Source organism: Geodermatophilus sp. SYSU D00879 (genome assembly GCF_054050375.1).
Window position 1 is genome coordinate 57,432 of record NZ_JBJGZF010000011.1, and the last position, 56,841, is coordinate 114,272.

Here is a 56,841-nt window from a genome sequence, read left to right on the forward strand (position 1 = left end):
GATTGCTCCCAGGCACGTTGCCGGCACGCCGGCGAGCACCAGGTGGGGATGCGCCCCTGGCGGCGGCGCCCGGGATGTGTGCGGTGCCGTCGGGCGCACGGAGCTCGAGCCGAGTTGGTGAGCCGGCGTTTCGGCGAACCGTGGTGTCCCTGAAGGCGGCTCTAGGGACACGTTCTGGCCGCTTACCCCTCCGCCACCACCGCTGAGAACATCACCCGGGAAAGACGTGCGGCGCCCACGCGAACGGGGCGCCCGTGCGCTTCCCGCACCTCCGGCAAATCTTGTCGTCCACACTCAAGGGCTGCTCGCCGTCCGGATGTCGCTGGACGTAGGAGTGAAACCCGAACCGGCACCGCAGTGGCTTCCGAGTCATGGGCCGAGGCTAAGAGTCGTCGATCCCGCCCCGGAGGGGACTACGGCCCTGCGCGCCCCAATCGCCCAAAGCAGGCCGCTCAGGGGCACTTCCTCGGCTCGCTCAGACAGACGGAGGCCTTACTGGGGAGGAGCATCACGCCATGAACCTCGTTCGCCTGGCGGTGTTGACCGGGTGCGAGGAAGCCTGCAGTCTTTCGCGTCCCGAGCGCGTAGGACTTGGGCGCGGGCGAGGTGGCAGCCCGTCCCAGCAGTAGCCGTTGCAGTAGGGGCGCGGCGCCTTCCGCAGCACGATCGTCGGAGGTCGGCTCGACGGTCCTCGTCTGCCGGCCGATGCCCGACTGCCGCTCGAGTCCGATGCCGGCGAGCGCAGGCCGTGCCTTGATGCCCAGGGCTCGGTCGCTGCTGTTCGCCTGCCGGAGGCCAGGCATGCGATCGGCTGCTGGAGCATGTTCGTGCTCGAGCCCGGTGAGCACGACCCGTCCGCGTCGTTGCTCACCGCCGCGATGTGGGCCGGGGCAGGGCTGCCGGCCGGGAGACGTCCGTCCCGGTGACGAGGTCGCCGTCGACGCGCTGCTGGACCCAGGCGTCGTGGTGGCCCTAGCCAGGCCTCCGGGCAGTCCGGGTCCTCACCGCGGAAGGCGCGTGCTCAGCCGGGCCGGTCGGTCGCGGCCTCCTGGATCGAGGCCCAGACCCGCTCCGGTGTCAGGGGGAGGTCCCGTATCACTACGCCGGTGGCGTCCGTGACTGCCGCGGCGAGGGCCCCGGCCGTGCACAGCAGCGCGCCTTCGCTGATTCCCTTCGACCCGTAGGGCCCTGGACCGTCGTGGTTCTCGACGGCGGCGCTCACCAGCTCCACCGGGACGTCCTTGAACGTGGGAATGCGGTAGTCCAGGGCGCCGAGGTTGCGGATTCGTCCGTGCTCGTCGAGCAGCAGTTGCTCCATCTGGCTGTGGCCCAGTCCCATGATCGCGGCGCCTTCGTCCTGGGAGACCACCTGCAGCGGGTTGAGCTCCGTACCGACGTCGCTCACCGTCACGTGCCTGGTGAGGAGCAGCTCTCCTGTCTCCCGGTCCACCTCCACCTCGATGGCGGTGGCGTTGAACTCGTAGAAGGCGGCGTCGCCGCCGAGCGGGTGCTTGCTCTTGCCGCGCAGCCGTCGGGTGCCCTGGCCGATGAACTCCCCGCGCAGCGGGCCCAGTGCCTGCCGGGCCGCCTCGGGCAGGCTCAGCTCGCCGTCGGGAGTGACCAGCACGCCGGGACGCTCGGACAACTCGTCGGCGGGGACGTCCTTCGACTCGGCGTAGAGCTCCAGCACCCGCCGGCGCACGTCCTGGCAGGCCTCGAGTACGGCCGAGCCCATGAACACCGTCGACCGGCTCGCCGAGGTCTGGAGGTCGAAGGGCACGGTGCCGGTGTCGCCGCTGACCACTGAGACGTGGTCGAGCGCCACCCCGAGCTCGTCCGCGAGGATCTGTTGCCACAGCGTCCGGGCGCCCTGGCCCATGTCGGAGGTGCCCGCGTAGACGATCGCGCTGCCGTCGGCCAGCAGCCGCACGAGGCTCTGCGACAGCCCCGAGGTGGCGCCCGGCTTGATGCCCACCGCGATGCCACGGCCCCTGTTAGGGGGGAGCGGCGTCCCCCAGTCGATCAGCTCGGCGGCCTTCTCCAGGCTCTCGTGCCACCTGCCGTCGGCCGCGGCCTCGGACTCGCCGCGCACGAACGCCTCGCCCTGGGCGACCAGGTTCCGCCGACGGATCTCCAGGCCGTCCAGGCCCAGCTCCCTCGCGCCCGCGTCGAGCTGCGACTCGATCGCCCACGCGACCTGCGGGCTGCCGAAGCCGCGGAAGGCGGTGCTGGGCGTCGTGTTGGTCATGACGGCGCGGGCGTCGATCCGCACACCGGGGATGCGGTAGGGCCCGGCCGCGACGTAGCTGCCCTTGCCCATGACTCGTGGGGCCACGTCGGCGTAGGCGCCGATCTGGAAGTCGGCCCACACCTGGTGGAACGTGAGCGCGCCGTCGGACGTGAAGCCGGTCCGGGCGGCTATCCGGCAGCCGGCGCGCCGCATGCTCTGGAAGGTCTCCTCCAGGGACAGCACGATCCGACAGGTCCGCCGGGTCCGGAGCGCGAGGAAGGCGATCAGCGGCTCGATCTTGGGGTTCTGCTTGCCCCCGAAGCCTCCGCCGGGGTCGGGCGCGAAGACCCGCACCTGGTTGAGGGGCAGTCCGATGACCGAGGCGATCGTGCGCTGCAGCACGAAGGGGTGCTGCACTGGGGAGTAGACGTCGAGGCCGCCCTGGTCGGTCGGGACGACGACGGTGCCGCCGGGCTCGATCGGGAAGTGCGTGACCATCGGGAACGTGTAGGTGTTCTCGACGACGACGTCCGTGCGCGCCTCCTCTGCCTCGAGGTCGCCCCAGGCGTAGTGCGCGTCCTCGAGCACGTTGGTGCCGGCGAGGGCGTGTCCCGGCCGGATCGAGGGGTCCTGGACGAGCTGCGCGCCCGGGTCGAGGGCGGCCTCGAGGGAGTAGACGCCCGGCAGCTCCCGGTAGTCGACGACGACGGCGCGCGCGGCGGCCTGGGCCGCATCGAGCGTCTCGGCGACCACCGCCGCCACGGGCTCGCCGTGGTAGTTGACCCGGCCGTCGGCCAGCACCGGACGGTCGGTGTGGGAGACGCCGAACCGCGGCATCGGGGCGGGCAGGTCCGCCGGGGTCACCACGTCGACGACGCCGGGGATCGCCCGGGCGGCCGTCGCGTCGATGCGGAGCACGTCCGCGCTGCCCACCGGCAGCGTCACGATTGCGACCTGCAGCGCCCCGGGGAAGCGCAGGTCGGCGAGGAACCGCTGGGCGCCCGAGGTCCGCGCGTCCCCGCCGTAGCGCAGCACGGGCCGGCCGACCTGCCCGCCCGGATGGAGATCCGCCGGGAGGCCCAGGTCGTCGCGCTGCTCGACCGCGCGCTCCGGCGCGGTGGTCACTGCGCCGCTCCTCGCCGGACGGCGGTCGCCTGCACCGCGCGCACGATGCGCTGGTAGCCGGCGCAGCGGCACAGGTTGCCCGACAGGGCCTCGCGGATCTCGGTCTCGTCGGGCGCCGGGTTGGTCCGCAGCAGGTACTCCGCGGAGACGACCTGGCCCGGGATGCAGAAGCCGCACTGGACCGCGCCGGCCTTGAGGAACTCCTCCTGCAGGTCGGTGAGGCCGTCGGTGGACAGCCCCTCGACGGTCGTGACCTCGTGGCCCGCGGCCTCGACGCAGAGGACGAGGCAGGAGTTGACCGCCTTGCCGTCGAGCAGCACGGTGCACGCGCCGCACTCGCCCTCGGCGCAGCAGCTCTTGGTGCCCGGCAGCCCGACCTCGTCGCGGAGGCCGTCCAGCAGGGTGCGGTGGGCGGGGACGGCGACGGTGCGCTCGCTGCCGTTCACGGTCAGCGTGACCGGCTGCAGTTCGTCGTCCACGAGGTGGTCGTTGACGCTCATGAGGCCATCTCCCTGGGGTTGCGTCGGCTGGCGGCGGCGTGCACCGCGCGGGTGGCGAGGACGCGGAGCGTGGCGAGGCGGTATTCGCGGCTGCCCCGGACGTCGGAGATCGGAGTCGCGGCCGACAGCAGCTGGTCGAGGGCCGCGCCCAGGGCGGCCTCGTCGGCCAGGTCGACCGGTCCGGGCACCTCGGTGCGCAGCGGCCGTGGCCCGACAGCGCCCATCCCGAGGACCAGCCCACCGTCGGTGCGCACCCCAGCGGCCACGCTGACCGTCGCGAGGTCGACGCCGCGCCGCCGGGTGAGGCGGCGGAAGGCCGACCCCGAGCCTGGCGAGGGGCGGGGGAGATCGATGCGGGTCACCAGCTCGCCGGGCCCGCAGAGGGTGCGCCGTGGCCCGAGGAAGAACTCGTCGAGCGACGCGGTGCGCTCGCCGTCCAGCGACGCGATGGTGACCCGCGCGTCGTGCACGAGCAGCGGGGGAGCGGTGTCAGCTGCGGGTGACGCGTTGCAGGAGTTGGCGACCAGGCTCGCCCGGTTGCGGATGGCCACGGACCCCACCGTGAGGGCCGCCTCGACCAGCGCCGGGTACCAGTCCTGGGCCACCGGATGCGCGACGAGCTCGCCGAGCGTGCACGTGGCGCCGATTCGCACGCCGTCGTCCGTGGCGATGATCGGCTCGGGCAGGTCGGTGACCGCCTTGAGGTCCACGAGCAGGTCCGGCTCGACGGTGTGGTGCCGGAGCCCGACCAGCAGGTCGGTGCCGCCGACGAGCGGCCGTGCGCGCTCGCCGCCGTCGGCCAGTGCGGTCAGCGCGTCGGCCGTGGTGGTCGGCCGGTAGTACCTCGGCATCCTCGCCGTCCTTCCGGGGTGACTGGTCAGGGATGACTGATGGTGGAGACTGGGCTGGGACCGAGTTGGGCGCATGCCCGCTTGGTCACCTCGTCGATCTCCCCGATGGCGTCGATTCGACGGAGCAGGCCCGCGGCGGCGTAGAAGGCGGTGAGCGGCGCCGTGAGGTCCCGGTACACCTGCAGACGGCGGCGGACCGTCTCGGGCTTGTCGTCCTCGCGCGCGACCCACTCGCCGTCGACCAGCAGCCGGCGACCGGAGAGGCGGCGGACGACCTCCTCTTCGTCGACGACGAGCTCCAGGACGATGTCGAGCCGCTGGCCCCGCTCGGCCAACGCCTCGTCCAGGCGCTCCGCCTGCGGGATGGAGCGCGGGAAGCCGTCGAGGAGGAAACCTCCGGTGGCGTCGGTCTCGGCCAGTCGAGCCAGCACCATGGCGACGGTGATCTCGTCCGGCACCAGGTCCCCGGCATCCATGAAGGCCTTGGCCCGCCGGCCGAGATCGGTGCCGTTGCTGACGTTGGCCCGGAAGATGTCCCCGGTGGAGATGGCCGGGACACCGAGCTTCCCAGCGATGATCTGAGCTTGGGTTCCCTTGCCCGCACCCGGCGGGCCCAGCAGGACGATGCGCATCAGGACCTCATTCCGTGGGCGGGCCGCTGGGCAGCACGCCCGAGCCGACGACGTAGGTGCGGGCGTTGGTGAACTCGATCGCGCCTGCTTCGCCGAGTTCTCGGCCGTAGCCGCTGCGCTTGGTGCCCCCGAACGGCAGCCTCGGGTCGGAGGCCACGACGGCGTTGACGAACAGCGCGCCGGAGGTGATGCGCCGGCCTACGGACAGTGCGCGTTCCGGGTCGGCACTCCAGACGCTGGCGGCCAACCCGTAGCGGGTGGCATTGGCGATGCGCACCGCCTCGTCGTCGTCGGCGACCCCGATGACCGCGGCCACCGGTCCGAAGGTCTCCTCAGCCATCACGGGCATCTCCGGTGTGACGTCGGCGAGGACGGTCGGTGGGAACCAGGCGCCCGGTCGGTCGAGCCGCTCGCCCCCGATGAGCAGCGTGGCCCCGGCGTCCACCGACTCGCGGACCTGCCGCTCCAGCCCGGCGACCAGGTCCGCCCGCGCCATGGGGCCGATGGTCGTGGTCGGGTCGGTGGGAGCTCCGACGGTCAGCTCGGTCACCGCCTCGGCGAACCGGCGGCTGAAGTCGGCGGCGACCGCCTGGTGGACGACGAACCGCTTGGCCGCCAGGCAGCTCTGCCCACCGTTGATGAAACGGCTCTTGACCGCGGCTGCGACGGCGAGCTCGAGATCGGCGTCGTCGAGGACGACGAAGGGGTCGGAGCCGCCGAGTTCCAGCAGGCTCTTCTTGATGGCCCGGCCCGCGGCGGCGGCGACGGCGGCGCCGGCGCGTTCACTGCCGGTGAGGCTGACCGCGGCGATCCGGTCGTCCTCGATCAGCGCCTGGCTGACCGCCGGGACGTCCTCCTCGGCGACGACGATGCTGCGGAACACGTTCTCGGGGAGGCCGGCGTCCCGGAAGGCGCGCTCGATGGCGAGCGCGCAGCCGGTGACGTTGGGGGAGTGCTTCAGGATCGCCGTGTTGCCCGCCAGCAGGGTCGGCGCGGCGAACCGGAGGACCTGCCAGAAGGGGAAGTTCCAGGGCATCACGGCCAGGACCACGCCCAGGGGCTCGTGCGCGACCCAGCTGCGCTGGTCCCCGGTATCGACCTCTACGGGAGCCAGCGCAGCGGGTCCGTGGTCGGCGTAGTAGTCGCACGCCGTGGCCGACTTCTCCACTTCGGCGCGCGCCTCGGCGATCGGCTTGCCCATCTCGGCGGTCATGAGGGCGGCGAGCTCCTCGACGTCCTTGCGCAGCTGAGCGCCGATCGCACGGATGATCTCGGCTCTCTGTTCCACCGGGGTCGCGGCCCAGGAGGCTTGCGTCTCAGCCACCGAGCCGAGGACGGCGAGGACCTCGTCGACGTCGGAGCCGGGGTAGCTCGTCAGTGGCTCGCCGGTGGCCGGGTCGACCGTGGTGACGGTGGAAGGCATGTGCAGCTCCTAGCTGGTCGTGGGTCAGCGGCGGTTGTCGAGCCGGCCGATGGCTCAGCCGAGGACGAGCACGTCGGTGAGGACGGAGGCCGTCAGTCGATCGGCGTCAGGTGCGTTCGATGGCGAAGGCGCTGACCCGCAGCGACCTGTCGGGAAGGACGGCGTACTCCAGGCCACCCACCCACGGCGGCTCCCCGGGGTCGTCGCCGAGGTGGGCCAGCGCGCAGGCGCGCAGCACGGGGGAGTGCGTCACCGCGACGGTGAGCCCACCGGTGGGGCCGCCTGGGTCGGCCAGGCTGCCGGCGAACGCGTCGATGCGGCGGGCGAGAGTCGTCGCGTCGTCACCGGGGACGTTCGGTAGCCGCAGCCACCAGCCGATCCGGTCGGGGTGGTCGAAGAACCCGGAGAAGAACGGGTTCGACGCCGCCTGGTCCTCGGTCATGCCGGGAACCTGCTCGGCGAGGGCACCGGCGCTGCTCACCATGTCGACCCGTTCGCCTGCCACGTAGATGTCGGGATTGCGCAGCGCGAAGGCCACGCGAGGTCCCTCGACCTCCGCCCCCTCGCTCCGCGCCCCCTCGGCCACGGCCTCGGCGGTCTGCCGGGTACGCAACGTCCCGCCGGTCAGGACACGAAAAGCCGGCCTCTCCTTGCCGAGGTCACGGCCGACCTGCCGGGCGATCTCCACCCCGTTGTCCGTGAGCGGGACGTCCCCCCGGTGCGAGGCGATCTCGCTGTGGCGCACCAGCAGGAGCCGGTGCGCCACAGCGACGTCGGGGCCGGACGGCTCAGACATCGATCGTTTCGTACGTCTTGACGCTGCGCTCGGCCAGGTACTCGATGATGTAGCCGAACACGTTCTCCTGGAAGTGCGGCGTGTTCTTGTGGTCCTCGTAGGCCTGCGCGTCGGTGTACTGCTCGTAGAGGAAGAAGGTCTCGGGGTCCTCCGGGTTGACCTGCGCCTGGTAGAAGACGTTCCCCGGCTCGGCACGCGACAGCGGCGTCATCTTCTTGATCACGTCGGTGACCCGCTTGGCCTCTCCGGGCTTGGCCTTCCAGGTGGCTGCGACGACGAACGCCATGTCAGTTGTCCTTCCGATGGGGTGTTCCGACGGTGTTGCGCAGGACGCCGATGGGGCCGGCGTCCATCTCGATGACGTCCCCCGGCTGTAGCCAGCGGTCCAGTTCCAGCCCGGAGCCGCCGGTGGCGGTGCCGGAGCCCAGCACCTCACCGGGCAGCAGGGTCTGGTCCTGGGCGGCGTAGGCGATGAGGTCACCGAAGCTGTGGTGCATGGCGGCGGTGGTGTCTCCGCCCCAGCGCTCTCCGTTGACCCGTACCTCGAGTTCGAGGGTGGCGAGGTCGATCTCGTCGGGGGTGACGATGCACGGGCCGAGGACGTTGGAGCCGTCCCACTCCTTGGCCTTGGCCGGACCCATGCCGACCGGTAGCTCGCGGCGTTGGACGTCGCGGGCGGACATGTCGTTCCAGATCGTGAACCCGAAGACGTAGTCCAGCGCCTCGCTGGCGGGAACGTCCTTGCACGGACGGCCGATCACCGCGGCGAGTTCCAGCTCGTGGTCCAGCTGCTCGGTGTAGGAGGGCCAGGCCAGTTCCGTGTCTGGTCCGGTGATGGTGCTGCCGACGCTGCGGTAGAAGGCCGGCACTTCGTACCACTCGGCGGGGATGTCGCGGCCGAGGTTCTTGAACGCGTTCTTCAGGTGCCCCTCGAAGGCGAGGAAGTCCCGGAACGACCGGGGCTGCAGCGGCGCCAGCAGGCGAGCGTCCGGCGCCGGCCGTTCTGTGCCGATCGGCGCGCCGGCCTCGATGAAGGCGATCATGTCGCCGTCGAATCCGATGTCGAGGACCTCGTCGCCGTCCAGTCGTCCGACGCGGCTGGTGCCGTCGGGAGCTGCGTAGGTCACGTACTTCACGAGCCGACCTCCTGAACCGCGTCGATGATCGTCACTTGCAGGCGTGGTGCCGGTCGCAGACCTGGACGACGCGGGGTCCTTCGCGCGATCGAGCACCCGTTCCGGGGCGAGAGGCAGCCGGGTGGAGCGGCGGCTGAGGTCACGTCTGCGACTCCTGATCGAGGTTCGCGTGCGGTGGACAGCCCGGCCGGGCGCGGCGAGGTGCGGCGCCGTGCCCGGCCGGAAGGCCCGCTCAGACCGTGGTGATGGGGCGGGACTGCAACAGGAAGAGGTCGCCCGCCGCGTCGAAGGCCCACTCGATGTCCTGGGGGACACCGTGCAGCTCGGCGAGCTTCTGGCCCATCTCGGCCAGGGCGACGCACTCTTCGTCGGAGAGCACCCGCTCGGCGTCGACCACCTTGGCCCTCTTCACGACCCCCTGCCGGGAGAGCGTGTAGTTGTCCGGGGTCACCTCGCCGGAGACCACGGCCTCGCCGAGCCCTCGGGCGGCCTCGACGACCATGCGGTCCTTGCGGCCGTGGACCGGGTCGATGGTGAACATGACGCCGGACTTCCGGCTGTCGATCATCTGCTGGACGACGACGGCCATGGCGACGTCCTCCAGCGACCCCTTCTCCTGCCGGTAGAAGACGGCGCGGTCGGTGAAGAAGGACAGCCAGCACTCGACGACGTTGTGCAGCACCGCGTCGAAGCCTTCGGTGTTGAGGAAGGTCTCCTGCTGGCCGGCGTAGCTGGCGCCCTCGGAGTCCTCGGCACAGGCCGACGACCGGACCGCGACCAGGCCCTGCAGCTTGGCGTACTCACGTTCGATCAGCTCGCGCGGCGGCTTCGCCGCGGCGACGAGGGACCTCGCGGCCTCCACGTCCTTGCGGCGCATCGCGTCCCGGAGGGCCTCCTCGTCCACCGCGGCGGCGAAGGCCGCCGAGGTGATCACGAAGCCGGGCGGGACGGGGAGTTCCTCGGCGGTCATGGTCGCCAGGCTGGCGCCCTTGCCGCCGGTCAGCTCCACCACCTGGCACCGGGGATCGCTGAACGGCAGGACGAGCGGCTGCTCGTGCGTCGACACGGCGGCGTGCTCCTCGGCGGTCGGGGGCGGGAGGATCGCGGTCATCGGGCTCACCTCTCAGAGGGCCGGGGCCGGGGCCGGGGCCGGGGCCTGGGCCGGGGCCGGAATGGCGGGGGCGTCGGACACGATCTCGACCCGGCCGGTGGAGCCGTTGACCCGCACGCGGTCACCGGTCTTGATCCGGCGGGTGGCGTCGGAGGTGCCGACGACCGCGGGGATCCCGAACTCTCGCGAGACCACGGCGGGGTGCGACGCCATGCCGCCGGCGTCGGTGACCAGACCCGAGATCTTGGTGAACAGCACGACCCAGGACGGGCTCGTCATCCGGCAGACCACGATCTCGTCGGGCTGGACTTCGCTGAACTGCTCCTGGGAGAGCACGACGCGGGCGGTTCCCTCGACGACGCCGGCCGAGGCCGGGAGCCCTGGGATCTCGCCCTCGTGGCTCGGCGCCGGCCGGTTGAGCTTCTCCGGGAACGCCCACAGCGACAGGTACGGGAAGGCGACGGCCTCTTCGGTGGCCGTGCCGACCCAGTCGCGCGGCCGCAGCTCGTAGGCGTCCTCGCGGGCGTCGCGGCGGTCGCCGACCAGTTCCTGCGCGTCGAAGGAGTTGGTGCCGGCCATCAGACGGCGCAGCTCGTTGTACTTGAGGTACATGACGTCCTCGGCATCGTCGAGCTTGCCGTCGCCGACCAGCTTCTTCCCGATCGCGATGAGCACGAGCCGGACCCGAGCGTTGGTGCCCTGGTCGATGTAGAAGTGGTGGTCAGGGGTGAGCGGGTTCATCCGCAGGCTCAGGTCGAGCGCCCGCTCCAGCTCGTCGCGGGCCGGGCCGGGTTCCACGCCCTCGAAGACCTCGCCCTTCGCCCTCTCCAGGTCCTCGGCCACTGCCTTGAGCTCGGCCGGGTAGTCGTAGTCGGACTCCAGGTAGCCGCGCACGGCCTCGACGATCGGCGCCGGGTTCTCGCGCCATGTCTTGAACGAGAACTCGTGGGCGTACATCGACTTGTACCCGAAGACCTTCTGGTACGGCTCGATGTGCTCTGCGAGGAACGTCCGCCCGGCCTCCGTGCCCTCCAGGGCGCGGATCACGTCGACGGCGGTGGGCTTGGTGAAGGCCTTGGCGACCTCGCCCTGCTCGTTCTTCACCCACTCCTTGATCTTCCAGAGCTCGTCGATGGAGTCCCAGTTGCGGTTCTCGGTGGAGCTCTGGAGCCGGCCCATCAGCGCCGAGTGGTCGCCGTCGCCCTTGGCCGCCGCGATCGCGGCGTTGAGCGCCAGCGTGGAGGAGAACTGGGCGAAGTTCAGCACCCAGTGGATGGACCAGTGCCGGTCGTGCATGTCGATCGCGTCCTCGAGCAGGATCGCGAGCTCGACGAGGCTGGCCCCGTCGTAGTCGTACTCGTCGAAGCGCACGAAGTTGCGCTCCATCTCCGGCCGCAACCGGTCGCGCCACCAGCCGAGGAAGTTCTCGGCGTAGTACGGCAGCGTCCAACCCATGTAGCCGCCCAGCTCGGCCGGGTCCTCCGGGTCCAGGGGGACCCGGGGCGTGTAGCGGGCGCCGTACTCGGACGCCTCGGCCGAGAGGCCCGGGGTGGCCGGGATGGCCGCGGTGTAGACGTAGCCGTTGACGATCTTGGAGATCCAGTCAGAGGCGAACGGGGTACCGAAGCGCCGGAACATGTAGTCGCACTTCAGCCACCAGCCGCCGATGTCTGCGTACATGGGGGAGACGGGGTTGGGGATGTGGAGGTCGTCATGCACCCAGAACAGGTCCTTCTGGCCGGCCTCCCACTGCACCGGGAACTCGTCGTCCCCGAAGAAGGTCGCCAAGACGTTGTCGCTCATGCCCACTCCGGTTGTGGTCGTTGGGAGATGTGTGGGGCGCGTACGTCGGCTCTCACCCAGCGGGGCGAACGGCCGAACTATCGATAATCTGGCAGGGCGGTGTGACGCACGTCAACCCTCCGAGCCGGGTTTTCGTGACCTGGGCCGCATCTTACGGGTGGTGAACGATCGATCACTGTGGTTGACAGCACATCATCAGGCCGTACTATCGATAATCAAGCGGGCCGCCTGGGGCGGTCCTCATCCGAGGGAGAACGAGTGGATCGGCCACTTCGCCGCGACGGCGTCCTGCGCGACCAGATCAAGGACCTGATCGTCGAGCGCATCCTCGATGGCACCTACGGCCCGGGCGACCGCGTCAAGGAGAGCGTGCTGGCGGCGGAGTTCGGTGTCAGCCAGGCGCCCGTTCGCGAGGCGCTGCGGGATCTCGAAGCGATGCGCTTCATCGAGTCGCAGCCGCACAAGGGCGCCCGCGTCCGTGAAGTGACCGTGGAGGAGCTGGGCCAGATTTATCCCGTGCGGGCCGCCTTGGAGGAGGTCGCCGGCCGGGAGGCTGCGACCCGGATCACAGAGGACCACGTGGGTGCGCTGGAGGACGAGCTGACCGGCATGCGCCATGCCGCTGACGCCGGTGACCTGCATGCGCTACTGGTCCACGACACCCGCTTCCACGAGATCATCGTCGAAGCGGCGGGGAATCAAGTGCTCCTCGAGGTGTGGCGCTCGCTGCGGGTCGAGGCCCGAACCGTGGTCAGCGTGCTGCGCGGGCACTCCGACCTGCACGCCATCGCCGAGCTCCACCGCCCCGTGCTGATGGCCGTCCAGTTCCGTGACCCGGATCTGGCCGGCAAGGAGATGCGCGCGCACATCGAGTTCTTCGGCGCCTCTCTGCTGAACCGCGCACACATGCCCCAGGACAGCTGACCCCTCCGCCCGCACTGACCGAGCTATACGGAGACTCCGATGCAGCAGCTCAACGACCGCGTGTTCACCGAGACCAAGGTGCGGGGGTGCAACCCCAGCTTCGTGGTGACCTCGGCCGGTCCGGTGGTCATCGACACGCCGCAGCTGCCGACCCGGGCCGTGGAGATGCGCCGCTTCATCGAGACGTTCGGCGACGTCCAGTACCTGATCAACACCGAGCACCACGTCGACCACATCTTCGGCAACTGGTACTTCCGCGGCGCCGGCACGGTGGTCAACCACAAGGGGCTCTACGACAACTTCATGACGGTGTATCCGGAGCTGGACCCGTTCGAGTACGCCCGCGAGGCCCTGGCCACCGACGACCCGGACGGCATCGCGCTGTTCCCGGACCGGGACGAGTACTACGAGGACCCGAACAAGGGTCAGATCGTCTTCACCGGCGACCTCTCGCTGCGGGTCGGGGACCATGACTTCCACCTGCTGCACACGCCCGGTCACACCCCCGGTCAGCTGGCCGTGTACGTGCCGCAGGAGCGGATGGTCTTCACCGGCGACAGCGTCTTCTGCGAGTGCCAGACGTGGCTGATGACCAGTGACGTCGACCAGTGGCTGGACTCCCTCGAGATCATCCGATCGCTCGACGTCGACGTCGTGGTGCCCGGCCACGGGCCGGTCACGGACCTGTCCTACGTCGACAGGCAGCGGGCGGCGCTGCTCAGCTGGAAGGCGGCCGTCGCCGAGGGCGTGGCCGCCGGCTGGAGCAAGGAGGAGACCCAGGAACGGGTCAAGTTCCCGAAGCTCGGCCCGGTCGACGTCGGCCAGGAGTACATGCTCGAGTACGTCGAGACCCTCAACGCCGGCTCGCTGTTCGACAGGTTCACCGCCCGCCGAGCCGCACCGGTCCCTCCCCGCAGCTGCTGAGCCCCGACGCCGTGTGGCGGCCGCGCCGTCCCGAGCGCTCCAGCGGCCCTGACGTGGTGGCCGCGATGAGGGCCCGTGAGGAGCCTGCCGGTCCTGCGGTGGTCGTCGCCTGGGGAGGCGAGGCGCTCTTCACCTGGCCGGCCCGGCCTCGCGCTGAGGGGCGGAGCGGCCGTCGTCGGTGACGGGCGCGGGCGCAGCTGCCGCCGAGACGGGCAGGTCGACCCAGCGGGAGGCGGACCGATCCCGAGCCCACGGGCAGGTGCCTCATCCGCCCACCCCGGCATCGGCCACGACGGAGAACCACCGGGTCACGTTGGGCGCTGACTCCAGGCCCTCGAGCACCGTGCGCTTGTCGAGGAACGCCGGATCGTCGTGCCAGGCCATCCAGTCCTCGCGGCTGTTCCAGGTGCCGACGATCACCCGCGACAGCGGGTCGTCCTCGGGGATCAGCACCTGGCCGGAGACCCAGCCCGGCATGCGTCGCGCGGCCTCGAATCGGTCCCGCATCACTGCGTCCCACTCCTGCTGACCTCCAGGCCGCAGCGTGCTGGTGGTGAGCACGGTCATCATCGCCCGCTCCCTCGCCGAAGGATCCGCTCCTGCAGGTTCTCCGGTGTCCGTGGGTCGGGCGGTGAAACCCCGACACCGGGGATCACCGCCGTCCCGGGGCCGGCTGGGTTTCGGCCGCGGGTCGTCACGCTGTCCACTGGGCAGGCGGGGTCGGCGGACGGGTTCCGCCTCGACACGGGCTCGGCCCGTACAGGCTCCGGCTGCCCAGACGACGCGGGCAGTTGACGGTCGGCTGACGCGACACCCCGGTCGCACCGGCCGCTCGCAGCGATCGGGAGGACGGATGGCCGACTTCACCGCGACCGCCATCAGCGAGGGCGACCACTGGGTGATCGACGTGCCGGGTGTCGGCACCACCGAGGCCGACGAGGTCGACGACCTCGAGGAGATGGCACTCGAGCTGGTCGTCGCCATGACCCACGCCGCCCGCCAGGACGTGCACATCGATCTGCGCATCGTCTGACCGGCCATCGGCGAGTGTGTCGCTGTGACCGGACCGGAGATCGCCGGCGTCGTCGTGCCACTCCTCCGCTTCGGTTTCGTGCGGCAGGAGTGCTTCGGCCGCGGACCGACGGACCGCAGATGTCCGCGGTGACGGCGCAGGACGAGTGGCCGAGGTGCTCCTGGACGACCTCGGGGTGTGCCGGCGGCGAGGAGGAAGCCGGCCGCGGAGTGCTGGAGGGTGTGCGAGGTGACGCCGCGGAGGCCGGCGTGCCCTGCGAGGACCTCGCAGCGCCGGAGGACGTTGCGGGGTTCGAGCGGTGTCCCGTTCCGGCTCGGTGGGGACGAGCCGGCCGTCTGCTGCCCCGCTGCTCTGCCCCGGTCACCGCGCCCGCGCGCCGGTCGCCGTCGCGGCCGGTCCGGACCGGCTCGTGGGCTGACTCGCGCCGGGCGACACCCCGCCGGGATGAGGCGGGCGCCGCGGCGCTGCCCCTAGCGTCCCCGCTGTCGCGAGCGGCGCCCCGCGCGCCGACCGGTGAGGGGGGCAGTGGTGCTGTTCTTCGGGCTGGACACGTGGGTCCTCGCCGCCGTGCTCGGCGCGATCATGGTCGGCGCGACGGTCGCCGGGCTGCTCCTCGGCCGGCGGATGGGCGGTTCCTCCGACTCCCTGCGCGAACCGCTCGGCATCGTGCAGGGCGCCCTCATCGGCTTCATGGGCCTGGTCCTCGCCTTCGGGCTCAGCCTGGCGCTGGGGCGGTACGAGGCACGGAGGGCGGCCACCGTCGACGAGGCCAACGCCATCGGGACCACCTGGCTCCGCGCCCAGACGCTGCCGGAGCCGGTGCGAGGGGCGACCCTCGACCTCCTGCCGGGGTACACCCGGACCAGCATCGCCATCGCCGACACCGTGCCGGGGAGTCCCGCTCAGCAGCGGGCGCTCGCCGCGAGCGAGCGGGACCAGCGCCGGCTGTGGGCGCTGGCCGCGACGGCGCTTGAGCAGGAGCCGACCGCCGGTGCACCGCGCCTCTACGTCGAGTCGCTCAACGAGACGTTCGACGCGCAGAGCACCCGGGTCTCCGCGCTGGGCAACCGGGTGCCGACGGCCGTGATCGTCCTGGAGGTCGCCGGCGCCGCCGTCGCCCTCGGCGCGCTGGCGTTGCACCTCGCCCTGCAGCTGTCCACGGTCCGCCGCGGCCTGGCCGCGACGGTCGTGGCAGCGCTGCTCGTGACGGTCCTCCTGGTGGTGACCTTCGACCTCGACCGCCCGACCCGGGGCTCCATCCGCGTCCCTGACACCCCGCTGCTCGAGGTGTACGCCTCCATGTCCGAGCCACCGGCGGCCGCCGCCCCGGGATGATGCCCGGGCCATCCCGGTGGCGCCGCTGTTCGCGGCTGAACGGCTGCCGGAGGACCTCGCCGCCTGGGCAGACGAGGAGTGGCTGCTGTCCGACACCGCCGAGCGGCCGACCGACGACGCGGGGCTCGCGGCCGTCCGGCGCCTGCTCGAGCGGTCGCCGACCCGCCCGGTCACCGGTGCCGGCCCGGCTCGGGAACTCGTGCTCACCGAACCGCTCACCCTGGACAGGCAGGACGTCACGGGCGCGATCCCCGCAGCCGGCGTCCCGCAGGAGGTCGCCGCGGGCCCGGAGATCGCGGTGGGTGCACAGGAGCACCCGGAGAACTCACCACACGACGCGTGAGGCAACGGGCGCCGTCCGCGGCCCGGTGCGAGGCCACCGACCTGCTGGTCGCTGATCGGCCGGTCGCTCAACTGCCCCCGGTGGCACGCAGGACGAGGACGGCGACGTCGTCGGCCGGCTGCCCGGCTTGGAAGGCCAGCACGCCGGCCTCGATCCGCTCGGCGATGGCCGCGGCGGAAGCGGCCCCAGCGGTTGCCAGCAGTGCGCGCAGCCGGTCCTCCCCGAACAGCTCGATCGCCCCGGTCCCGGTGTGGCGGCGGGCCTCGGTCGCCCCGTCGGTGTACAGCAGCAGCACGTCGCCGGCCGCCAGCGCCGCGGTGCGCACCGGCAGGCGGAGATCCTCGAGGGCGCCCATCAGCGGTCCGGGAGCGCCCAGCTCGTCGAGTGCGCCGGTGCCGGCGCGCCGGATCAGCGGCAGCGGGTGCCCGGCGGAGGCGCAGCGCAGCAGCAGCTGGTCCCCGGCTCGCTCGGCCAGCACGCAGACAGCGGTGCAGGTCCCGGCGGGCGCGCCCTGCCGCATCAGCACCGCGTTGGCGGTGGCCAGCACGTCCGCCGGATCGGTGGTGCGGAAGGCGGCTGCCCGGATCGCGTAGCGGACGGCGGCGGTGAGCGAGGCGGCGACCGGACCGCTGCCCTCGACGTCGCCGATGACGAGCAGCCACGAGGAGCCGCCGAGCTCCACGAGGTCGTAGAAGTCCCCGCCGACAGCGGACATCGCCTGCGCCGGCCGGTACACCGCGGCCAGGTCCACACCGGCGGGTGTGGGCAGAAGCGGCGGCAGCAGGCTGCTCTGCAGGTCCTGCGCCAGGCGGCGGTGCCGTTCCTCGGACTCGGCCAGCGCGGCGGCCAGGCGGTGTTCGGCGGTCACGTCGGCGACGATGACGCACAGCCCGATGACGGTCCCGGCCTGCTGTACGGGGAAGAAGCTCGCGTTCCAGTGCCGCACGTCGTCCGGCCGGCTGCCCACCGCGCCGGTCATGAGCACGTCGCGGCGCGGGATGCCCGAGCACATCACCTCCCGGTACATCTCCTCGGCCGCTTCCCCGACGCCAAGATGCAGCTGCGCGGGCGTGCGCCCCAGCAGTTGCGCGGCGGGCAGCCCGTTCATCTCCTCGAGCACCGGGTTGACCCGGACGTGCCGCACCTCCCGGTCGAACAGCCCGATGCCGAACGGCGCGCTGGCGATGACGGCCTCCATCTGCGCCGCGATCACCTCGAGGCGGTGGTGGTCGTCGTCAGCAGCCAGCGGAACGGTCACGCACGGAATCGTGCCCTACCTCCCGAGGCGGGGCGGTCGACGCACCCGACCAGCGACTTGGCCACCACTCCCGGCCGAGGCAGGTCCCGCCCGGCACCACCGTGGCGGCACGTGCGAGGTGCCCCGGGGACCAACCGCTGGAGTCGACGGTGCACGTGCACCGCCCGGTCGAGCCCCCGGAGGAAGCCGAGCCGAGACGGTCGCGGCGGGTGACACACCCCGTGCGGATCCGGGGCCAGGACGCGCCGACGCCTGGTGACCAGCGAACAGCACCATGCGCCCACCACCGGCACAGCGACGCGTGCGCCGCCAGGACCTCGCGCATCGGCGGCGGTCAGCCGGGCCGGTCCCTGGGGCTGACGATCGACGTCGTCCGCCGGGATCCGCCCGCGGATGCCGGCGTCGCCGGGTCCGGCCCGGGCGACTCTCAGTGCCGGGACAGCGCCGCGAGCGCGGCCTCGATCCGCCGCCGGGTGTCGTCGGAGGTCCAGCCGGCGAGGACGGCCGCGTCGTCGCCGGCGGTCGCCTCGATCGCCGCCGTCGCGGGGCGGTGGAGCGCGACCTTGGCCAGCCGGTAGGACTCCGGCGAGCGGGCGGCCAGCTCCCCGGCCAGCGCGACCGCCCGCGGCAGCAGGTCGCCGGGCTCGGCGAGCTCGTCGACCATCCCCAGGTCCAGCGCCCGCTCGCGGTCGGTGGCCTGCGCGCCGAGCAGCACCTGGCCGGCGCGGGGGCCGAGCGCGTGCCGGACGATCTCCAGGGCGGCGGTCGGGAAGGGGACGCCGACCGCCAGCTCGGCCAGCCCGATCCGGCCGCCCGACATCAGCCGCAGGTCGCAGGCCAGGGCGAGCACGCAGCCGCCGGCGATCGCGTGCCCGTTGACCGCCGCGACCGTCGGCCGCGGGTGGTCGAACACGGCGCGGAAGGTGCGGGACAGCGCCGTCAGGAGTCGCTCGGTGTAGGGCCGTCCGCCGTCGAGGATCCGCCGCAGGTCCACCCCGGCGGAGAACGACGAGCCGGTGCCGGTGACGACCAGCGCCCGGTCGGTCGCGGTGACGGCCTCGGTGAGGGCGTCCAGCAGCTCGACGTCGAGGGCGCCGACCCGGCCGTGCTCGATGCGCAGGACGGCGACGCCGTCCCGGTCCTCGGTGCTCAGCATCGGGTCATCCTCCACGTACCGGGGCGTCGTGCCGGCCCGCGGGAGCTCCCGCACACGCGGGGCGGCGTGGACCCGCCGCCGGGATCCGGGGATCCATCCGGCGCCTGCCGGGACCGGGGCGCCGCGGGCACCCGGCCAGGAAGCCGGCGTCGACCGACACGCCCGAGGGCGGGGGAGGAGTGCAGCAACGCGCTCCGAACGGCGGCGGATCGGCTCGGACCGCGCCGTCCCAGCTGCTGCACGACCGGCTGCTGTCCCGGGGGCGTCCGGTGCTCGCTGCGCGGCGACGGCCTGCGGTTCGCGCCGCACTGCTCCACCGACGACGCGGACCTGCGCCGGGCCGCGGAGAGCCTGCGCGACTGCTCGTGGTCGCACCCGCCGCGTCGGCGCCGGTCAGGACGAGTGGCGCCAGCTCCGGCCGTCCCGGGCGATCAGGGAGCCCGCCTCGGGCGGACCCCACGTGGCTGCCTGGTACAGCGGGATGGGGCGCTCGTCCCGGGCCCAGAACTGCATCACCGGGTCGACGATGCGCCAGGACCGGCCGACCTCGTCGGCGCGGATGAACAGGGTGGGGTCGCCGATCAGGGCGTCGAGGATGACCCGCTCGTAGGCGTCGGGCGACTGCTCCTCGAAGCTCTCGTAGGAGAAGTCCATCGAGGCCTTCTGCACGCGGAAGGCGTGGCCGGGCACCTTGGCGCCGAAGCGCAGGCTCAGACCCTCGTCGGGCTGCACGCGCACGATGAGGGCGTCGGGCTCGAGGCCCGCCGCCGTCCCGGGGAACAGCGGGAGCTGCGGTGGGCGGCGGAACTCGATGGCCACGTCGGTGATCCGGGCGGGGAGCCGCTTGCCGGTGCGCACGTAGACCGGGACGCCGGTCCAGCGCCAGTTCCGGACCTCCAGTCGCATCGCGACGAAGGTCTCGGTCGCGCTCAGCGGATCGACCCCGGGCTCCTCCCGGTACCCCGGCATCAGCTCCTCCCGGGTGCCGCCGCGGGTGTACTGCCCCCGCACCGCGTTCTCGGCGATCTCCGCGTCGCCCTCCAGCGTCCGGATCGCGCGCAGCAGCTTCACCTTCTCGTCGCGGATCGCCTCCGGGTGGAACGACGTGGGTGGCTCCATGAGGAACAGCGAGAGCACCTGGAGGACGTGGTTCTGCACGATGTCGCGCATTGCGCCGGTGGTCTCGTAGAAACCGCCCCGCTCACCGACGCCCAGGGTCTCGGCGACGGTGATCTGCACGTTGTCGACCCACGTCCGGTTCCAGATCGGCTCGAAGATCGAGTTGGCGAACCGCAGCGCCAGCAGGTTCTGCACCGTCTCCTTGGCCAGGTAGTGGTCGATCCGGAAGACCTGTTCCTCGACGAACGCCGACGAGAGGTCGGCGTACAGCTCCCGGGCGCTGGCCTCGTCCCAGCCGAACGGCTTCTCGACGACCACGCGGATGGAGCTGTCACCGGCCGGCACGGACAGCCCCGCCTTGCCGAGGTTGACCGCGATCGGCCCGAACAGGCGCGGGGGCGTGGCGAGGTAGTACACCCGGTTCCCCGCGGTCCCGTGCCGGCCGTCGCACGTCGCGAGGACCTCGGCCAGGCGCTGGTAGGTGGCCGGGTCGTCGTAGTGGCCGCTCACGTAGCGGGCCGTCGCCGTCATGTCCTGCCACCGCGGGTTCCCCGCGGTGGGGGCGTCGCGGCGGCAGGCGTCCGCGAACTCGGCGTCGGTCATCGGCGTGCGGGCGACGCCGACGAGCGTCACCTCCGGAGGGAGCGCCCCGTAGCCGGCCAGCCGGGCGAGGGCGGGCAGGAGCTTGCGGGCGGTGAGGTCACCCGAGGCGCCGAAGATCACCAGCGCGCAGGGCGGAGACCGACGGCCCGTGTCGATGCTCATGTCCGGAGAGCATGCCCATCCCGGATGGCGATGGACAGGTCTCCGGGGGCCGCCGGCAGGCGCGCCCGGTCCGAGCCGGACAGCTCCTCGGCCCCGTGGCCGGGCGCGGCTTCGCCTACGGGCGAGTCCGCAAGCGCGGTTGTTCGTCTGCGGTGGTAGCCGAACGGTGATCCGCCGGTCACGATCGCGTCGTGACCGCGTCAACGGCGCAGCGGCCGCTGGACCACCGGCGGGCCGAGGTCTCGCGCAGCGCCGTGGCAGCGATCCGTGCGGCTGCCGCGGCTGCCGCGGAGGCGGCGCTGACCTACGACGACGTCGCGTGCGCCGCGGAGGCCGCCTGCAGTGCCGACCCGTCCGGGCCGCACCGCGACCGGGCAGCCCGCATGCGCCGGCGTGCCGAGGAGGAGCGGCGCGAGGCGCTGCGGATGTGGACGCGGGCCGACGCGCTGGAGTCCGCCGCGCACTGACCGGCAGTCCCCGCACACGCGAACCGACACCTCCACGGTGCGCAGCCGCGGGCCCGCTCGTCCGGCGGGGCCCGCGGCCGGCGCGTCCACTGATCGCGGGTGGCCGCGCGCGATCGGCTCCTCGGACGAGCAGGACGCCGCTGAGCCCAGGCGGGGTGTGTCCGCGCGCGGCGCCCCACGAGCAGACAGCCTGGGCACGGGTGGGGCGCGATGGCCGACAGCCGGGAGCACGCGCATCGCGCGGCGCTGATGGACCGCTCTGCGGTGGCGGCGCGCCGCGCCGCGGCCGAGCGGGCCCGGCGCTCCGCGGCCGAGCTCGTCGCCGAGGCGGGGGCCAGCCGGCAGCGGGCGGAGGAGCTGCGCCGGGGGCTGGAGGCCCGGCAACTGCGGGCCGCCGCGGACCGCGGGTCAGGTGCGCAGGGTGGTGCTGGGCAGCACGCCGTAGGCGGCCCGGTAGCGCTCGGTGAACCGGCTGGGCGTGAAGCCCCAGCGGGCGGCGACGGCGGTCACGGTGACCCCGTCGCCGGGGGTGGCGTCGCGTAGCTCCCGGTGGGCCTGGGCCAGGCGGACCGTGCGCACGTACCCGCGGGGCGTGGTGTTCAGGTGGCGGCGGAAGGCCAGTTGCACCGCGCGGGGGGTGACGCAGGCGGCGCGGGCGATGTCGGCGACGGAGATGTCGCGGTCGCAGTTGGCGTCGATGAACGCGGTGGCGCGGCGGAGCGTGCCGGGGTGGGCGTCGGCGCGGTCCGCGGCCGCGGGTTCGGCGACGGCGGTGTTCGGGAAGATCGCCAGCGCGGTGGCGGCCAGCAGCCGTGCGGCCGGCCCGAGCAGCAGCGGCGAGGCGGCGGCCTCGGGGTCGGCGAGCAGGTCGTCGACGAACCGGGTGGTCTGACGCCAGCGTGCGGCGTCACCGGGGGCCGGATGCATGGCCGTGAGCTGCCACCGCCCGCCGGGCGCGGCGGCGCCGCGGGCCACGTCGGTGAGCAGCGCCTGCGGCAGGGTGACGGTGCGAGCCTGGGCCTTGTGGGTGCGACTGACGTCGGTGGACTGTGGATGGACGGCGATGTAGACGTCCCCCGGCGCGTAGCGGTCGGTGCTCTGTCCGCGCTCGAGCCCGATGGTGCCCCGGACGACCGTGCTGATGACGACGTCGTCTCGGCCGTGGACGTCGAAGGTGATGTCGGCCGGCAGCGTGAGGTCGCAGAAGGTGAACGGGCCGGGGTCGACCGTCCGCAGGTCCAGCAGCCAGTTGGCGTCGCGGGGGGCGCCCACCTGGAGGTGACCGCTGTAGAGGGTGTCGAGGACTTCGCGTGCCTCGGCCGGGTCGCGGGTGCGGAACTCGGTGCGCCGGGGCGCTGTGGTGGTCGGGGCGCTCATGACGTACCTCCCAGCAGGTGTCGCGATGCTCAGGTGCGCAGGGTGTGGGCGGGGGTCACCCCGTAGGCGGCGCGGTAGGCGGCGGCGAACCGGTCGGGCTTGGCGAAGCCCCAGCGGCCTGCGATCGCCGCGACGGTGTCCCCGGCGGTGGGGTCGGCGGCCTGCAGTTCCCGGTGCGCGCCCTCCAGTCGCACCCGCCGCGCGTAGCCCATCGGGCTCAGCCCGACGTGGCGGGCGAAGGCCAGCTGCAGCGCCCGCGGCCCGACCCCGGCGGCGCGGGCGACGTCGGTGACGGTGATCGGCAGCGAGGCGTGCCCGTCGATGAAGGCCACCGCCCGGCGCACCACCGCCGGCGCCACCGCGCCGGTGCCGGGCAGGTGGTCCGACGTCATCGTGGTGTTCGGGAACGCCGCCAGCGCGGCCGCCGCCATCAGCTCGACCAGGTGCGCGGCGACCAGCGGCTCGGCCAGCCCGCTGCCGGGGTCGGCCATCTGCTGGTGCACGAAGCGCATCAGCCCCAGCCACGTGCGGCGCATCGGCTCGGACACCGGGCTCATCCCGTCGAACCGCACATCGGTCCCGGGGACGCCCAGCCGCTCCTCGGCCACCCGCTCGATCACCGCCAGCGGCAGCCGCACGATGCCCACGTCCACGTCGTCCCACTCGTTCGTGAACGGCACGCCGGTCGGGCACCGGAACACCACGCCCGGTCGCGTGGTGACCTCGTCCCGGCCCTCCACGTACCGGCACCCACCGCTCACCGGACTGGCCACCACCAGGTCGCTCAGCGGGGCGACCGCGCAGCGCATGCCCGCGGTGAACCGCAGCCGGTCCGCGGTCAGGTGACCGGCCGTTGCCGACCGGAGCTCGCAGGTAAACGACCCGCGGACGCCGGAGAACGCGAGCGGGCGCTCCGAGCGGTAGAGATCGGCGAGCACGGCCTGGGCGACGTCCGGCTCCCGGATGGACAACTCGACGACCTCGACCGGCATGACGCGCCTCCGGGGTGAGCGTTTCCCGGGGCCGTGGCTGGGCCGCCACCGGCAGCGCCGGCCCGACCGACGGTAGCCGCCGGTACCCGATGTGCGAAGCCCCTCGCCCACCGGCGCAGTCGGTACCCGAACAGATCCCGAACGGCCCCAGCCTGCTCTCCGGGAGTGGTTGACCACCATCAGGCCGCCCTCACCCGCCGAAGGGGGCGCCGACGACGTCCATCGCCCGGCGCGGGACGTCGGGACCGATGGGCTGATACGGATCGCCTCGTTTCGATACAGAGGCGTAGGTCCCTGTATCCGACAGGACCGCTCGGCCACGGTGGCGGCATGGCTGAGACCACGGTCGCCCCTGCCGGACACCTCCCGACGTCGGCGGACGCCTGCCCCGCCGTGCTCGACCTGGCCGGGCACGCCCCCGCCGACGACGCCCGATGAGCTGCGCGCGAGCCCCGCACGGCCGGCGCGCCGGCTTCCGCCGAGCCCCCGCCTGCTCCGGGTCGGTCGGCTGGGCGGTCGGTGCCGACGGTGCGCTCCCCAGCCCCCGCCCGGCCGACGGGTCCCCGACCGCCGGAGCGACGACGGTCGGCCGGTTGCACGCGATCGGACAGGCCGACCGGGCGATCTGCTCGACCCCGGTCGTTCCCCTGGATCCCAGGATCTGGACCTGGCCCGACTCCGCCGATCGCGTCCACCCGCTGTGCTGGACCTGCCTGGCCCTCACCCACGGGACCGACGACGGTCCCCACCACTGAGCCGATGATCATCGTCATGAGCCTGCTGTCCCGGTGGTGGCGGATCCGGGAGCGCGTGCGGACCGTCCTCGCGGGAGGCCCGACCCGCGGTGCGCTGGCCAACGCCCGCCGCGCCGTCGAGCGTGACCTGGAGGCCGCCGCCCAACGGGAGGAAGCCGAGCGAGCAGTCGCCCGGGCCGTGGCGCGCGCCGCCGAGCACCCCTCGGCTCTGCCGCGCTCCGTCCGTTCCCGCTGAACCCCGCCCCGCCGCCGACCGTGGCCGGCTCGGCCGGCCGGAGCGGTGCTGGTGCGCCGTCCCACCGCGCGGGCTCACCCGACCAGCAGCGCGATGGCGGCGTAGTGGCAGGTGGCGGCGGCACACACGAACGCGTGGAAGACCTCGTGATAGCCGAAGACCGACGGGAGCGGGTCGGGACGGCGGCAGTGGTAGGCGACGGCGCCGGTGATGTAGAGCAGCCCACCCGCGACGACCAGGGCCGCGGCGAGGCCGCCGGCCGCGGCCCACAGCGCCGGCACCGCGAGCGCGTTGACGGCTCCCAGCGCGATGAACGCTCCTCCGACGAGCCACTCCGGCGCGTCCATGCGGGCCAGCCGGGTCCGGATCCCCAGGGCGGTGAGGGCCCACAGCAGGACCAGGCACAGCCGCCCGTAGGTGCCGGGCACGGCGTGGAGGAACACCGGGGTCGCCGTCCCGGCGATCAACAGGAAGATCATCACGTGGTCGGCCCGCTGCAGGACCCGGCGGGCGACCGGCCCCCAGCTGCCCCGGTGGTACAGGGCACTGACGCCGAACAGCCCGCTGAGGCAGCCGGTGTAGATCCCGACGCCGATCACCGGCCCCCGGCCGTGGACGGCGACCCACAGCAGGGGGCCGGCGACGAGCGAGGCGGCGAACCACACCAGGTGCAGCCAGCCGCGCAGGAGGGGCTTGGCGTAGGACACCGCGCGCCGCGCGTCGTAGTGCACCGTGGGACCGGTCCTGGCCCGGCGGTCCCCGTGGCCCGGCCGGCTGACGGTCACGCCACCTGCCCGGCGCACAGCCGGAGCGGGCGCCGGGCGCCCGGTCCTCCGCCGTCAGGCCCCCGGTGACGCACGGTCGCCGGCCCGGCGGTGGTCTCCCCTCCGGACGCGCGGGGGAGGCGGGCCACCCGCGGCCCGTGACCTCCTCCCCGGCGCACCCGAGGAGCCGCGACCCGGGCGGTCGGCAGTCCCCGTCCGCGGCCGGCCTGCCCTCCGGCCGGGGCGTCCGCGGGCGCCGTCCCGGTCGTGCGCGTCGCGACGTCCACGGCTGGCCCTTCACGGTCCTTCAGGTGGGGAGCCGCGGGCACGAGCGGATGCGCAGCCGATGTCCATCCGTGCCCGCGCCACCACGTCGCAAACCCGCGAGGAGACGGTGCGGGAGTCCGAGGACCCACGCGCCGGCCCGGTCGGACGCCGGCCCGGCCCCTGCCGCCGCCCCGGCGCACACCCGCGTGCACGGGGGCCCACCCGACGTCCGGAGTTTGGGCACCGGTCGTTTGCGGGAGGAAGTGATCGCAGGCGGTCCCACCGTGCCGACGCCCGGCGCCCGGGGCGGTTCGCCGCCCGGCCCCGGCGGACGGGGCCGGCGCCACCGACGGGTCGGGACGGGAGGATCGTGACGGTCGTCGCGGAGTTCCGGGCCGTGCTCGCCGAGTCGGCGGGGGAGCTCGCCGGTCCCGAGCTGCTGCCCGAGCGGCTGGCCCGTGCGTGCGCCCGGGTGCTGCCGGTCGACGGTGCGGGCATCGGGCTCTTCTTCGTCGACGGCCAACGGCTGCCGCTGGGCTCGAGTGACGCGGCGGCGGCGACGGCGGAGCGGCTGCAGTTCACGATCGGGGCCGGGCCGTGCCTGACCGCGCACGCCGAGGGCACACCCGTGGTGGCCGACGAGGTGACGATCCGGTCCCGGTGGCCGGCGTTCCACGACGGGCTGGTCACCAGCACCCCGATCCGCGGGGTCATCTCGCTGCCGCTGCACGGGGGGTTGCGCGGCATCGGGGCGCTGGACCTGTACACGGTCCCGCCGAACGAGGTGACCGCGCTGAGCCTGGCGCACGCGCTGGCGATCGGTGCCGAGGTGGCCTCGGCGTTCCAGCAGCACAGCGAGGCGACGCGCGGTGAGAGCGACGGGCCGGTGTGGCTGGACGCGCCGGCCGCCGGACGGCGGTCGGTCGTGTGGCGGGCCATGGGCTTCGTCAACGCCGGCCTGGAGGTCACCAGTACCGACGCGCTGGCGCTGCTCCGGGCGCACGCCTACTCCCGCGGCGGGGACCTCGACGAGCTCGCCCGGCGCATCATCGAGGGAGAGGTCCCCCTGAGCGGCCTGCTCGACCGCGGCGGTGACCTCTAGCCCCCGCCCTCGCCGTCCGTGTCCCTGCGGCGCCCGCCGCGGGGGCGGGGACGGCGGCCGCTCGGCGGCGGGCGGTGACCGTCCTGGACGCGGCGATGCGCCCGCCACGACGGAGAGCTGCGTACGCTCGGGTCCGGTCGTGGGAGCCACCCTGCGCCGACCCGTGCGTCCGACCCCGGCGTGCCACGTCAGTGCGGGCTCCGAGACGGAGTCCGCGACCGAGGTGCCCGCCCCGGTGCAGCAGACCGGAGCCGTGCTGTGGACAGCAGCCAGGATCCCCGCCTCGACGAGGCTGCCGGCACACCCCGGCGCCGCGGGCGCCTCCCTGCTCCGGAGCTGTCGATGGAGGACCTGCTGCACACCGTGGCCGCGCTGGCCAGGACGGTGGTGCCCGGCGACACCGAGACGTCGGTGTCGCTGCTCGTCGACGACGTGCCCACCACGGTGGCCGCGACCGGTCGGCTGGCCGTCGACGTCGACGAGGCGCAGTACGAGCGTGACCACGGACCCTGCCTGCACGCCGCGCGCACCGGTGAGCTGGTCGAGGTCGCCGACACCCGCACCGACCGCCGGTGGCCGGACTACGTGCCGCGGGCGGTCGCCCACGGCGCGCTGAGCTCGCTGTCCGTCCCGCTGGTGATCGACGCCGACCGCGGCGTCGCCGGCGCGCTGAACATCTACGCCCGCGAGGCCCACGCCTTCGACGAGGACGCCCGGGCCGCCGCCACCCGCCTGGGCCCGCACGCCGCGGCGGCGGCCGGCGACCTGCACGCGATGCGGAGCGCCCGCGCGATGGCCGACGACCTGCGGACCGCCCTGGAGGCCCGCGCGGTGATCGACCAGGCCACGGGCGTGCTGATGCAGCGGTTCGGGCTGACCGCCGACCAGGCGATCCGCACGCTGGTCCGGGCGTCCGCGGGCGCGGCCCGCCGGGTCCGCGACGTCGCCCACGACCTGGTGCGGACGGGGGAGCTGCCGGCCGGTCCGCCGGGTGGGGAGGGGTGACCGCCCCGGCCGGGCCCGACGTCCGGGCCGACCTGTGCGCAGGCGACACGACGACCTCTCGCGGCACGCCCCCCACCGCGGCCGAGGAGACTCCCATGACGCAGCAACGGCAGCGGGTCACCGAACTCCGCCTCGTGGTCACCGCGACGGACCACGAGGCCGCCGTCCGCTTCTTCCGCGACGTGCTGGGGCTGCCGCAGCAGGAGGCCCACGAGGCCCGCGGCGGCCACGTCGTCGTCCTCGACGCCGGCCGGGCGACGCTGGAGATCAACGACCCGGCCTACGCCGAGTACATCGACGAGGTCGAGGTGGGACACCGCGTCCCGGGCCGGATCCGCGTCGCGTTCGAGGTACCCGACACCCGCGCCGCGACCGCGGACCTGGTCGACGCCGGCGCGGACCTGGTCGCCGAGCCGACCGTCACCCCGTGGGACACGCTGAACTCCCGGCTGCACGGCCCGGAACGGCTCCTGCTGACCGTCTTCGGTCCCGTGGAGGAGCAGCCGTAGCGTCCGGGACCCCGGGCTGCTGGCGGACGGCGGCCGCGCCGGCCCGCCCGGGTGCCGCGCGTCCCGGCACGCGCCGCCGCAGCCGGGGACCGGCGATCCGCGGATCGGCCGTCCCTGAACACGGGCGCCCCGCGCGGTGAGGCTGGGGTCCCCACGACCCGAGGAGCACCCGATGCCGCGCACCCGACCCGACGTCCCCGTCCCCGTCCCCGACCTCACCGGCCGCCGCGCCGTCGTCACGGGAGGCAGCGACGGCGTCGGCCTCGTGCTGGCCCGCCGGCTCGCCGCGGCCGGCGCCGAGGTGGTCCTGCCGGTCCGCAACCCGCGCAAGGGCGAGGCCGCGGTCGCCCGGATCCGCGCGCAGGTCCCGGACGCCGAGGTCTCCCTCCGCGACCTCGACCTGTCCTCCCTCGCCTCCGTCGCGGCGCTGGGCGAGGCACTGCGCGCCGAGGGGCGGCCGGTGCACCTGCTCGTCGCCAACGCCGGCGTCATGCGGCCGCCGGACCGGCAGACGACGGCCGACGGCTTCGAGCTGCAGCTCGGCACCAACCACCTGGGGCACGTCGCGCTCGTCGCCGCCCTGCTGCCGCTGCTGCGGGCCGGCCGGGCGCGGGTGACCTCGCAGACCAGCGTCGCGGCGCGCCGGGGGGCGGTGAACTGGGACGACCCGAACTGGGAGCGGTCCTACGACGGGCAGCGCGCCTACGCCCAGTCGAAGGTCGCCGTCGGCCTGTTCGCGCTGGAGCTGCAGCGGCGCAGCACCGCCGGGGGCTGGGGGATCACCAGCGACCTGGCGCACCCCGGGATCGCGCCGACGAGCCTGCTCGCGGCCCGGCCGGAGGTCGGCCGGGCCCGGGACACCACCGGCGTGCGGCTCATCCGCGTGCTGTCGCGGCTGGGCCTCACCGGCACCGTGGAGAGCGCGGCGCTGCCGGCCCTGCTCGCCGCGACCGCGCCGGACGCCGGCGGCCGGTTCTACGGCCCGGACGGTCCCGGCTCCGCCGCTGGCGCCCCCGCGGAGCAGGAGCCCTACCGCCCGGTGCGCGGCACTGAGGACGCCGAGCGGATGTGGCGCCTGTCCGAGCAGCTGACGGGGGTGTCCTTCCCCGCGGCCGCGCGCGACGGGGTGTGCCCCCTCCCGCGCTGACCGTCCCTGGGCCGTCCCCGCTCAGCCGGGGACGGCCCGGTCCGCGGTCGCCGACGAGGTGCCGAGGACGGCCAGCAGCTGCAGCCGCTCGGCGCTCTCGCTGCCCGGGACGGCGGTGTACACGAGCAGCCGGTGCGACTGGTCGGGGTCGACCAGCGACTGGCAGGCCAGCTCCAGCGGTCCGACGACGGGGTGGACGAACCGCTTGACCTCGCGCGGGCGGATGCCGACCTCGTGCGCGTCCCACAGCCGCCGCAGCTCCTCGCTGCGGGCCAGCGCCAGCTCGGCGAGGCGCGCGGCCCGCGAGCCGGGGCCGCGCAGGGTGACCAGCTCGCGCAGGCCCGAGGCGTAGAGCCGGGACAGGAACGCGTGCTCCTCCGGGGCGTACAGCGCCCGCGTGGCCGGGTCGGTGAACCACCGGTAGCCGAGGCTGCGCGCCGGACCGGTGCGCAGGGTCGCGTCGCCGGTGAGCGCGACGGCGAGCGGGGTCTGCCGCAGCGTCTCGCCGAGCTCGGTGACGATCTCCGCCGGGGTGTCACCGAGCCGGTCGAGGATCCGCAGCAGCCCGGGGCCGACGTGCTCGCCGTCGGCGCCGCGGGCCGGTGGCCGGTGGCCGGCCAGCCGGAACAGGTGGTCGCGCTCGTCGAGCGAGAGGTGCAGGCCCTGCGCGATCGCGGCCACCATCTGCTCCGACGGCTGCGGCCCGCGCTCCTGCTCCAGCCGCGCGTAGTAGTCGGTGGACATGTGGCAGAGGACGGCGAGCTCCTCGCGCCGCAGCCCGCTCGTCCGGCGGCGCGGCCCGCGGGGGAGGCCCACGTCCTCCGGCTGCAGCGCCTCCCGACGGCGGCGGAGGAACTCGGCCAGCCCGGCCCGGTCGATCACGTCGCCTCCCTCGTCGGTGCTGCGTCGTTCCTACCGTCGCCGGGAGCGGTCAGCCACGGACCGCCGGTCCCTCCCTCGGCCGGACGAGGACCGCCGCGGGCCCGGCGCCGGCGACCCGGGGGCGTTCCCGGCCCGGCCCCGGGTGCGGCGGCGTCGCCGACGCCGCCGGTCCGGGACCCCGCAGAGGCGCTGGGGCGGGGGACCGGCGGGAAGCCGCTCCCGAGCGGCTCGCCGTCCTGCCGGCGGGGTGGTGGACTCGGCGCGGTGGCGCGCCCCGGCGTCGCCGGCCGGCGGGTGCGGAGGTGGGGGCGTGCGGGTGCGTCCACGCGGGCTGGTCCTGCTGGTGGCGCTGGCCTCCGCCGTCGCCCAGGCCTTCGGCCGGTTCTCCTACGCGCTGCTGCTGCCGGCGATCGACCGGGACCTGCTCGGGTCCTACGCCGTCGCCGGGCTGGTCGCCACGGCCAACGTCACCGCCTACCTGCTCGGCACCGTCGCGGTCAGCGCGCTGTCCCGCCGCGCCCGGCCGGCGGCGCTGATCAAGGCCGGCCTCGCCTGCAGCGGGTCGGGGCTGGGCCTGCTCTCCGTCGCCGGGGGCGCGGGCGGCCTCGCGGTGGGGCTCACCCTGACCGGCGTCGGCGGGGCCTTCATCTGGGTGCCGGCCCCCGGGCTCGCCGGCTCCGTCGTCCGCCCCTCCCGCCGGGGCGCGGCGATCGGCGTCGCCGGCTCGGGCATCGGCGGCGGGATCGTGCTGGCCAGCGCCCTGACCTGGACCCTGCGGTCCTGGGGCGGGGACGCCTCCTGGCGCACGGTGTACCTGGTGGAGGCCGCGATCGCCGTCGTCGTCCTCGGACTGTGCCTGCTCCTGCTGCGCCCGGCGCCCCGCCGCGACGACGACGTCCCCGTGCGCGCGGGCGCCCTGCGCCGGGTCCCCGGGTGGATCGGCCTGGCCGGCGGCTACGCCGCGTACGGCCTGGCCTACTCCGTCTACACCAGCTACCTGGTGACCGCCCTCGAGGACGACGCGGGCTTCTCGGCCGGTCACGCGTCGGCGGTCTACACGCTGGTCGGCGTCGGGCTGGTCGCCGGCGGGATCGTGCTCGGGCCGCTGTCGGACCGGTGGGGCCGCGGTCCCACGCTCGTCGGCGGCTACCTCCTCATGTCCGCGGCGATCCTGCTTGTGCCGCTGGGTGCCGAGCCGCCGGCCTCGGCGTCGGCGCTGCTGTTCGGGCTGACGATGTCCGGGCTGCCGGCGGTCATCGCGGCCCACCTGTCGGACTCCCTGACCCCGCGGGAGTTCGCCGGGGCGTTCGGCCGCTGCACCCTCGCCTTCGGCCTGGCGCAGCTGGCCGGCCCCCCGCTCGGCGGCTGGCTCGCGGAGACGACGGGCGGCTTCCTCGTCCCGTTCCTGCTGGCCGGCCTGGTGGCGGCGGCCGGCGCGGGGCTGAGCGTCGACGTCGTCCGCGCCGCGCGCCGGCGGCGGGACGACGTCCCCGCGTGACCGGCGCGCCGATCCCCGACAGCACCGCAGCGGGAAGTCGGTGGCGCACCGCGCCGCCGCTGTGCCACCGTCCCGGCGATCGTGCTCGACCGGCAGGAGGTGAGACCCGTGAGCGCAGTGTCCGCAGTGGGTGCTCCCCTGCAGTCCACGACCACGCGACCGAGGTAGTCGCCCCCCGGAGCGCCCCGCCACGCAACCCGCGAGAGGCGACTCCCATGACCACCACACCTCCTCCACCCCGGCCCGCCGCGGGCGGGCGGGCGCTGGTCCTCGGCGGCGGCGGATCGACCGGCAACGCCTGGCTGATCGGCGTCGTCGCCGGCCTGTTCGACGCCGGACTGGACGTGACCGGTGCCGACCTGGTCATCGGGACGTCGGCCGGGGCGACCGCGGCGGCGCAGATCACCGGCGCGGCGCCGCCCGACCTGCTCGCCGCCGTCCTCGCCGCTGCGCCCCCGCTCCGGACCGGTCCGGCCGGGCCCGACGCCGGGCGCGTCCCCCTCGGGCCGGTGGCCGACCACCTGGCGAGGACGGGCCGGGTCATCGCCGCCGCCGAGGACGCCGCCGACATGCGCCGCCGGATGGGTGCGGCGGCGCTCGAGGTGGACGCGGCGTCGGACGGCTCGGGGTCGGCGCGGTGGCGCGCCACCGTCGCCGCCCGGCTGCCGAGCGGGCGCTGGCCGGAGCGAGCGGTGCTGGTCACGGCGGTCGACGCCCACACCGGTGCACCGGTCGTGTTCGACCGCCACAGCGGGGTCGAGCTGGTCGACGCCGTCGCCGTGAGCACCGCCGGCGGCCCGCCCTACCGCATCGGCGACCGCCGGTACATCGACGGCGGCTACCGGTCCGTCGAGAACGCCGACCTGGCCGCCGGGTACGGGCGGGTGCTGGTCCTGGCACCGCTCGGCGGCAGGTCGCGGCACCCGCCGGGGTGGGGCACCCACCTGGCGGCACAGGTCGAGGCGCTGCGCGCCGGCGGCAGCAGGGTCGAGACGGTCGTCCCGGACGGCGACGCCGAGCACCTGTTCGGCGCGCACGCGATGGACCCGGCGCTGCGCCCGCCCGCCGCCCGGGCCGGCCACGACCAGGGCCGGGCGCTCGCCGGGCGGCTCACCGGGTCCTGGCGAGACGCCTGACAGCATGTGCCGGTGCGCGCCGTCGTCGTCGACTCGGTCCGGGCCCGGCCCCAGGTGCGGGACGTCCCCGAGCCCACGGCCCCGCCCGGCGGGGTGGTGCTGCGGGTGCTGGCCACCGGGATGTGCCGCAGCGACTGGCACGCCTGGGCCGGGCACGACGACGAGGTCGTGTTCCCGCACGTGCCGGGGCACGAGCTCGCCGGGGTGGTGGTCGAGGTCGGGGCGGAGGTCACCCGCTGGCAGGCGGGGGACCGGGTGACCGTCCCGTTCGTCTGCGGCTGCGGTCGCTGCGCGTGGTGCCGGGCCGGGGAGGCGCAGGTCTGCCCGGACCAGCAGCAGCCGGGCTTCACCCACTGGGGGTCCTTCGCCGAGTACGTCGCCCTGCACGCCGCGGACACCAACCTGGTGCGCGTCCCCGACGGGATCGACGTCGCCAGCGCGGCGAGCCTGGGGTGCCGGTTCGCCACGGCCTACCGCGCCCTGGTCGCCCGCGCGCGGGTCGGCGAGGGGGAGTGGGTCACCGTGGTGGGCGCGGGCGGCGTCGGCCTGAGCGCGGTGGCGATCGCCCGCGCGCTGGGGGCCCGGGTGGTCGCGGTGGACCGCAACCCCGAGGCCCTCGCCGTCGCCGCCGCTCTCGGCGCGGAGCACACGGTGCGTGCCGACGGCCGCGACGTCCCGGCCGCCGTCGCGGAGCTGACCTCCGGCGGCAGCCACGTCGCCGTCGACGCCGTGGGCAGCGAGCAGACCTGCGCGGACTCGGTCCTGAGCCTGCGCCGGCGGGGACGCCACGTGCAGGTGGGGCTGCTGCCGCCGGTCGACGGCCACCCGCGGGTCCCGATGGCGCGGGTGATCGGCTGGGAGCTGGACCTGCTGGGCAGCCACGGCATGGCCGCGGCCGACTACCCGGCCATGATGGCGCTCGTCGAGCAGGGCTCGCTGCAGCCGCAGCGGCTGGTCGAGCGGACCATCGGCCTCGACGGGGCGGCGGCCCTGCTGCCCGTGTTCGACCGGACGACGGTCGCCGGGATCACCGTGGTCGACCCCGCCCGCTGACCCTCGGCCCGGGCGCCCGTCCGGCGGCGGCTACCCGGCTCCGGCCTCCGCGGACGGGCCCGGGGGTGCGGCCCCGCCGGCGGCCTCCTCGACCGACCGCGTGAGCGGGTGACCGGGACCCAGCGCCCGGCGGCAGCGCTGCAGCGCGTCGTCCACCGCTCCGGCCGGCGGTGCCCCACCCGGCCGGGTGCCCGCGAGGACCACCGCCGCGGCCGCCAGCGCGGTCACGCCGTGGTCGGGGTCCAGCACCCGGTGACAGCGCCGGAGGGTGTCCTCGGCGAGGGCCCGGGCCTCCCCGGCCTCGCCCAGCTGCACCAGGGCGACGGCCAGGGGCGCGGCCGCGTACAGGGTGATGACGTTGTCCGGGCCGTACACGCCCCGGCTGCGCTGCAGCACGTCCCGGCCCAGCGCGCGGGCGGCCCCCGCCTCGCCGGACAGGGCCAGGGCGAGGACCACGGCGTCGGCGTCCAGGAGGGTGACGGCGTTGTCGGGGCTCAGCACCCGCCGGCAGCGCTCCAGGGTGTCCTGCCCCAGCTGCCGGGCCGGCCCGACGTCGCCGACCGAGACCAGCGCCATGGTCAGGGCGGTCCCCGCCAGCAGCGTGGTGGCGTGGTCCTCGCCGTACACCTGCCGGCAGCGCCGCAGGGTGTCCTGCCCCAGCTCCCGGGCCGGCCCGACGTCGCCCAGCTCGGCCAGGGCGATGGTCAGGCCGCCCGCGGCCAGGAGCGTGGTCGGCCGGTCCGGGCCGTAGAGGCGGAGGCTGCGCCGCAGGACGTCGTGGGTCAGCCCGCGGGAGGCGTGCACCCGCCCCAGCTGGAGGAAGTCCAGCGCCAGCGTGGTCGCCGTCCAGAGGGTCCGGACGTGGTCGGGCCCGAACACCCGGTGGCAGCGCTGCAGCGTGTCCTGGGCGAGCGCGGCCGCCGCCCCGGCGTCGCCCAGCTGGTTCAGGGCGAGGGCGAGACCGCTCGCCGCGGTCAGGGTGTCGGGGTGGTCGGGGCCGAGGACCGCCCGCCAGCGGTCGAGCAGCGCCTCGCCCACCGAGCGGCTGGCCGCGGTGTCGCCCCGGGCCTGCAGGTAGCGGGCGGTGTCCAGGACCAGCCGGCGGCCGGCGGGCGAGCGGTCGCCGAGCGGGGCGGTGGCGAGCACGTGCGGGACGAGCCGGGCGAACACCGGCCAGCCGGCCGGGTCCTGGGGGTGGCCGGGGGAGTCGGCGGCCAGCAGGGCCACCACCCGGTCGGCGACGGCCTGCCGGCGGTCGGGTGGGAGCTGGAGGCGGATCACCGACTGCACCAGGCGGTGGACCTGGAAGCCGTCGCGGTGGCGGCGGGCCAGCGAGTAGCCGACCGCCGCCCCGATGGCGTCGTCCAGGGCGTCCGGGTCGGCCGCGGCGTCCCGCAGCGGCTCCTCCAGCAGCTCGGGGTGGTCGGCGAACAGGCCGGCCGGGACGGGCTCGGGGGCGAGGGAGGCGGCCAGCTCCAGCAGCTGCACCGCCGCCGGGTCCTCGGCGCGCAGCCGCTCCAGCGACAGCGCCCACGTGGTGTCGATCCGCCCGTGGTAGCCGAGCACGTCGCCGCGGGCCAGCAGGGTGGCGCGCCGGGTGCGGAACCGGCGCAGGTAGTCCTCGGGCGGCAGGTCGGTCTGCTCCAGGTAGGCGGCGGCCTGGGCCGCCGCGAGCGGCAGGTCGCCGAGCTCCGCGGCGAGCGCGTCGGCGGTCCCGGCCCCCAGGCCCGGCATCCGGGCACGGAGCAGCGCGACGGTCTCCGGCCGGGTGAGGACGTCGACCTCCAGCCGGCCGCCGAGGGGCCCCCAGGCGGGGAAGCGGGACGTGATCAGCACGTGGCCGGCGCCGTCGGGCCGGTAGCCGGCGACGTCGGCGGGCCGCTCCGCGTTGTCGAAGACCAGCAGCCACCGGTCCCGGCCGCGCAGCTCCGCCAGCAGGCGGTCCACCGTGTCGGCGACGGTGGCCCCGGCCGGCAGCCCCAGCCGGGCGGCGAGGCCGGCGAGCTGGTCCGGGACCAGCACGGCCTGCTCGGCGTCGACCCACCACACGACGTCGTAGTCGGCGGCGTACCGGTGGGCGTACTCGAGCGCCAGCTGGGTCTTGCCCACGCCACCCAGCCCGTACAGCGCCTGCACCACGAGCGTGGCCTCACCCGCCCGGAGCCGGCGCCGCAGCTCCGCCAGCTGCTCGGAGCGACCGGTGAAGTGGGGGTTGCGGGCCGGCAGGTTCCAGACCCGGTCGCCGGCCGGGCGCACGGGGCGGGAGCCCGCTCCCGCCGCCGGCAGCGGGGGGAAGTCCGTCGGCAGGCCGGAGACGTCGAGCTGGTGCAGCGGGGTCGGCCGGGGGAAGTCCTTGAGCCGGTGCTCGCCGAGGGACCGCAGCGCGAGCCCGGCCGGCAGGTGCTCGTCGAGCAGCGCCACGACCGACTCGGAGAGCAGGACCTGGCCGCCGGCGGCGAGCGCGGCGATGCGGGCGGCCCGGTGCACGGCGAGCCCGACGTAGCTGCCGGCGAACAGGCGCGCCTCGCCGGCGTGCAGGCCCATCCGCACCCGGACCGGCGTGCGGCCGGGCCAGGCGTGGGCGGCCAGGGCCCGCTGCGCCTCCGCCGCGGCGGCCACCGCCTGGCCGGCGGTCGGGAAGGCCACGAAGAACGCGTCGCCCTGGGTGTCGACCACGCAGCCCTCGTGCGCCGCGAACGCCGCCCGCAGGAGGCACCGGTGGTCGGCGAGGGCCGCCGCGTAGCCGTCCCGGTCCTGCCGCAGGAGCGCCGTCGAGCCCGCGATGTCGGTGAACAGGAAGGTGACGGTGCCGGTGGGCAGGACGCCGTCGCCGGGCCGCGGGGGCTCCGCGACGGTCCGCTCCTCGGCCATCCCCGACCTCCCCGGTCGTTCCCCTCGACGGTCGGCCTGTCCCGGAGGGTAGGGATCCCGGCAGGTGTCGGGCAGGGACCTACGACCGGGCCGGCCGGCCGACGCCGGCCGGTGGGGGGTGCCGGGGGTCCCGCGGCCGGACGCCCTGTCGGCGCCCGGGTGCCGGTACTACCGTCGCGCGATGGCGGGCAGCGTGGACTTCGTCGTCGTGGGCGGTGGCTCTGCCGGGGCGGTGGTCGCCGCCCGGCTGTCGGAGGACCCGGACGTCCGGGTGGCGCTGGTCGAGGCCGGGGGTCGGCCCCCGGCGGCCGAGCTGGTGCCGGCCGCCTGCCCGGTCCTGCAGGCGGACCCCGAGACCGACTGGATGCTCACCGCCGACGCGGGCGCCTGCGGCAGGGGGCTGCGGGGCGGCCGGATGATGGTGCCCCGCGGCCGGATGCTCGGCGGCTCGTCGGGCATCAACTACATGGCCTACGTGCGCGGCCACCCGGGGGACTTCGACGCCTGGGCCGCCGGGGGAGCCGACGGCTGGGGCTTCGCGGACGTCCTGCCCTACTTCCGGAAGAGCGAGGGGCTGGTGCCGAGCGAGGTCCTCCCGCTCGACCTGCCCGCCCACGGCACGGACGGGCCGCTCGGGGTGTCGGTCCGCAGCCCGGTGCTCCCGGGGGCGCAGGCGTTCGTCGACGCCGCGGTCGCCGCCGGCATCCCGCTCGGTGACTACAACGGCCGCGACCGGGGCGGCCCGGCCGGCGTCGTCTCGCTGTTCCAGACGACCACGAAGCACGGCATGCGCTCGAGCACCTACCACGCGTTCCTCGAGGGCGAGGCCGAGCAGCGGCCGAACCTGACGGTGATCCCGCACGCCCGGGCCACCCGCGTGCTCCTCTCGGGCGAGCCGGGTGCCCTGCGGGCCACCGGGGTCGAGTACGTCACCGCCGCCGGCACCACCGAGGTGGTCGAGGCCGGCCGCGAGGTGGTCCTCAGCGCCGGCGCGGTCGGGTCGCCGCAGCTGCTCCTGCTCTCGGGCGTCGGGCCGCGCGAGCAGCTGGAGTCCCTCGGCGTCCGGTGCCTGGTCGACGCCCCCGAGGTGGGCCGCCACCTCAAGGACCACCTGCAGGTGGGGCTGATGTTCCCGGCACCGGGGCTGGGCGTCCCGATGGCCACCGTGCGCGTGGCCCTGGGGCCGGACGCGCTGCGGGCGCCGGCCGGTCCGCTGCCGGCCGACCCGGCCGACGACGCGTCCCTGCCGCCGGAGCTGCAGGAGCTCAAGGCGGAGGCGGAGCGCCGGCTCACCGAGTGGTTCACGACCGGCAGCGGGCTGGCGTCCTCGTCGCTCTACGACGCGGGGGCCTGGTTCTCGACGGGCCTCGGGGACGAGCACACCCACGACGCGCAGCTCGCGGTCTTCGTGTGCGGCTACGACGTCGGCATCTGGGACTCCTGCCTGCACGTCGACGCGGCGGAGTACTTCGCCGACCCGGCCGTCGACCTGTCGCCGACCGCCGAGAACCTCTTCGTGCTCGCCAACCCGGTGCAGCCGCACAGCGAAGGGGAGATCCGCCTGGCCGGCGCCGATCCGCTGGCCCCGCCCGACATCCGGATGAACTACCTCACCGACCCGCACGACGTCGCCGTGATGACCGCGGTGGTGCGCCGCGCGCTCGACGTCGTGGACCGGATGCGGCGCGAGCACGAGATCGGCGACCTCCTGCTGCCGCGGCGGCTGGCCGAGGCGCACGGCCACACCCGCGGCGACGTCCCGAGCGACGAGCTGATCGCCGACCTGGCGCGCCACTACGCGTTCACCGTCTACCACCTGACGAGCACCTGCCGGATCGGGTCGGTCGTCGACCCCCGGCTGCGCGTCCTCGGCGTCGGCGGGCTGCGCGTCGCGGACGCGAGCGTCATGCCGAACGTGGTCAGCGGCAACACGAACGCCGCCGCGATCATGATCGGCGAGAAGGCGGCCGAGCTGATCGCGCGCGAGCACGGCGTCGCGCTCCGGGAGTTCGTCGGCGCGTGACACGCCGCCCCCGGTGACGTCACGGGCGTCGCCGCACCCGTGTGGGTACCGGGGACGAGACCCGCCACCGCGGCGGCCGGACACGCCAGGGAGGAGCCGCGATGGCCCGCATCGACCGCATCGCCGAGCCGTGGGGGACCCGCACCCCGTACGGGCCGGGGGAGACCTGGCCGACCCGCGTGGACGCGTACCTGGCCGACGGGCTGACCGAGGACGACGTCGACCGGTGGGTGCAGTCGGCGACGATCCTGCACTCGAACGGCGACGGGCTGGACATCGCGGTCAAGGACGGCCGCATCGTCGGGGTCCGGGGGCGCGCGGTGGACCGGGTCAACCACGGCCGGCTGGGACCCAAGGACCTGTTCGGCTGGCAGGCCAACAACTCCCCGGACCGGTTGACCCGGCCGCTGGTCCGCCGGGACGGCGAGCTGGTCGAGACCGACTGGGACACCGCGATGGACGCCGTCGCCGGCCGCTGCCGGGAGCTGCTCGACGAGCAGGGGCCCAGCGCGATCGGCTTCTACACGACCGGCCAGCTGTTCCTGGAGGAGTACTACACGCTGGGCCTGATCGCCCACGGCGGCATCGGCACCAACCACGTCGACGGCAACACCCGGCTGTGCACCGCGACCGCCGCGGCCGCGCTCAAGGAGACCTTCGGCTCCGACGGCCAGCCCGGCAGCTACACCGACGTGGACTCCGCCGACGTCATCTGCCTGTACGGGCACAACATGGCCGAGACGCAGACGGTGCTGTGGACCCGGGTCCTGGACCGCCTGGCGGGCCCGAACCCCCCGGCGGTCGTCTGCGTCGACCCGCGGGAGACGCCGGTGGCCCGGGCGGCGACCGTCCACCTGGCCCCGCGCCTGGGCACCAACGTGATGCTGATGAACGCCCTGCTGCACGAGATCGTGCGCAACGGCTGGGTCGACTCCGGCTACGTCGAGGCGCACGCGGTCGGCTACGAGGAGCTGGCGGAGCGCGTCGCCGACTACACCCCCGAGGTCGCCGCCGGGGTGTGCGACGTCCCCGCGGAGCGGATCCGGGAGGCCGCCCGGCTCATCGGCACCGCGCAGCGGCTGCTGTCCACGGTGCTGCAGGGCTTCTACCAGTCCCACCAGGCCACCGCGGCCGCCGTCCAGGTCAACAACGTGCACGTCCTGCGCGGCATGCTCGGGCGGCCAGGCTGCGGCCTGCTGCAGATGAACGGTCAGCCCACGGCGCAGAACACCCGCGAGGCCGGCGCCGACGGCGACCTGCCCGGCTTCCGGAACTGGTCCAACGACGCGCACGTCGCCGATCTCGCGCGGGTGTGGAACGTGGACCCGCTCGACATCCCGCACTACTCACCGCCGACGCACGTCATGCAGCAGCTGCGCTACATCGAGGAGGGCTCGATCCGGTTCTTCTACGTCACCTGCACCAACCCGGCGGTGTCCCTGCCGGAGCTGCGGCGGGTCCGGGAGCTGTTGAGCCAGGACCGGCTGTTCCTCGTGGTGCAGGACATCTTCCTGTCCGAGACGGCCCGGCTGGCCGACGTCGTCCTGCCCGCGGCCACGTGGGGGGAGAAGACCGGCACCTTCACCAACGTCGACCGGACCGTGCACCTGTCGGAGAAGGCGGTCGACCCGCCCGGCGAGGCGCGCCCCGACCTGGACATCCTCATCGACCTCGCCCGCCGGCTGGACCTCCGGGACAAGGACGGCGCCCCGCTGATCACGTGGACCGACCCGGAGGGCGCCTTCGAGGGGTGGAAGGAGTGCAGCCGCGGGCGGCCGTGCGACTACACCGGCCTGTCGTACGACAAGCTGCGCGGCGGCAGCGGCATCCAGTGGCCGTGCAACGACGAACACCCCGACGGCACCGAGCACATCTACGTCGACGGGCAGTTCTGGGCCGAGCCCTCCTACTGCGAGAGCTACGGCCGCGACCTGGTCACCGGCGCGCCCCTGGACGAGACCGAGTACCGGGCGCTCAACCCCACCGGCAAGGCCGTGCTCAAGGCCGCCGAGTACCTGCCCCCGCACGAGGTGATCAGCGAGGACTTCCCGTTCCAGCTGATCACCGGCCGCACGCTGTACCACTTCCACACCCGGACCAAGACCGGGCGGGCGCCGCAGCTGCAGGCCGCCGCCCCCGAGGTCTGGGTGGAGGTCTCCGCGTCCGACGCCGCCGACCGCGGCTGGGGCGAGGGCGACCTCCTGGAGGTCCGCACCCCGCGCGGCGCGGTCGAGGGCCGGCTGCGCGTCAGCGGCATCCGGCCGGGGGTGGTGTTCCTGCCGTTCCACTACGGCTACTGGGACGAGCCGGGCGGCTCCGCGCCGGACGGCCGCGGCCGGGCCGCCAACGAGCTGACCCCCACCGACTGGGACCCCTGCTCCAAGCAGCCGATCTTCAAGACCGCGGCCGCCGCGGTCACCCGGCTGGCGGAGGGCACCGGTCCCTCCCCGGCCCCCACGACCACCGGGTCGCGGCCGGTCTCCGGCGACGTGCCGCCCACCCGCGGGGGCAGCGCGGCCGAGGCGGTCGAGCAGCAGGCGGCGGGAGGCGTGCGGTGAAGCTGGGACTGGCCGTCGAGGAGCTGCACCGGGCCGAGAACCACCTCGCCCGGGTCCTGCTCGCGGTTTCCGACCGGCACGCGGCCGACCACGAGGTCTTCCACGTCGCCCGTGACATCGCCCGCTGGTCCCAGCGGCACGTCACCGAGCTGGCCCGCGCCGGCGCCGCCTTCGGCGTCGACCTGGACCCGGAGCCGCCGGGCGACCCCGGGATCCTCGAGACGGTGCGGCAGGCGGCGGCGGACCTGTTCGGCCGCCGCCCCGAGCCCGGCCTGCTGCTGCTCGCCGACCTCCGCCACGTGCACCGCGAGGCGGCCGGCGTCTCGCTGGACTGGGAACTGCTGGCCCAGGCCGCGCAGGGGGCGCGCAAGCGGGAGCTGCTGCAACTGGCGGAGCGCTGCCACCCGGACACGCTGCGGCAGATGCGGTGGGCCAACGCCAAGCTCAAGGAGTCCGCGACCCAGGCGCTGGTGAGCTGATGGACGCCCCGCAGACCCGCGTCGTCCTCCGGCCGGTCGCGACGCCCCTCCCGCTGGGCTTCCTCGCGCTGGCCCTGGCCACCACCGTCTTCGCCGCCGTCCAGCTGGGCTGGGTGCCGCCGGCCGAGGGCCGGGTCGCCGCGCTCACCGCCCTGGCGGCCACCGTGCCGCTGCAGCTGCTGGCCGCGGTGGTCGGGTTCACCGCCCGGGACCCGGTGGCCGCCACCGGCATGGGCGTGCTGACCGGCACCTGGGGCGTGGTCGGTCTCACCACCCTCACCTCACCGCCGGGGGCGACCAGCGCGGGGCTCGGCGTCCTGCTGCTCACCGCTGCGGTGGCCATGCAGGTGCCGGCGATCTCGGCCGCGGCGAGCAAGCTGGTCCCGGCGGCGGTCATGTGCCTGGCCGGGATCCGGTTCGCCGTCACCGGGGCGTACGAGCTCACCGGCTCGGCCGCCTGGGAGACGGCCGCGGGCTGGGTGGGTCTGGTGCTCGGCGCTCTGGCGCTGTACGCGGCGCTGGCCCTCGAGCTCGAGGGCAGCGAGCGGCGCACGGTCCTCCCGCTCGGCCGGCACGGCGCCGGGCGCTCCGCCGTCCGCGGGGAGGCGCCCCTCGGCGCGGACGACTTGGCGGCGGAGGCCGGCGTCCGGCCCCAGCTCTGACCGTCGAGGTCGTCCTGCTCTCCGCACACCCGCCCGCGCCGGAGGACCTGGAGGGCGATGTCGAGAACGCGGGACCGGCTCCGTCCCCGGGGTGCGAGCGGCCAGGATGGGCCGCACCACCGAGGAGGGACCACGATGGCCAAGTACCTGCTGCTCAAGCACTACCGCGGCGCCCCGGCGGCGGTGAACGACGTCCCGATGGAGAAGTGGACGCCGGAGGAGATCTCCGCCCACGTGCGGTACATGGAGGACTTCGCGGCCCGGCTGGAGGGGACCGGTGAGTTCGTCGACGGGCAGGCGCTGTCCCCGGAGGGGATGTGGGTCCGGTACGACGGCGAGGGGCGCCCGCCGGTCACCGACGGCCCGTTCGCCGAGACCAAGGACCTCATCGCCGGCTGGATGGTGATCGACGTCGACAGCCAGGAGCGCGCCGTCGAGCTGGCCGGGGAGCTGTCGGCCGCCCCTGGTGCGGGCGGGGAGCCGATCCACGAGTGGCTCGAGGTGCGTCCCTTCCTGGGCGCGCCGCCCACCATCGAGGGATGACCGCCCCGCTGGACGAGGTCCTGCTGCGCAGCCTCACCCCCAGCGTGCTCGGCGTCCTCGTCCGCCGCGGAGCCGACTTCGCGGCGGCCGAGGACGCCGTGCAGGACGCGCTGGTGGAGGCGGTCCGCACCTGGCCGGCCGACCCGCCGCGGGACCCGAAGGGCTGGCTGGTCACCGTGGCCTGGCGCCGGTTCCTCGACGCGACCCGGGCCGACGCCGCCCGCCGCCGGCGCGAGGACGTCGTCGACGAGGAGCCCGCGCCCGGGCCCGTGCCCGGCGCGGACGACACGCTGCACCTCTACTTCCTGTGCGCCCACCCGTCGCTGACCCCGTCGTCGGCGGTCGCGCTCACGCTGCGGGCCGTCGGCGGGCTGACCACCCGCCAGATCGCGCAGGCCTACCTGGTGCCCGAGGCGACGATGGCGCAGCGCATCAGCCGGGCCAAGCGCACCGTCTCCGGCGTGCGGTTCGACCGGCCGGGCGACGTCGCGACCGTGCTGCGCGTCCTCTACCTGGTGTTCAACGAGGGCTACTCCGGCGACGTCGACCTCGCCGCCGAGGCCGTCCGGCTCACCCGGCAGCTCGCGGCCGTGATCGACCACCCCGAGGTGGCGGGGCTGCTGGCCCTCATGCTGCTCCACTCCGCCCGGCGCCCCGCCCGGACCGCGCCCGACGGGAGCCTGGTGCCGCTCGCCGAGCAGGACCGGAGCCGGTGGGACACCGGGATGGTCGCCGAGGGCGTCGCGATCCTCCAGGCGGCCCTCGCCCGGGACCGGCTGGGGGAGTACCAGGCGCAGGCCGCCATCGCGGCCCTGCACGCGGACGCGCCCACCGCCGCGGAGACCGACTGGGTGCAGATCGTCGAGTGGTACGACGAGCTCGTCCGCCTGACCGGCAGCCCGGTCGTCCGGCTCAACCGGGCGGTGGCCGTCGGCGAGGCCGACGGGCCCCGCGCCGGCCTGGCGGCGCTCGCGGTCCTGGACGACGACCTGCCCCGCCACACCGCGGTCGCGGCGTACCTGCACGAGCGCGACGGCGACCTCGCGACGGCGGCGCGGCTGTACGCCGAGGCGGCCGCGAGGGCGACCGACCTCGCCGAGCGCGACCACCTGCTGCGCCAGGCCGCCCGGCTCCACGCCGGCCGTGGGTGCTGAGGGCACCGACCGGCGCTGCGCCGCCCACCCGCCGCCACCGCCGGGCATCCTCGGACGGGGCCGGTCCCGGCCCGCGGCGACGAGGGAGGTGCGGGTGGAGGGGACGACGCTGGGCGGCCGGTACCGGCTGGACGGCGTGCTGGGCCGCGGGGGCATGGGCACCGTCCACGCGGCCACCGACGTCGCCCTCGGCCGCCGGGTCGCGGTCAAGGTGCTCGACCCCGCCGTCGCCGACCGCGCCGGGACGTCCCGCTTCCGCCGCGAGGCCCGGGCGCTGGCCGCGCTGGAGCACCCGCACGTGGTGAGCGTCTTCGACGTCGGCGTCGACGCGGCGGCCGCCTGGCTGGTCATGCCGCTGCTGCCGGGCCCCGACCTGCAGTCCCTCCTCGGCCGCGACGGGCCCCTCCCGGTCGCCGACGTCACCCGGTACGGCCGGCAGGCCGCCGAGGCCCTGGCCGCCGCCCACGCCGCGGGCATCGTGCACCGGGACGTCAAGCCGGCCAACCTCGTGCTCGCCGCGGACGGCTCCTGCGTGCTGGTGGACCTGGGCATCGCCCGGCTGGCCGACGGCGGCCCCGGCGCCGCTCCGCTGACCGGCACCGGGCTCGTGCTGGGCAGCACGCCGTTCCTCGCCCCGGAGGTCGTCGCCGGGGCGCCGGCCGGCCCGGAGGCCGACCTCTACGGCCTGGGCGCGACGCTGTTCACCCTGCTGACCGGCCGCCCGCCGTTCGAGGCCGACGGCGTGGCGGTCCTCGCCCAGCACCTGCACGCGCCGGTCCCCTCGGCCGTGCCCCTGCGGCCGGACACCCCGGCCGCGGTGGACCGGCTGCTCGGCCGGATGCTCGCCAAGGACCCCGCCGCCCGGCCGACGGCCGCGGAGGCGGCCGCTGCGCTCGAGGGAGCGCCGGACGCACCCGGCCCCGCGCCGACGCGGGTGCTCCCGCGGCCCGCACTCTCCGAGTCCCTCCCCCCGGCGGAGGGCACCCCGCGACGACGGCGCCCGGTGCGCCTGCTGGCCGCCGTGGGAGCGGGCGCCGGGGCCCTGGCCGTGGCCGCCGCCCTGCTGACCGGCGGGGGGAGCGAGACGGCGGCGGGCGGCGCGGCGGCCCCGGACGGTGGCGCGGCGGCCACCCCGTCGTCGGCGCCGGCCACGAGCCCGCCGCCCGTGCCGCCGCCGGCGGCCGTCACGACCTCGCCGGTGACCACCCCGCCCGCGGCCCCGGCGCCCGCGGCGGACCCGGTGCGGTCGGCGCTGGCCGGGCTGCGTGCGGCCGTCGAGCAGGCCGAGGCGGGGGGCGCGCTGACCGGCGGGGGACGGCGCGACGTCGACCGCCGGGTGGCCGCCGTCGAGCGCGCGCTGGGCCGGGAGGACCCCGACCGGGTGGCGCGGGAGGTCGACGACCTCGAGCGCCGCCTCGACCACCTCCGGCGCCACGACCGCCTCACCGGGGACGGCGCCGCCGCGCTGGGCGCCGCCGTCGCGGACCTGCGCGCCGCCCTGGGCGCACCCGCCGGCGACGGCGGGGAGGACGGCGACGGCGGGGGGGACGGCGAGGGCTGACGGCGGTCCGCCCCGCCCCACCGGTGACCCGGGCCCGCGGGCGCCGCGGCGGCGACCCCGGCGGATCCGCCCGGGAGGGAGGAGGCTCCTCCCATGGCCCTGCCCAAGCCGCCCCTGAGCGGCCGCCTGCTGGTGATCGCCGGCCTGCTGGTCACCGGTGCCGTGGCCCTCGTCTGGCTGGTCCGCTACGTGGTGTGGCGGACGGTCCGGAGGCGGCGCGGCCGTGGCTGACCGCCCCGGCCCCGGAGCCGTCGCTCGCTGCTGGGCCCGACACGCCGGTCGGGACGGCCGGCCGGTGCTGTGTTCCTGCCCATGCGGCAGCGGTGTTTGGGAGGGCCGGGCAGCCGTTCCCGCGGCGCGCGCGTCACGCCTCGTCAACGGTCGGGCACAGGGGGAGACCGCGCCGTCCCGGCTCGAGGCCGGGAGCCGCGGAGGCCGCTCGCGAGGAGCGGGTCGGTCCGTACCGTCGCTCCGGCGGGAGAGACCCCTCCCGCTCCACGTGGTGCAGCGCCGGAGGACCTGCCCGGCCCGGGGCGCACCCCAGCGAGGCCGCCGGTGACAGGTGAGCCGGTGGGAGTGATCGGTGGCAATCCGAGACGGCGCCAGCGCGCCGCCGCAGTACCCGTACGACGCCTACAGCACGCTGGCCGGCCCGCTCGGGGAGGCCGGTGAGGGCTACACCGTGCAGTTCGAGCGGCTGGTGCGGCGCGACCGCCGGCGCGGGCGCGCCCTGGTCATCAGCGCGGCCGCCATCGTCCTGGAGCTGCTGTTCCTGGTGTGGCTGCTCCGGCCCGCGCACTGGCCGGCCGACACCGTCGGCTGGACCTGGTACCTGAGCCTCACGATGGTCGTCACCATCGGGCTCATCGAGGTGCTGCGGCTGGTCAACGTGGTGACGCTGGCGCTGGCCACCTGGAACGCGCACGACCCCCTCCCGGTGCGGCCCGAGACCGGCACCCGGCTGGCGCTGCTCACCACGATCGTCCCCGGCAAGGAGCCGGTGGAGATGGTCGAGACCACCCTGCGGGCCGCGCTGCGCGTGCGGCACGACGGCCCGCTCGACGTGTGGCTGCTCGACGAGGGCGACGACGACGGGATCAGGGCCATGTGCGCCCGCCTGGGCGTGCGGCACTTCAGCCGTCGCGGGGTTGCCGCGTGGAACACCGAGTCCGGTGCGCACAGGCGCCGGACCAAGCACGGCAACTACAACGCGTGGCTCGCCCGGCACGGCGAGGAGTACGACTTCTGGATCAGCGTGGACACCGACCACGCGCCGCTGCCGAACATCGCCGAGCGGCTCATGGGCTACTTCCGCGACCCGGACGTCGCCTTCGTCGTCGGCCCGCAGGTCTACGGCAACTACGACAACTTCACGACCCGCGCCGCGGAGTCGCAGCAGTACCTGTTCCACGCCGTCCTGCAGCGGGCGGGCAACCGCAGCACCTCGGCGATGTTCGTGGGCACCAACAACGCGGTGCGGCTCTCGGCCCTCGCCGACGTCGGCGGCCTGGCCGACAGCATCACCGAGGACACCGCGACGTCGCTGGTCCTCCACTCCTCGCGCAACCCCGACACCGGACGGCGCTGGAAGAGCGTCTACACCCCGGACGTGCTCGCCGTGGGCGAGGGCCCGACGAGCTGGAGCGACTACTTCGTCCAGCAGAACCGGTGGGCCCGGGGCACCGACGAGGTGGTGCTGCGGCAGTTCTGGCGGCGGGTCCGCCGGCTGTCCCCGGCGCGGGCCCTGCACTACGGGCTGCTGATGTCCTACTACCCGTCCGCCGCCGTCAGCTGGGTGCTCGGCTCGGTCAACCTGTGCCTGTACCTCGTCACCGGGGTGGGCGGCGTGGTCGTGGCGGCGAACCTGTGGGCGGTGCTCTACGTCAACGCGGCCGCCCTGCAGGTCGGCATCTACTTCTGGAACCGGCGCTACAACGTGTCGCCGCACGAGGAGGAGGGCTCCTCGGGGCTGTCGGGCATGTTCGTGTCGGTGCTCTCCGCGCCCGTGTACGTGACGGCGCTGGCCGACGCCGTCCGGGGGCGGAACGTGCCCTTCGCGGTCACGCCGAAGGGCGACGACAGCAACCCGGACCGGCTCGCGACGTTCCGCAAGAACCTCGCCTGGGGCGGCGTGCTCGGCGCGGCGCTGCTCGCGTCCGTGCCGCTGGGCCACGACCACCCGGCGATGCGCGGCTGGGCGCTGCTCGCGCTGCTCACCTGCCTCCTGCCCGTCCTCATCTGGGCCGTGCAGCGCCGCCGGCCGCGTCCGGCCGCCGCCGCGCCGCGTCCCGCCACCGCACCGCAGACCGTCCGCTTCAGCGGCAACACCGTCGCACCCGCACCACCGCTGCCCGGCGAGCAGCAGCTGGTCACCACAGGCACCCGGGGAGAGCAGCGGTGAAGGGCTTCGGCGGGAGGGCGCCCCGGCGCCGCCGCGCACGCAACGTCGCGATCGTCACGACCGCGGCACTGGCCGTCGGCACCGTGAACGCGCAGGTGGCCGGAGCGGCCGTGGACGACCTGGTCACCGGCTACCAGCAGAGCCGGCCCGACTACACGGCGCGGTACGGCTCGTGGGAGACCGTCGAGCTGCCGGAGGAGTTCCGCGTCCGGGCCGTCCACGCCGTCCTGCTGCGCACCGGCAAGGTCCTCATCGTCGCCGGGTCCGGCAACGACCAGGCCTCCTTCGACGCCGGGACCTTCGAGACCGTGCTGTGGGACCCGGCCGCGGACACCTACGAGCACGTCGAGACGCCGGAGGACCTCTTCTGCGGCGGCCACGCGCAGCTGCCCGACGGCAACGTCCTGATCGCCGGCGGCACCAGCCGGTACGAGGTGCTCGCCGACGACGTCACGCACGCCGCCGGGGTCATGACCGTCAAGAACGAGGACCCGACCCTGACGGCGACCCTCGAGGAGGGCACCGTCTTCGTCGGGGAGGACGGGCAGCGCTACCGGGCCACGGCGCAGGCGCTGGTCACCCCCGCCGTCCAGCACGTGATGGACGGCGAGCCCATGCACACGGCGTCGGAGACGACGGTGTGGGTCGAGGCGCTGCAGGAGGGGGAGGACCCCGTCGTCCGCGGCGGCGCGCAGTTCGCCGTCGAGGGGCTGGCCGGCCGGCAGGCCCAGGACGTCTACGGCATCGCCGACACGATCACCCTGGACAAGCAGGAGTACCGCGGCATCCCCGACTCCTACGTCTTCGACGTCACCACCGAGCGCTACGAGCGGGTCGGCGACCTGAACCACTCCCGCTGGTACCCGACGCTCGTCCCGGTGGCCGGCGGCGACGTCATGGCGGTCAGCGGGCTCGACGAGTACGGCCGCCCCTCGGCCGGCGAGGTCGAGGTGTTCGACCGGGCCAGCGGGCAGTGGCGCGAGCGGCCCGAGCTGTTCCGCTACTTCCCGACCTACCCCGCGTTGCTGCGGCTGGCCGACGACCGGCTGTTCTACACCTCGTCCAACGCCGGCTACGGCCCGGCCACGGAGGGCCGCACGCCCGGCTACTGGGACCTGACGGACAACTCCTTCGACCCGGTGCCCGGGCTGCGCGACCCGCACATGAACGAGACGTCGTCGTCGGTGCTGCTGCCGCCCGCGCAGGAGCAGGAGGTGCTCATCGCCGGCGGCGGTGAGGTCGGGGAGGGCGAGGGCAGCACCGCGCGGGTCGACGTCATCGACGCCGACACCCACGACGCCCACTGGACCCCGGCGCCGGACCTGCCCGCTCCGGCGCGGTACGTCTCGACGGTGGTCCTGCCCGACGACCGGGTGCTGCTCACCGGCGGCAGCACCGGCTACCGCGGCAACGGGGACAGCGACACCCACACCCCGGTCCTCTACGACGCCGGCACCAACACCATGGCCGCCGCCGCGCCCAACGAGGTCGGCCGCAACTACCACTCCGAGGCGCTCCTGCTGCCCGACGGCCGGGTGGTCACGCTCGGCTCGGACCCGCTGTACGCCGACGCGGAGAACACGCGCCCGGGGACGTTCGAGACGCGGGTGGAGATCTACACCCCGCCGTACCTGCACACCGGCGGCGAGCGCCCGCGGGTCACGGGGGCGCCGGCCGAGGTCGAGCGGGGCACGACGTTCCCGGTGCGGGCGACCGGTGCGGTGACCGCGGCCCGGCTCATGCGCCCGTCGGCGGTGACGCACGTCACCGACGTGGAGCAGCGGTCGGTCGCGCTGGAGGTGTCCGGTCCCTGTCCCGGCGAGGGGGCGGCCTGCGACCTGCAGCTGACGCTGGACCCGGCCGAGGGGCTCACCCCGGCGGGCTGGTACATGCTCTTCCTGGTCGACGCCGACGGCGTGCCGTCGGTGGCCCGCTGGGTGCAGGTCCGATGAGGCGGGGCCGGACGACGCGGGGCCGGATCGCGGCCGCGCTGGCCGCCGTCGCCGTGCTGGCCGGCTGCGGCGCGGGCGACCCGCCGGCCCCGGCCGGCGCCCCCGCCGACAGCCCCGCCGGGCTGGACCAGCCCGGCGGTGAGGGCAACCCGCTGGCCTGGAACGTCCTCTACACCAACCCGGCCAGCACCGCCGGGCAGGCGGTCGCGGCGGCCACCGAGCGGGGCGACGAGGCCACGGCGGAGCGGCTGCGGCGGATCGCCGACCGGCCGACGGGCACCTGGCTCGCCGGTGGGGTGGACCCCTACCGCACCGTGCGGGAGCTCACCGCCGCGGCCCGGGAGGTCGAGCGGGTGCCGCTGCTGGTGGCCTACAACCTGCCGCAGCGGGACTGCGGCCAGTACAGCTCCGGAGGCGCCGCCGACGTCGACGAGTACCTGGACTGGCTGGGCTCGCTGGCGGCCGGCATCGGCGACGCCCCGGCCGTCGTGGTCCTCGAGCCCGACGCCATCCCGCACGCGCTGGAGGGCTGCGCCGGCTCCCAGTCCGCCGACGAGCGCTACAGCATGCTGCGCGAGGCCGTGCGCATCCTCGGGCGCCAGCCCGAGACCGCCGTCTACGTCGACGCGGGCAACGCCAGCTGGATCGACGACCAGGACGCCCTCGCCGACGCGCTGCTCGCCTCCGGGGTCGAGGAGGCCGACGGCTTCGCGCTGAACACCAGCAACTTCGAGACGACCGAGGCGACGGCGGCGTACGGCACGCAGCTGTCCGACCGGGTCGGCGGCGCGCACTTCGTCGTCGACACCAGCCGCAACGGCGCCGGCCCCCCGCCGGGCGGCGGCGACGGCGACCACTCCGCCTGGTGCAACCCCCCGGGGATGCGGCTGGGGGAGCCGCCCACGACCGACACCGGCATCGAGCGGGTCGACGCGCTGCTGTGGATCAAGCAGCCCGGTGACTCCGACGGCGAGTGCGGGCGGGGTGAGCCGCCGGCCGGGCAGTGGTTCCCCGAGTACGCCGACCGGTTGCTGGCCGGGTAGCCGCCCGGCCGGTCGGCGGCGCCTCGTCCGCCGGGGACGACCCGGAGGGGCGGGCCGGGACGCGGCCGGACGACGACGGGCCGGCCGGCCTCTGAACGGCACGGTCCGGCCGGGCGCCGGCGCGGCACCCCCCCCGGGCTCAGTCGTGCGGCCCGCGTGCGGCGGCCACCGCGGCCCCGAGCACGGCCCCGGTGCCGATGCAGCCGGCGAGGAAGCGTGCCGCGTCCCGGTGCCACCCCGTGATCCTGGAGTCGCTCCTGCGAGGGGCCACACGCACTGCTGCGTCGTCCATGGCCGACACGGTCCCGCCGGATCGCCGTGGCGGACTCATCCCGGAGGGGTGGAGGACCGGGTCGTCCGGATGCCGGGTCCCGGGACCGTCGACGCCACCGGCCCGGCGTGCCACCGTGGTCCCCAGGTGCGGTGCACCGTGCGGCGCGCCCGGGAGGACGGAGAGGGCCGTGGCCGACGTGAAGATCGAGCAGGAACTGACGCTCAGCCGCCCGGAGGTCGCCCGCCTCCTCCGGTCGCTGGCGGAGGGGCTGGACTCCGACGACGGCGAGGTCGCTGTCCGGCTGGGGACCAGCACCGTCGAGCTGTCGGTCGGGGACCGGCTCCGCTGCGAGCTGGAGGTGGAGGTCGACGGCGACGAGATCGAGCTGGAGCTCGAGCTGAAGTGGCCGACCTCGCGCGGCGCGGCCCCCGCGTCGCAGGAGGACCGCGCGGACGCGGAGGTGCCGACCGCCGCGGAGAGCTGGGCGGAGCCGGCTCCTCCCGCGCCGCGGAACGCACCGGAGACCCGGACGAAGCCGGACAAGCGCCGCCCGTCGCCGGCCTGACCGCGCGCGGGCGGTGCGGTCGGCGCGGGGGGTCAGGGCCGGCGCGCGGCCCGCCGGCCCTGCGCCGCGTCGCGCCGGATGCGCCGGGCGACGGTGCGGTAGGTGTCGGCGCGGTCGGCCCGGCCGCGCCCCGTCGCCTCGGCGGTCAGCCGGTCGAAGGTCGCGGCGAGCCGGGTGTCGGTGTCGGCCAGGAGCCCGCCGAGCTCGCGGGCCCGCTGGGTGGCCCGCGCCACCCGCTCGGGCGGCAGCAGCACGGGCGGCGCGGGGGCGCCGAGCCACGCCCAGACGGTCTTCCGGTCGCCGTCGGCGTGCCAGCCGTGCGCGGCCGACAGCCGGGCCACCATCGGCAGTCCCATCCCGCCGGCCGCCGCGTCCCGGTCGACCGCCGGGACCGGCGGGCAGTCGCCGGCCGCGTCCGACACCTCGATCAGCCAGCCGCAGTCGGCGGTCACGGCGGCGGTCACCGGCGGCCGCCCGTGCCGCAGGCCGTTGGACACGAGCTCCTCCACCGCGAGCAGCAGCCGCTCACCGGTGCCCTCGGGCAGCCCGTCGGCGGCCAGCGCACCGCGCAGCCGCATCCGGGTCAGCTCGGCGGCGGTGCGCACCTCCACGCGCCACACCGTGGCGGCCCGGGCGCTCGGGGCGGGCGGCGGCCGGTGCGCCCACGTCGTCCCGTCCATGCGTCCCGTCCCCGGCGCCGGGCCGTGTCCGGCGCCCGCCCGCGCCGCCGGACACGGCCGGAACCCGTGTCGTCCCGGCTCCCTGACGGTGCCCGCGTACCCACGCCGCGGCGCGCCCACGCACGGGGAGCGGGACGACGTCAGCGCACCGACGGGACCGGCACCTCGTCCCGTGCCGCACCCGGCCGCCGTCGCCGAGGACCTCGGCATCGCCCCGCAGACCCTCGCCCGGCGGCGCTGGAGGAGGCCTCCTGCTCCCGCGTGGACCGGGACGGCGAGGAGGCGACGCCGGCCTCCACCGGCCCGGCCGTCTGAGTACCGGCGCGACGCGGCGGGGGCCGCGGGACGTCCGTGGTCCCCGTCCGCGGAACTCCGCGGGCCGGTGGGCAGTTGCCCGTGTGACGGCGCCGCGACAGCCCCACGCGGCGCCGCTGCCCGCCCGCGACCGGCGGGCGCCGTGCGGGGCGCCGATCGCGAGGAGGGACCGGGCCGGTGGCCGAGGTGTGCGAGTCCGTGACCATCGACGGAGGGGTGCTCGTCGGGCACGACGGCTCCGCCGGCGCCCAGGAGGCGCTGGTGTGGGCGGCCGGCCTGGCCGGGCGGACCGGGCTTCCGCTGCACGTGCTGCGGGCGTGGAGCCTGACCACCGCGCCGCGTCCGGCGACCTGGGAACCGGGCTACGTGCCGCCGCTCGAGGACTCCGAGCGGGCCGTCCGCGACGACCTGGAGCGCTGCGTCGCCGCGGCCGGCCTGGACCCGGCGGTGCGGGTGCGCACGCACGCGGTGCACGGCCCGGTGGCCGCGGCCCTGGTGCAGGCGGCCGGCGGTGCGGACCTGCTCGTCGTCGGCGCCCGCGGCGGCGGCGGGTTCGCCGGGCTGCTGCTGGGGTCGACCAGCGACCAGCTGGTCCACCACGCGCCGTGCCCGGTCACGGTGGTCCGCACCGGCACCGGGCGCCGGCACACCTGGGCCGCGGCGGCCGGGGAGGCCACCGCCTGACGCCGCGCCGGCGCCGGGGCGGCGGTCAGGCGCGGGGCATCCGGGAGCGGCCGGCGTCCGGGGCGGCCCCGGTCCGCAGCAGCGGCAGGGTCCGCCGCGGCACCAGCTCCGACAGCGCGACGACGCTGGTCGACCGGACCACCGACGGCGACCGGTTGAGGTCGACCAGCACCTGCTGCAGCGCCTCGTGCGACGCCGCGCCCACCCGGCACAGCACGTCGCCGCTGCCCGTCGTCGCGTGCGCCTCCAGCACGCCGGGGATGGCCTCGAGGTCCGCGCGGACCGCCTCGATCGCGCCCTGCGCGATCTCCAGCGTCACGAACGCCTGGACGCCGAACCCGGCCGCCGCGACGTCGACGTCCGGCCCGTAGCCGGTGACCACGCCCGACTCCTCCAGGCGCGCGATGCGGGCGGTGACCGTCGCCCGGGCCACCCCGAGCAGCCGGGACAACTCCAGCGCGCCGGCGCGCGGGTGCGCCCGCAGCGCCTCCAGCACCGCGACGTCCAGCGCGTCGAGCGGCATGCGTCCTCCCGGGGTGCGAGCTGCGCAGTCTGCCCAGTCGATGGGCCGGTCCGCTGGGCCAGCGGTGCAGCCGGACCAGCACCAGCGGTCAGGGTTGCACAGGACGGCCTCCCGCAGTGGGCTTCCCCCACGTCCCCGCGCAGAGGAGGCCTCCCGTGTCGATCGAGCAGACCCTCAACGACGAGGAGCGCCTGGCCGGCCTCGACCTGCGGCAGCTGGAGCAGCTGGTCGGCCTGGTGCAGTACGACGAGTCGGCCGACCCGTTCCCGGTCACGGGCTGGGACGCGCTGGTGTGGGTCGTCGGCAACGCCGTGCAGAGCGCGCACTTCCTCCAGTCCGCCTTCGGCATGGAGCTGGTCGCCTACTCCGGCCCCGAGACCGGCAACCGCGACCACCGCGCCTACGTGCTGCGCTCCGGCGCCGCCCGCTTCGTCGTCACCGGCGCCTACGACCCCGCCAGCCCCCGCGCCGACCACCACCGCGCGCACGGCGACGGCATCGTCGACATCGCCCTCGCCGTGCCCGACGTCGACCGGTGCGTCGCCCACGCCCGCGCCCAGGGCGCGACCGTCGTCGCCGAGCCGCACGACCTCACCGACGAGCACGGCACCGTCCGGCTGGCCACCATCGGCGCCTACGGCGACACCGTGCACACCCTCGTCGACCGCTCCCGCTACACCGGCCCCCACCTGCCCGGCTACGTCGCCCGGACGTCGTCCCACCGGCCGCGGCCGGGGCGCCCGAAGCGGCTGTTCCAGGCGGTCGACCACGTCGTCGGCAACGTCGAGCTCGGCGCCATGGACCGCTGGGTCGACTTCTACAACCGGGTCATGGGCTTCACCAACATGGCGGAGTTCATCGGCGACGACATCGCCACCGACTACTCCGCCCTGATGAGCAAGGTCGTCGCCAACGGCAACCACCGGGTGAAGTTCCCGCTCAACGAGCCGGCGGTGGGCAAGAAGAAGTCGCAGATCGACGAGTTCCTCGAGTTCTACCGCGGCCCCGGCGCCCAGCACGTCGCGCTGGCCACCAACGACATCGTCGCCACCGTCGACGCGATGCGCGCCGAGGGCGTGGAGTTCCTCGCGACGCCGGACTCCTACTACGAGGACCCGCAGCTGCGCGCCCGCATCGGCGAGGTGCGCGTGCCGATCGAGGAGCTGCAGGCCCGCGGGATCCTCGTCGACCGCGACGAGGACGGCTACCTGCTGCAGATCTTCACCACGCCCACCGGCGACCGGCCGACGGTGTTCTTCGAGCTCATCGAGCGGCACGGCTCGCTCGGCTTCGGCAAGGGCAACTTCAAGGCACTCTTCGAGGCCATCGAGCGCGAGCAGGAGAAGCGCGGCAACTTCTGAACGTCGCGGCGGCGGAGACGGCCGTCCCCGCCGCCCCGGGAGAGGAGTGACGGTGGCGTACTACCGGCGGGTGGGCGAGGTCCCGCCCAAGCGGCACACGCAGTTCCGGCGTCCCGACGGCGGCCTGTACGCCGAGGAGCTGATGGGGGAGGAGGGCTTCTCCAGCGACTCCTCGCTGCTCTACCACCGCGGCCTGCCCTCGGCGCTGGTCGACGCCCGCCCCTGGGAGCTGCCCGACCAGACGCTGACGCCGAACGCGCCGCTGGTGCCGCGGCACCTCCGGCTGCACGACCTGTTCCCCGGCGAGGAGCACAAGGGGGTCGACCCGGTCACCGGCCGGCGGCTGGTGCTGGGCAACGCCGACGTCCGCATCTCCTACGCGGTCTCGTCGCTGCCCAGCCCCTGCTACCGCAACGCGGTCGGTGACGAGTGCGTGTTCGTCGAGCGCGGCACCGCCACCGTGGAGACGGTGTTCGGCGCGCTGCAGGCCGGCCCCGGCGACTACGTGGTCGTCCCCCGGTCCACCACCCACCGCTGGGTGCCCACCGGCGACGAGCCGCTGCGCACCTACGCGATCGAGGCCAACTCCCACATCGCGCCGCCCCGGCGGTACCTGTCCCGGTACGGGCAGTTCCTCGAGCACGCGCCCTACTGCGAGCGCGACCTGCGCGGCCCGGACGTGCCGCTGCTGGCGGAGGGCACCGACGTCGAGGTGTACGTCAAGCACCGCGGCCCCGGGCCCGGCGGGCTGGCCGGCACCGTCCACGTGACGCCGGAGCACCCCTTCGACGTCGTCGGCTGGGACGGCTGTCTCTACCCCTACGCGTTCAACGTCGCCGACTTCGAGCCGATCACCGGCCGGGTGCACCAGCCGCCGCCGGTGCACCAGGTGTTCGAGGGCACCAACTTCGTCGTCTGCAACTTCGTGCCGCGGAAGGTCGACTACCACCCGCTGGCCGTGCCGGTGCCCTACCACCACTCCAACGTCGACTCCGACGAGGTCATGTTCTACGTCGACGGCGACTACGAGGCGCGCCGGGGCTCCGGGATCGGCAGGGGGTCGGTCAGCCTGCACCCGGGCGGGCACTCCCACGGCCCGCAGCCGGGCGCGGTCGAGCGGTCGCTCGGCGCGGAGCGCTTCGACGAGCTGGCGGTCATGGTCGACACGTTCCGCCCGCTCGAGCTGGGCGAGGCCGGCACCGCCTCCGACGACGGCCGCTACGCCTGGACCTGGTCGGGCCGGGGCCCCGGCACCTGAACCAGCACCTGAACCGGCGCCTGCCGCCCGCCGGCGACCGGGGCGCGGGCGGCCGCGATCGCCGCGCCCAGCGTCGCCCGCAGGGCGGCGTCCCGCCGCGGTCCGGGCAGGTCCCGCAGCGCGGCGACCGCCGCCTCCAGGAGGTGCCGCCCCGGCCCCTGCCGGTACAGCGGGTCCAGCCGCCGGGCGAGGTCGGCCCACGGCCCGGTACCGGCGACCCGGGCGCACCGGCGCCCGGCGCGGGCCAGCTGCCGGCGCAGCACGGCCGGGTGCTCCGCCGC

Annotated in this window: 51 protein-coding genes (1 of these 51 cut by a window edge); 29 read left to right on the forward strand and 22 right to left on the reverse strand. The window is 75.3% G+C overall.

Features of this window, described 5'->3' with window-relative positions; all coding sequences use genetic code 11:
• Positions 1–1,021: 1,021 nt before the first annotated feature.
• The 10 genes from ACI79B_RS15090 to ACI79B_RS15135 form a co-directional block, all read right to left on the reverse strand.
• Complete coding sequence (locus ACI79B_RS15090; protein WP_456928759.1) at positions 1,022–3,355, reverse strand: xanthine dehydrogenase family protein molybdopterin-binding subunit; 2,334 nt, start codon at positions 3,353–3,355, stop codon at positions 1,022–1,024.
• On the reverse strand, positions 3,352–3,855 hold the full coding sequence (locus ACI79B_RS15095) for a (2Fe-2S)-binding protein (protein WP_456928760.1): 504 nt from the start codon (positions 3,853–3,855) through the stop codon (positions 3,352–3,354). Before ACI79B_RS15095 ends, ACI79B_RS15090 begins: the two co-directional genes overlap by 4 nt.
• On the reverse strand, positions 3,852–4,706 hold the full coding sequence (locus ACI79B_RS15100) for an FAD binding domain-containing protein (protein ID WP_456928761.1): 855 nt from the start codon (positions 4,704–4,706) through the stop codon (positions 3,852–3,854). The genes ACI79B_RS15095 and ACI79B_RS15100 overlap by 4 nt, the downstream gene beginning before the upstream one ends.
• Before the next feature lie 26 nt (positions 4,707–4,732).
• Positions 4,733–5,338, reverse strand: coding sequence for an adenylate kinase (locus ACI79B_RS15105; protein ID WP_456928762.1), 606 nt, complete (start codon positions 5,336–5,338; stop codon positions 4,733–4,735).
• A gap of 7 nt (positions 5,339–5,345) precedes the next feature.
• Positions 5,346–6,761, reverse strand: coding sequence for an NAD-dependent succinate-semialdehyde dehydrogenase (locus ACI79B_RS15110; RefSeq protein ID WP_456928763.1), 1,416 nt, complete (start codon positions 6,759–6,761; stop codon positions 5,346–5,348).
• Between the two features lie 106 nt (positions 6,762–6,867).
• Positions 6,868–7,557, reverse strand: coding sequence for a histidine phosphatase family protein (locus ACI79B_RS15115; RefSeq protein ID WP_456928764.1), 690 nt, complete (start codon positions 7,555–7,557; stop codon positions 6,868–6,870).
• Complete coding sequence (locus tag ACI79B_RS15120) at positions 7,550–7,843, reverse strand: putative quinol monooxygenase (RefSeq protein ID WP_456858705.1); 294 nt, start codon at positions 7,841–7,843, stop codon at positions 7,550–7,552. The genes ACI79B_RS15115 and ACI79B_RS15120 overlap by 8 nt, the downstream gene beginning before the upstream one ends.
• A gap of 1 nt (position 7,844) precedes the next feature.
• Positions 7,845–8,693, reverse strand: coding sequence for a fumarylacetoacetate hydrolase family protein (locus ACI79B_RS15125; RefSeq protein WP_456928765.1), 849 nt, complete (start codon positions 8,691–8,693; stop codon positions 7,845–7,847).
• 232 nt (positions 8,694–8,925) lie between these two features.
• A complete protein-coding gene (locus ACI79B_RS15130) occupies positions 8,926–9,804 on the reverse strand; it encodes a PEP/pyruvate-binding domain-containing protein (protein ID WP_456928766.1) in 879 nt (292 codons plus the stop codon).
• Between the two features lie 12 nt (positions 9,805–9,816).
• Complete coding sequence (locus tag ACI79B_RS15135) at positions 9,817–11,607, reverse strand: PEP-utilizing enzyme (RefSeq protein ID WP_456928767.1); 1,791 nt, start codon at positions 11,605–11,607, stop codon at positions 9,817–9,819.
• Between the two features lie 258 nt (positions 11,608–11,865).
• On the opposite strand from ACI79B_RS15135, the gene ACI79B_RS15140 reads away from it, so the two are divergent.
• Complete coding sequence (locus ACI79B_RS15140; RefSeq protein WP_456928768.1) at positions 11,866–12,531, forward strand: GntR family transcriptional regulator; 666 nt, start codon at positions 11,866–11,868, stop codon at positions 12,529–12,531.
• A gap of 39 nt (positions 12,532–12,570) precedes the next feature.
• On the forward strand, positions 12,571–13,455 hold the full coding sequence (locus ACI79B_RS15145) for an MBL fold metallo-hydrolase (protein WP_456928769.1): 885 nt from the start codon (positions 12,571–12,573) through the stop codon (positions 13,453–13,455).
• Positions 13,456–13,719: 264 nt separating this feature from the next.
• Here the strand turns inward: ACI79B_RS15145 and ACI79B_RS15150 are convergent, their stop codons facing one another.
• Positions 13,720–14,025: an antibiotic biosynthesis monooxygenase family protein gene (locus ACI79B_RS15150; RefSeq protein WP_456928770.1), complete on the reverse strand. Its 306-nt coding sequence runs from the start codon at positions 14,023–14,025 to the stop codon at positions 13,720–13,722.
• Between the two features lie 283 nt (positions 14,026–14,308).
• On the opposite strand from ACI79B_RS15150, the gene ACI79B_RS15155 reads away from it, so the two are divergent.
• From ACI79B_RS15155 to ACI79B_RS15165, 3 genes are all read left to right on the forward strand, one after another.
• Positions 14,309–14,488 carry a hypothetical protein gene (locus ACI79B_RS15155; protein WP_456928771.1) on the forward strand — a complete coding sequence of 60 codons (180 nt, stop codon included), beginning with the start codon at positions 14,309–14,311 and terminating at the stop codon, positions 14,486–14,488.
• Positions 14,489–15,016: 528 nt separating this feature from the next.
• Positions 15,017–15,823, forward strand: coding sequence for a bestrophin-like domain (locus ACI79B_RS15160; protein ID WP_456928772.1), 807 nt, complete (start codon positions 15,017–15,019; stop codon positions 15,821–15,823).
• Positions 15,824–15,839: 16 nt separating this feature from the next.
• On the forward strand, positions 15,840–16,166 hold the full coding sequence (locus ACI79B_RS15165) for a hypothetical protein (protein ID WP_456928773.1): 327 nt from the start codon (positions 15,840–15,842) through the stop codon (positions 16,164–16,166).
• A 67-nt stretch (positions 16,167–16,233) separates the two neighbouring features.
• Here the strand turns inward: ACI79B_RS15165 and ACI79B_RS15170 are convergent, their stop codons facing one another.
• From ACI79B_RS15170 to zwf, 3 genes are all read right to left on the reverse strand, one after another.
• Positions 16,234–17,424 carry a PP2C family protein-serine/threonine phosphatase gene (locus tag ACI79B_RS15170; RefSeq protein WP_456928774.1) on the reverse strand — a complete coding sequence of 397 codons (1,191 nt, stop codon included), beginning with the start codon at positions 17,422–17,424 and terminating at the stop codon, positions 16,234–16,236.
• Positions 17,425–17,851: 427 nt separating this feature from the next.
• Positions 17,852–18,580, reverse strand: coding sequence for an enoyl-CoA hydratase/isomerase family protein (locus ACI79B_RS15175; protein ID WP_456928775.1), 729 nt, complete (start codon positions 18,578–18,580; stop codon positions 17,852–17,854).
• A 393-nt stretch (positions 18,581–18,973) separates the two neighbouring features.
• The gene (gene zwf, locus ACI79B_RS15180) at positions 18,974–20,464 is read right to left on the reverse strand and encodes a glucose-6-phosphate dehydrogenase (protein ID WP_456928776.1); all 1,491 of its coding nucleotides are present in this window, start codon (positions 20,462–20,464) and stop codon (positions 18,974–18,976) included.
• Between the two features lie 191 nt (positions 20,465–20,655).
• On the opposite strand from zwf, the gene ACI79B_RS15185 reads away from it, so the two are divergent.
• Positions 20,656–20,931, forward strand: coding sequence for a hypothetical protein (locus ACI79B_RS15185; protein ID WP_456928777.1), 276 nt, complete (start codon positions 20,656–20,658; stop codon positions 20,929–20,931).
• Between the two features lie 408 nt (positions 20,932–21,339).
• Here the strand turns inward: ACI79B_RS15185 and ACI79B_RS15190 are convergent, their stop codons facing one another.
• Both ACI79B_RS15190 and ACI79B_RS15195 read right to left on the reverse strand, forming a co-directional pair.
• Entirely contained in the window at positions 21,340–22,308 is a 969-nt protein-coding gene (locus ACI79B_RS15190; RefSeq protein ID WP_456928778.1) for a helix-turn-helix transcriptional regulator, read from the reverse strand.
• 29 nt (positions 22,309–22,337) lie between these two features.
• Positions 22,338–23,300 carry an AraC family transcriptional regulator gene (locus ACI79B_RS15195; RefSeq protein ID WP_456928779.1) on the reverse strand — a complete coding sequence of 321 codons (963 nt, stop codon included), beginning with the start codon at positions 23,298–23,300 and terminating at the stop codon, positions 22,338–22,340.
• A gap of 771 nt (positions 23,301–24,071) precedes the next feature.
• Here ACI79B_RS15195 and ACI79B_RS15200 point away from each other — a divergent pair.
• Positions 24,072–24,290: a hypothetical protein gene (locus tag ACI79B_RS15200; RefSeq protein WP_456928780.1), complete on the forward strand. Its 219-nt coding sequence runs from the start codon at positions 24,072–24,074 to the stop codon at positions 24,288–24,290.
• A 74-nt stretch (positions 24,291–24,364) separates the two neighbouring features.
• On the opposite strand, the gene trhA is transcribed toward ACI79B_RS15200, so the two are convergent.
• Positions 24,365–25,075: a PAQR family membrane homeostasis protein TrhA gene (gene trhA / locus ACI79B_RS15205; protein ID WP_456928781.1), complete on the reverse strand. Its 711-nt coding sequence runs from the start codon at positions 25,073–25,075 to the stop codon at positions 24,365–24,367.
• Positions 25,076–25,691: 616 nt separating this feature from the next.
• Between trhA and ACI79B_RS15210 the strand changes: the two genes are divergently transcribed.
• The 4 genes from ACI79B_RS15210 (at position 25,692) to ACI79B_RS15225 (ending at position 29,084) form a co-directional block, all read left to right on the forward strand.
• Positions 25,692–26,423 (forward strand): GAF domain-containing protein, encoded by a 732-nt coding sequence (locus tag ACI79B_RS15210; protein ID WP_456928782.1) that lies wholly within the window; start codon positions 25,692–25,694, stop codon positions 26,421–26,423.
• Between the two features lie 342 nt (positions 26,424–26,765).
• Complete coding sequence (locus ACI79B_RS15215; RefSeq protein WP_456928783.1) at positions 26,766–27,428, forward strand: ANTAR domain-containing protein; 663 nt, start codon at positions 26,766–26,768, stop codon at positions 27,426–27,428.
• Between the two features lie 95 nt (positions 27,429–27,523).
• Positions 27,524–27,937, forward strand: a complete 414-nt coding sequence (locus ACI79B_RS15220; protein ID WP_456928784.1) for a VOC family protein — start codon at positions 27,524–27,526, stop codon at positions 27,935–27,937.
• Positions 27,938–28,109: 172 nt separating this feature from the next.
• The gene (locus ACI79B_RS15225; protein ID WP_456928785.1) at positions 28,110–29,084 is read left to right on the forward strand and encodes an SDR family oxidoreductase; all 975 of its coding nucleotides are present in this window, start codon (positions 28,110–28,112) and stop codon (positions 29,082–29,084) included.
• Between the two features lie 21 nt (positions 29,085–29,105).
• Here ACI79B_RS15225 and ACI79B_RS15230 read toward each other — a convergent pair whose 3' ends face one another.
• Positions 29,106–29,966, reverse strand: coding sequence for a helix-turn-helix transcriptional regulator (locus ACI79B_RS15230; RefSeq protein ID WP_456928786.1), 861 nt, complete (start codon positions 29,964–29,966; stop codon positions 29,106–29,108).
• A gap of 310 nt (positions 29,967–30,276) precedes the next feature.
• Between ACI79B_RS15230 and ACI79B_RS15235 the strand changes: the two genes are divergently transcribed.
• The 3 genes from ACI79B_RS15235 to ACI79B_RS15245 all read left to right on the forward strand — a co-directional run bounded on the left by ACI79B_RS15235 (position 30,277) and on the right by ACI79B_RS15245 (position 33,653).
• Positions 30,277–31,464 carry an MFS transporter gene (locus tag ACI79B_RS15235; RefSeq protein ID WP_456928787.1) on the forward strand — a complete coding sequence of 396 codons (1,188 nt, stop codon included), beginning with the start codon at positions 30,277–30,279 and terminating at the stop codon, positions 31,462–31,464.
• Positions 31,465–31,679: 215 nt separating this feature from the next.
• The gene (locus ACI79B_RS15240; protein ID WP_456928788.1) at positions 31,680–32,600 is read left to right on the forward strand and encodes a patatin-like phospholipase family protein; all 921 of its coding nucleotides are present in this window, start codon (positions 31,680–31,682) and stop codon (positions 32,598–32,600) included.
• A 12-nt stretch (positions 32,601–32,612) separates the two neighbouring features.
• The gene (locus tag ACI79B_RS15245; protein WP_456928789.1) at positions 32,613–33,653 is read left to right on the forward strand and encodes a zinc-binding dehydrogenase; all 1,041 of its coding nucleotides are present in this window, start codon (positions 32,613–32,615) and stop codon (positions 33,651–33,653) included.
• Between the two features lie 30 nt (positions 33,654–33,683).
• On the opposite strand, the gene fxsT is transcribed toward ACI79B_RS15245, so the two are convergent.
• A complete protein-coding gene (fxsT, locus tag ACI79B_RS15250; protein WP_456928790.1) occupies positions 33,684–36,524 on the reverse strand; it encodes an FxSxx-COOH system tetratricopeptide repeat protein in 2,841 nt (946 codons plus the stop codon).
• A 181-nt stretch (positions 36,525–36,705) separates the two neighbouring features.
• Here fxsT and ACI79B_RS15255 point away from each other — a divergent pair, with 181 nt between their 5' ends.
• From ACI79B_RS15255 to ACI79B_RS15310, 12 genes are all read left to right on the forward strand, one after another.
• On the forward strand, positions 36,706–38,547 hold the full coding sequence (locus ACI79B_RS15255) for a GMC family oxidoreductase (RefSeq protein WP_456928791.1): 1,842 nt from the start codon (positions 36,706–36,708) through the stop codon (positions 38,545–38,547).
• A 101-nt stretch (positions 38,548–38,648) separates the two neighbouring features.
• Entirely contained in the window at positions 38,649–41,105 is a 2,457-nt protein-coding gene (locus ACI79B_RS15260; protein WP_456928792.1) for a molybdopterin oxidoreductase family protein, read from the forward strand.
• Positions 41,102–41,584 (forward strand): hypothetical protein, encoded by a 483-nt coding sequence (locus ACI79B_RS15265; RefSeq protein WP_456928793.1) that lies wholly within the window; start codon positions 41,102–41,104, stop codon positions 41,582–41,584. Before ACI79B_RS15260 ends, ACI79B_RS15265 begins: the two co-directional genes overlap by 4 nt.
• Positions 41,584–42,246 (forward strand): hypothetical protein, encoded by a 663-nt coding sequence (locus ACI79B_RS15270; protein WP_456928794.1) that lies wholly within the window; start codon positions 41,584–41,586, stop codon positions 42,244–42,246. Before ACI79B_RS15265 ends, ACI79B_RS15270 begins: the two co-directional genes overlap by 1 nt.
• A 135-nt stretch (positions 42,247–42,381) precedes the next feature.
• Positions 42,382–42,789 carry a YciI family protein gene (locus ACI79B_RS15275; protein ID WP_456928795.1) on the forward strand — a complete coding sequence of 136 codons (408 nt, stop codon included), beginning with the start codon at positions 42,382–42,384 and terminating at the stop codon, positions 42,787–42,789.
• Positions 42,786–43,943 (forward strand): RNA polymerase sigma factor, encoded by a 1,158-nt coding sequence (locus ACI79B_RS15280; protein ID WP_456928796.1) that lies wholly within the window; start codon positions 42,786–42,788, stop codon positions 43,941–43,943. Before ACI79B_RS15275 ends, ACI79B_RS15280 begins: the two co-directional genes overlap by 4 nt.
• A gap of 94 nt (positions 43,944–44,037) precedes the next feature.
• Positions 44,038–45,504, forward strand: a complete 1,467-nt coding sequence (locus ACI79B_RS15285; protein ID WP_456928797.1) for a serine/threonine-protein kinase — start codon at positions 44,038–44,040, stop codon at positions 45,502–45,504.
• A gap of 93 nt (positions 45,505–45,597) precedes the next feature.
• Positions 45,598–45,735 (forward strand): hypothetical protein, encoded by a 138-nt coding sequence (locus tag ACI79B_RS15290; RefSeq protein ID WP_456928798.1) that lies wholly within the window; start codon positions 45,598–45,600, stop codon positions 45,733–45,735.
• A gap of 352 nt (positions 45,736–46,087) precedes the next feature.
• Complete coding sequence (locus tag ACI79B_RS15295; RefSeq protein WP_456928799.1) at positions 46,088–47,905, forward strand: glycosyltransferase family 2 protein; 1,818 nt, start codon at positions 46,088–46,090, stop codon at positions 47,903–47,905.
• On the forward strand, positions 47,902–49,857 hold the full coding sequence (gene glxA / locus ACI79B_RS15300; RefSeq protein ID WP_456928800.1) for a radical copper oxidase GlxA: 1,956 nt from the start codon (positions 47,902–47,904) through the stop codon (positions 49,855–49,857). Before ACI79B_RS15295 ends, glxA begins: the two co-directional genes overlap by 4 nt.
• Positions 49,854–50,900, forward strand: a complete 1,047-nt coding sequence (locus ACI79B_RS15305; protein WP_456928801.1) for a glycoside hydrolase family 6 protein — start codon at positions 49,854–49,856, stop codon at positions 50,898–50,900. The genes glxA and ACI79B_RS15305 overlap by 4 nt, the downstream gene beginning before the upstream one ends.
• Positions 50,901–51,361: 461 nt before the next feature.
• Positions 51,362–51,739 (forward strand): amphi-Trp domain-containing protein, encoded by a 378-nt coding sequence (locus ACI79B_RS15310; RefSeq protein WP_456928802.1) that lies wholly within the window; start codon positions 51,362–51,364, stop codon positions 51,737–51,739.
• A gap of 32 nt (positions 51,740–51,771) precedes the next feature.
• Here ACI79B_RS15310 and ACI79B_RS15315 read toward each other — a convergent pair whose 3' ends face one another.
• Complete coding sequence (locus ACI79B_RS15315) at positions 51,772–52,419, reverse strand: ATP-binding protein (protein ID WP_456928803.1); 648 nt, start codon at positions 52,417–52,419, stop codon at positions 51,772–51,774.
• Positions 52,420–52,932: 513 nt separating this feature from the next.
• Between ACI79B_RS15315 and ACI79B_RS15320 the strand changes: the two genes are divergently transcribed.
• On the forward strand, positions 52,933–53,418 hold the full coding sequence (locus ACI79B_RS15320; protein WP_456928804.1) for a universal stress protein: 486 nt from the start codon (positions 52,933–52,935) through the stop codon (positions 53,416–53,418).
• Between the two features lie 25 nt (positions 53,419–53,443).
• On the opposite strand, the gene ACI79B_RS15325 is transcribed toward ACI79B_RS15320, so the two are convergent.
• Positions 53,444–53,941: an Lrp/AsnC family transcriptional regulator gene (locus tag ACI79B_RS15325; protein ID WP_456928805.1), complete on the reverse strand. Its 498-nt coding sequence runs from the start codon at positions 53,939–53,941 to the stop codon at positions 53,444–53,446.
• A 155-nt stretch (positions 53,942–54,096) separates the two neighbouring features.
• Between ACI79B_RS15325 and hppD the strand changes: the two genes are divergently transcribed.
• A complete protein-coding gene (gene hppD, locus ACI79B_RS15330) occupies positions 54,097–55,302 on the forward strand; it encodes a 4-hydroxyphenylpyruvate dioxygenase (RefSeq protein ID WP_456928806.1) in 1,206 nt (401 codons plus the stop codon).
• Between the two features lie 52 nt (positions 55,303–55,354).
• A complete protein-coding gene (locus ACI79B_RS15335; RefSeq protein WP_456928807.1) occupies positions 55,355–56,560 on the forward strand; it encodes a homogentisate 1,2-dioxygenase in 1,206 nt (401 codons plus the stop codon).
• Here ACI79B_RS15335 and ACI79B_RS15340 read toward each other — a convergent pair.
• Positions 56,521–56,841: the 3' portion of a hypothetical protein gene (locus tag ACI79B_RS15340; protein WP_456928808.1), read on the reverse strand. 312 nt of this gene lie beyond the right edge of the window; only the last 321 of its 633 coding nucleotides appear in the window; its start codon lies beyond the right edge, outside the window; it ends in the stop codon at positions 56,521–56,523. The genes ACI79B_RS15335 and ACI79B_RS15340 overlap by 40 nt on opposite strands.

Coding starts and splice junctions, on each gene's coding strand:
- ACI79B_RS15115 (WP_456928764.1), bottom strand. CDS start 7,557: ATGTCTGAGCCGTCCGGCCCCGACGTCGCTGTGGCGCACCGGCTCCTG.
- ACI79B_RS15255 (WP_456928791.1), top strand. CDS start 36,706: ATGGCGGGCAGCGTGGACTTCGTCGTCGTGGGCGGTGGCTCTGCCGGG.
- ACI79B_RS15290 (WP_456928798.1), top strand. CDS start 45,598: ATGGCCCTGCCCAAGCCGCCCCTGAGCGGCCGCCTGCTGGTGATCGCC.
- ACI79B_RS15315 (WP_456928803.1), bottom strand. CDS start 52,419: ATGGACGGGACGACGTGGGCGCACCGGCCGCCGCCCGCCCCGAGCGCC.
- ACI79B_RS15145 (WP_456928769.1), top strand. CDS start 12,571: ATGCAGCAGCTCAACGACCGCGTGTTCACCGAGACCAAGGTGCGGGGG.
- fxsT (WP_456928790.1), bottom strand. CDS start 36,524: ATGGCCGAGGAGCGGACCGTCGCGGAGCCCCCGCGGCCCGGCGACGGC.
- ACI79B_RS15105 (WP_456928762.1), bottom strand. CDS start 5,338: ATGCGCATCGTCCTGCTGGGCCCGCCGGGTGCGGGCAAGGGAACCCAA.
- ACI79B_RS15275 (WP_456928795.1), top strand. CDS start 42,382: ATGGCCAAGTACCTGCTGCTCAAGCACTACCGCGGCGCCCCGGCGGCG.
- ACI79B_RS15190 (WP_456928778.1), bottom strand. CDS start 22,308: ATGAGCGCCCCGACCACCACAGCGCCCCGGCGCACCGAGTTCCGCACC.
- ACI79B_RS15195 (WP_456928779.1), bottom strand. CDS start 23,300: ATGCCGGTCGAGGTCGTCGAGTTGTCCATCCGGGAGCCGGACGTCGCC.
- ACI79B_RS15270 (WP_456928794.1), top strand. CDS start 41,584: ATGGACGCCCCGCAGACCCGCGTCGTCCTCCGGCCGGTCGCGACGCCC.
- zwf (WP_456928776.1), bottom strand. CDS start 20,464: ATGAGCATCGACACGGGCCGTCGGTCTCCGCCCTGCGCGCTGGTGATC.
- ACI79B_RS15110 (WP_456928763.1), bottom strand. CDS start 6,761: ATGCCTTCCACCGTCACCACGGTCGACCCGGCCACCGGCGAGCCACTG.
- ACI79B_RS15150 (WP_456928770.1), bottom strand. CDS start 14,025: ATGATGACCGTGCTCACCACCAGCACGCTGCGGCCTGGAGGTCAGCAG.
- ACI79B_RS15215 (WP_456928783.1), top strand. CDS start 26,766: ATGGAGGACCTGCTGCACACCGTGGCCGCGCTGGCCAGGACGGTGGTG.
- ACI79B_RS15155 (WP_456928771.1), top strand. CDS start 14,309: ATGGCCGACTTCACCGCGACCGCCATCAGCGAGGGCGACCACTGGGTG.
- ACI79B_RS15130 (WP_456928766.1), bottom strand. CDS start 9,804: ATGACCGCGATCCTCCCGCCCCCGACCGCCGAGGAGCACGCCGCCGTG.
- ACI79B_RS15175 (WP_456928775.1), bottom strand. CDS start 18,580: ATGCTGAGCACCGAGGACCGGGACGGCGTCGCCGTCCTGCGCATCGAG.
- ACI79B_RS15220 (WP_456928784.1), top strand. CDS start 27,524: ATGACGCAGCAACGGCAGCGGGTCACCGAACTCCGCCTCGTGGTCACC.
- ACI79B_RS15305 (WP_456928801.1), top strand. CDS start 49,854: ATGAGGCGGGGCCGGACGACGCGGGGCCGGATCGCGGCCGCGCTGGCC.
- ACI79B_RS15280 (WP_456928796.1), top strand. CDS start 42,786: ATGACCGCCCCGCTGGACGAGGTCCTGCTGCGCAGCCTCACCCCCAGC.
- ACI79B_RS15100 (WP_456928761.1), bottom strand. CDS start 4,706: ATGCCGAGGTACTACCGGCCGACCACCACGGCCGACGCGCTGACCGCA.
- ACI79B_RS15325 (WP_456928805.1), bottom strand. CDS start 53,941: ATGCCGCTCGACGCGCTGGACGTCGCGGTGCTGGAGGCGCTGCGGGCG.
- ACI79B_RS15240 (WP_456928788.1), top strand. CDS start 31,680: ATGACCACCACACCTCCTCCACCCCGGCCCGCCGCGGGCGGGCGGGCG.
- ACI79B_RS15095 (WP_456928760.1), bottom strand. CDS start 3,855: ATGAGCGTCAACGACCACCTCGTGGACGACGAACTGCAGCCGGTCACG.
- ACI79B_RS15225 (WP_456928785.1), top strand. CDS start 28,110: ATGCCGCGCACCCGACCCGACGTCCCCGTCCCCGTCCCCGACCTCACC.
- ACI79B_RS15200 (WP_456928780.1), top strand. CDS start 24,072: ATGAGCCTGCTGTCCCGGTGGTGGCGGATCCGGGAGCGCGTGCGGACC.
- ACI79B_RS15260 (WP_456928792.1), top strand. CDS start 38,649: ATGGCCCGCATCGACCGCATCGCCGAGCCGTGGGGGACCCGCACCCCG.
- ACI79B_RS15120 (WP_456858705.1), bottom strand. CDS start 7,843: ATGGCGTTCGTCGTCGCAGCCACCTGGAAGGCCAAGCCCGGAGAGGCC.
- ACI79B_RS15135 (WP_456928767.1), bottom strand. CDS start 11,607: ATGAGCGACAACGTCTTGGCGACCTTCTTCGGGGACGACGAGTTCCCG.